General features: G+C 42.5%; 68 protein-coding genes and 1 pseudogene (2 of these 69 running past the window's edge). 27 read left to right on the top strand and 42 right to left on the bottom strand.

Translation table 11 applies throughout. The features are described from left to right. The 5 genes from DW904_RS08705 to DW904_RS08690 form a co-directional block, all read right to left on the bottom strand. Window positions 1-483: the 5' portion of a HAMP domain-containing sensor histidine kinase gene (locus tag DW904_RS08705; protein ID WP_005333486.1), read on the bottom strand. 414 nt of this gene lie to the left of the window's left edge; only the first 483 of its 897 coding nucleotides appear in the window; its start codon is at window positions 481-483; the stop codon falls past the left edge of the window. Next, window positions 484-825, bottom strand: a complete 342-nt coding sequence (locus DW904_RS23780) for a hypothetical protein (RefSeq protein WP_243110350.1) — start codon at window positions 823-825, stop codon at window positions 484-486. Beyond that, complete coding sequence (locus tag DW904_RS23775) at window positions 819-1,334, bottom strand: hypothetical protein (protein ID WP_243110349.1); 516 nt, start codon at window positions 1,332-1,334, stop codon at window positions 819-821. The genes DW904_RS23780 and DW904_RS23775 overlap by 7 nt, the downstream gene beginning before the upstream one ends. Then, window positions 1,327-2,253, bottom strand: coding sequence for an ABC transporter ATP-binding protein (locus DW904_RS08695; protein ID WP_008373911.1), 927 nt, complete (start codon window positions 2,251-2,253; stop codon window positions 1,327-1,329). Before DW904_RS08695 ends, DW904_RS23775 begins: the two co-directional genes overlap by 8 nt. Before the next feature lie 77 nt (window positions 2,254-2,330). Further along, window positions 2,331-3,020, bottom strand: a complete 690-nt coding sequence (locus DW904_RS08690) for a response regulator transcription factor (RefSeq protein ID WP_022415110.1) — start codon at window positions 3,018-3,020, stop codon at window positions 2,331-2,333. 334 nt (window positions 3,021-3,354) lie between these two features. Between DW904_RS08690 and DW904_RS08680 the strand changes: the two genes are divergently transcribed. The 13 genes from DW904_RS08680 (at window position 3,355) to DW904_RS08625 (ending at window position 12,631) form a co-directional block, all read left to right on the top strand. Beyond that, window positions 3,355-4,056 carry a single-stranded DNA-binding protein gene (locus DW904_RS08680; protein ID WP_005333477.1) on the top strand — a complete coding sequence of 234 codons (702 nt, stop codon included), beginning with the start codon at window positions 3,355-3,357 and terminating at the stop codon, window positions 4,054-4,056. A 460-nt stretch (window positions 4,057-4,516) separates the two neighbouring features. Next, entirely contained in the window at window positions 4,517-4,972 is a 456-nt protein-coding gene (locus DW904_RS23770) for a hypothetical protein (protein ID WP_243110348.1), read from the top strand. A gap of 16 nt (window positions 4,973-4,988) precedes the next feature. After that, window positions 4,989-5,864, top strand: coding sequence for a hypothetical protein (locus tag DW904_RS25265; protein ID WP_347562072.1), 876 nt, complete (start codon window positions 4,989-4,991; stop codon window positions 5,862-5,864). Next, the gene (locus tag DW904_RS25260) at window positions 5,813-6,799 is read left to right on the top strand and encodes an AAA family ATPase (RefSeq protein ID WP_347562071.1); all 987 of its coding nucleotides are present in this window, start codon (window positions 5,813-5,815) and stop codon (window positions 6,797-6,799) included. Before DW904_RS25265 ends, DW904_RS25260 begins: the two co-directional genes overlap by 52 nt. Before the next feature lie 9 nt (window positions 6,800-6,808). After that, a complete protein-coding gene (locus tag DW904_RS08665) occupies window positions 6,809-7,075 on the top strand; it encodes a helix-turn-helix transcriptional regulator (protein ID WP_005333471.1) in 267 nt (88 codons plus the stop codon). Further along, window positions 7,072-9,189 carry a nitric oxide reductase activation protein NorD gene (locus tag DW904_RS08660; RefSeq protein ID WP_005333469.1) on the top strand — a complete coding sequence of 706 codons (2,118 nt, stop codon included), beginning with the start codon at window positions 7,072-7,074 and terminating at the stop codon, window positions 9,187-9,189. The genes DW904_RS08665 and DW904_RS08660 overlap by 4 nt, the downstream gene beginning before the upstream one ends. A 16-nt stretch (window positions 9,190-9,205) precedes the next feature. After that, window positions 9,206-9,892, top strand: coding sequence for a hypothetical protein (locus tag DW904_RS08655; RefSeq protein WP_005333468.1), 687 nt, complete (start codon window positions 9,206-9,208; stop codon window positions 9,890-9,892). Between the two features lie 62 nt (window positions 9,893-9,954). Further along, window positions 9,955-10,473 (top strand): AbrB/MazE/SpoVT family DNA-binding domain-containing protein, encoded by a 519-nt coding sequence (locus DW904_RS08650; protein WP_005333466.1) that lies wholly within the window; start codon window positions 9,955-9,957, stop codon window positions 10,471-10,473. Window positions 10,474-10,492: 19 nt separating this feature from the next. Continuing rightward, window positions 10,493-10,741 (top strand): hypothetical protein, encoded by a 249-nt coding sequence (locus tag DW904_RS08645; RefSeq protein WP_005333464.1) that lies wholly within the window; start codon window positions 10,493-10,495, stop codon window positions 10,739-10,741. A 5-nt stretch (window positions 10,742-10,746) separates the two neighbouring features. Beyond that, window positions 10,747-11,325, top strand: coding sequence for a hypothetical protein (locus DW904_RS08640; protein ID WP_005333462.1), 579 nt, complete (start codon window positions 10,747-10,749; stop codon window positions 11,323-11,325). Further along, the gene (locus tag DW904_RS08635; RefSeq protein ID WP_005333460.1) at window positions 11,306-11,683 is read left to right on the top strand and encodes a hypothetical protein; all 378 of its coding nucleotides are present in this window, start codon (window positions 11,306-11,308) and stop codon (window positions 11,681-11,683) included. Before DW904_RS08640 ends, DW904_RS08635 begins: the two co-directional genes overlap by 20 nt. Next, entirely contained in the window at window positions 11,683-12,291 is a 609-nt protein-coding gene (locus DW904_RS08630; protein WP_005333458.1) for a hypothetical protein, read from the top strand. Before DW904_RS08635 ends, DW904_RS08630 begins: the two co-directional genes overlap by 1 nt. A gap of 55 nt (window positions 12,292-12,346) precedes the next feature. Then, window positions 12,347-12,631, top strand: a complete 285-nt coding sequence (locus DW904_RS08625) for a hypothetical protein (protein ID WP_005333456.1) — start codon at window positions 12,347-12,349, stop codon at window positions 12,629-12,631. A gap of 32 nt (window positions 12,632-12,663) precedes the next feature. Here DW904_RS08625 and DW904_RS08620 read toward each other — a convergent pair whose 3' ends face one another. The 8 genes from DW904_RS08620 to DW904_RS08585 all read right to left on the bottom strand — a co-directional run bounded on the left by DW904_RS08620 (window position 12,664) and on the right by DW904_RS08585 (window position 18,328). Continuing rightward, on the bottom strand, window positions 12,664-13,065 hold the full coding sequence (locus DW904_RS08620) for a response regulator transcription factor (RefSeq protein ID WP_005333454.1): 402 nt from the start codon (window positions 13,063-13,065) through the stop codon (window positions 12,664-12,666). Between the two features lie 62 nt (window positions 13,066-13,127). Further along, the gene (locus tag DW904_RS08615) at window positions 13,128-14,000 is read right to left on the bottom strand and encodes an ABC transporter ATP-binding protein (RefSeq protein ID WP_005333452.1); all 873 of its coding nucleotides are present in this window, start codon (window positions 13,998-14,000) and stop codon (window positions 13,128-13,130) included. Between the two features lie 4 nt (window positions 14,001-14,004). After that, entirely contained in the window at window positions 14,005-14,661 is a 657-nt protein-coding gene (locus DW904_RS08610; RefSeq protein WP_022415113.1) for a hypothetical protein, read from the bottom strand. After that, window positions 14,658-15,722: an ABC transporter permease subunit gene (locus DW904_RS08605; RefSeq protein ID WP_005333443.1), complete on the bottom strand. Its 1,065-nt coding sequence runs from the start codon at window positions 15,720-15,722 to the stop codon at window positions 14,658-14,660. The genes DW904_RS08610 and DW904_RS08605 overlap by 4 nt, the downstream gene beginning before the upstream one ends. A 70-nt stretch (window positions 15,723-15,792) precedes the next feature. Beyond that, window positions 15,793-16,995, bottom strand: coding sequence for a HAMP domain-containing sensor histidine kinase (locus tag DW904_RS08600; RefSeq protein ID WP_055155762.1), 1,203 nt, complete (start codon window positions 16,993-16,995; stop codon window positions 15,793-15,795). Then, a complete protein-coding gene (locus tag DW904_RS08595) occupies window positions 16,983-17,657 on the bottom strand; it encodes a response regulator transcription factor (protein ID WP_023921570.1) in 675 nt (224 codons plus the stop codon). Before DW904_RS08595 ends, DW904_RS08600 begins: the two co-directional genes overlap by 13 nt. Before the next feature lie 94 nt (window positions 17,658-17,751). Beyond that, window positions 17,752-18,000: a winged helix-turn-helix domain-containing protein gene (locus DW904_RS08590; protein WP_005333437.1), complete on the bottom strand. Its 249-nt coding sequence runs from the start codon at window positions 17,998-18,000 to the stop codon at window positions 17,752-17,754. A 73-nt stretch (window positions 18,001-18,073) separates the two neighbouring features. After that, window positions 18,074-18,328, bottom strand: a complete 255-nt coding sequence (locus tag DW904_RS08585) for a hypothetical protein (protein WP_005333435.1) — start codon at window positions 18,326-18,328, stop codon at window positions 18,074-18,076. Between the two features lie 276 nt (window positions 18,329-18,604). Here DW904_RS08585 and ligA point away from each other — a divergent pair, with 276 nt between their 5' ends. From ligA to DW904_RS08565, 4 genes are all read left to right on the top strand, one after another. Beyond that, window positions 18,605-20,599, top strand: coding sequence for an NAD-dependent DNA ligase LigA (gene ligA / locus DW904_RS08580; protein WP_040015507.1), 1,995 nt, complete (start codon window positions 18,605-18,607; stop codon window positions 20,597-20,599). A gap of 77 nt (window positions 20,600-20,676) precedes the next feature. Beyond that, complete coding sequence (locus DW904_RS08575; RefSeq protein ID WP_023921566.1) at window positions 20,677-21,180, top strand: NADAR family protein; 504 nt, start codon at window positions 20,677-20,679, stop codon at window positions 21,178-21,180. A gap of 21 nt (window positions 21,181-21,201) precedes the next feature. Next, a complete protein-coding gene (locus DW904_RS08570; protein ID WP_005333427.1) occupies window positions 21,202-21,675 on the top strand; it encodes an LPD11 domain-containing protein in 474 nt (157 codons plus the stop codon). Window positions 21,676-21,764: 89 nt separating this feature from the next. Next, window positions 21,765-23,129 (top strand): AAA family ATPase, encoded by a 1,365-nt coding sequence (locus DW904_RS08565; protein ID WP_005333425.1) that lies wholly within the window; start codon window positions 21,765-21,767, stop codon window positions 23,127-23,129. Between the two features lie 63 nt (window positions 23,130-23,192). On the opposite strand, the gene DW904_RS08560 is transcribed toward DW904_RS08565, so the two are convergent. The 6 genes from DW904_RS08560 to DW904_RS08535 all read right to left on the bottom strand — a co-directional run bounded on the left by DW904_RS08560 (window position 23,193) and on the right by DW904_RS08535 (window position 25,609). Continuing rightward, window positions 23,193-23,555, bottom strand: coding sequence for a type II toxin-antitoxin system HicB family antitoxin (locus DW904_RS08560; protein ID WP_005333424.1), 363 nt, complete (start codon window positions 23,553-23,555; stop codon window positions 23,193-23,195). After that, complete coding sequence (locus DW904_RS08555; protein ID WP_005333422.1) at window positions 23,539-23,796, bottom strand: type II toxin-antitoxin system HicA family toxin; 258 nt, start codon at window positions 23,794-23,796, stop codon at window positions 23,539-23,541. The genes DW904_RS08560 and DW904_RS08555 overlap by 17 nt, the downstream gene beginning before the upstream one ends. 2 nt (window positions 23,797-23,798) lie before the next feature. Continuing rightward, window positions 23,799-24,155, bottom strand: a complete 357-nt coding sequence (locus DW904_RS08550; protein WP_005333420.1) for a hypothetical protein — start codon at window positions 24,153-24,155, stop codon at window positions 23,799-23,801. 9 nt (window positions 24,156-24,164) lie between these two features. Then, entirely contained in the window at window positions 24,165-24,386 is a 222-nt protein-coding gene (locus DW904_RS08545) for a DUF5348 domain-containing protein (protein ID WP_005333419.1), read from the bottom strand. Between the two features lie 46 nt (window positions 24,387-24,432). Next, a complete protein-coding gene (locus DW904_RS08540; RefSeq protein ID WP_040015506.1) occupies window positions 24,433-25,092 on the bottom strand; it encodes a recombinase family protein in 660 nt (219 codons plus the stop codon). A 205-nt stretch (window positions 25,093-25,297) separates the two neighbouring features. Then, the gene (locus tag DW904_RS08535; protein WP_023921561.1) at window positions 25,298-25,609 is read right to left on the bottom strand and encodes a winged helix-turn-helix domain-containing protein; all 312 of its coding nucleotides are present in this window, start codon (window positions 25,607-25,609) and stop codon (window positions 25,298-25,300) included. Between the two features lie 253 nt (window positions 25,610-25,862). Between DW904_RS08535 and DW904_RS24500 the strand changes: the two genes are divergently transcribed. Further along, complete coding sequence (locus DW904_RS24500; RefSeq protein ID WP_005333412.1) at window positions 25,863-26,204, top strand: helix-turn-helix domain-containing protein; 342 nt, start codon at window positions 25,863-25,865, stop codon at window positions 26,202-26,204. A gap of 153 nt (window positions 26,205-26,357) precedes the next feature. Here the strand turns inward: DW904_RS24500 and DW904_RS08525 are convergent, their stop codons facing one another. After that, window positions 26,358-26,882, bottom strand: a complete 525-nt coding sequence (locus DW904_RS08525) for a PadR family transcriptional regulator (protein WP_005333410.1) — start codon at window positions 26,880-26,882, stop codon at window positions 26,358-26,360. A 210-nt stretch (window positions 26,883-27,092) separates the two neighbouring features. Here DW904_RS08525 and DW904_RS08520 point away from each other — a divergent pair, with 210 nt between their 5' ends. After that, window positions 27,093-28,448 (top strand): MATE family efflux transporter, encoded by a 1,356-nt coding sequence (locus tag DW904_RS08520; RefSeq protein ID WP_005333407.1) that lies wholly within the window; start codon window positions 27,093-27,095, stop codon window positions 28,446-28,448. A gap of 130 nt (window positions 28,449-28,578) precedes the next feature. Here DW904_RS08520 and DW904_RS08515 read toward each other — a convergent pair whose 3' ends face one another. Both DW904_RS08515 and DW904_RS08510 read right to left on the bottom strand, forming a co-directional pair. Next, window positions 28,579-28,767, bottom strand: coding sequence for a helix-turn-helix domain-containing protein (locus tag DW904_RS08515; protein ID WP_005333406.1), 189 nt, complete (start codon window positions 28,765-28,767; stop codon window positions 28,579-28,581). Continuing rightward, the gene (locus tag DW904_RS08510; protein WP_023921559.1) at window positions 28,767-29,207 is read right to left on the bottom strand and encodes a sigma factor-like helix-turn-helix DNA-binding protein; all 441 of its coding nucleotides are present in this window, start codon (window positions 29,205-29,207) and stop codon (window positions 28,767-28,769) included. The genes DW904_RS08515 and DW904_RS08510 overlap by 1 nt, the downstream gene beginning before the upstream one ends. A 410-nt stretch (window positions 29,208-29,617) precedes the next feature. Here DW904_RS08510 and DW904_RS23760 point away from each other — a divergent pair, with 410 nt between their 5' ends. Continuing rightward, window positions 29,618-29,800 (top strand): helix-turn-helix transcriptional regulator, encoded by a 183-nt coding sequence (locus DW904_RS23760; RefSeq protein WP_243110347.1) that lies wholly within the window; start codon window positions 29,618-29,620, stop codon window positions 29,798-29,800. A gap of 296 nt (window positions 29,801-30,096) precedes the next feature. Here DW904_RS23760 and DW904_RS08500 read toward each other — a convergent pair whose 3' ends face one another. Continuing rightward, window positions 30,097-30,468, bottom strand: coding sequence for a hypothetical protein (locus tag DW904_RS08500; RefSeq protein ID WP_005333400.1), 372 nt, complete (start codon window positions 30,466-30,468; stop codon window positions 30,097-30,099). 4 nt (window positions 30,469-30,472) lie between these two features. After that, window positions 30,473-31,411, bottom strand: a complete 939-nt coding sequence (locus DW904_RS08495; protein WP_020436706.1) for a ParM/StbA family protein — start codon at window positions 31,409-31,411, stop codon at window positions 30,473-30,475. A 55-nt stretch (window positions 31,412-31,466) separates the two neighbouring features. On the opposite strand from DW904_RS08495, the gene DW904_RS08490 reads away from it, so the two are divergent. The 3 genes from DW904_RS08490 (at window position 31,467) to DW904_RS08480 (ending at window position 33,650) form a co-directional block, all read left to right on the top strand. Next, window positions 31,467-32,129, top strand: a complete 663-nt coding sequence (locus DW904_RS08490; RefSeq protein WP_023921558.1) for a hypothetical protein — start codon at window positions 31,467-31,469, stop codon at window positions 32,127-32,129. A gap of 149 nt (window positions 32,130-32,278) precedes the next feature. Then, window positions 32,279-32,872, top strand: a complete 594-nt coding sequence (locus tag DW904_RS08485; RefSeq protein WP_020436704.1) for a sigma-70 family RNA polymerase sigma factor — start codon at window positions 32,279-32,281, stop codon at window positions 32,870-32,872. Then, a complete protein-coding gene (locus tag DW904_RS08480) occupies window positions 32,844-33,650 on the top strand; it encodes a hypothetical protein (RefSeq protein ID WP_109215051.1) in 807 nt (268 codons plus the stop codon). The genes DW904_RS08485 and DW904_RS08480 overlap by 29 nt, the downstream gene beginning before the upstream one ends. 564 nt (window positions 33,651-34,214) lie before the next feature. On the opposite strand, the gene DW904_RS08475 is transcribed toward DW904_RS08480, so the two are convergent. The 8 genes from DW904_RS08475 to DW904_RS08435 form a co-directional block, all read right to left on the bottom strand. Continuing rightward, window positions 34,215-34,643 (bottom strand): hypothetical protein, encoded by a 429-nt coding sequence (locus DW904_RS08475; RefSeq protein ID WP_243110346.1) that lies wholly within the window; start codon window positions 34,641-34,643, stop codon window positions 34,215-34,217. A gap of 62 nt (window positions 34,644-34,705) precedes the next feature. After that, the gene (gene srtB / locus DW904_RS08470) at window positions 34,706-35,488 is read right to left on the bottom strand and encodes a class B sortase (RefSeq protein ID WP_005333383.1); all 783 of its coding nucleotides are present in this window, start codon (window positions 35,486-35,488) and stop codon (window positions 34,706-34,708) included. Continuing rightward, window positions 35,485-36,705 (bottom strand): CHC2 zinc finger domain-containing protein, encoded by a 1,221-nt coding sequence (locus DW904_RS08465; RefSeq protein ID WP_005333381.1) that lies wholly within the window; start codon window positions 36,703-36,705, stop codon window positions 35,485-35,487. Before DW904_RS08465 ends, srtB begins: the two co-directional genes overlap by 4 nt. A 54-nt stretch (window positions 36,706-36,759) precedes the next feature. Next, window positions 36,760-37,707 carry a hypothetical protein gene (locus DW904_RS08460; protein ID WP_005333375.1) on the bottom strand — a complete coding sequence of 316 codons (948 nt, stop codon included), beginning with the start codon at window positions 37,705-37,707 and terminating at the stop codon, window positions 36,760-36,762. An 83-nt stretch (window positions 37,708-37,790) separates the two neighbouring features. After that, window positions 37,791-40,028 carry an ATP-dependent RecD-like DNA helicase gene (locus tag DW904_RS08455; protein WP_117613308.1) on the bottom strand — a complete coding sequence of 746 codons (2,238 nt, stop codon included), beginning with the start codon at window positions 40,026-40,028 and terminating at the stop codon, window positions 37,791-37,793. Between the two features lie 51 nt (window positions 40,029-40,079). Next, on the bottom strand, window positions 40,080-40,949 hold the full coding sequence (locus DW904_RS08450; protein ID WP_243110345.1) for a YqaJ viral recombinase family protein: 870 nt from the start codon (window positions 40,947-40,949) through the stop codon (window positions 40,080-40,082). A 181-nt stretch (window positions 40,950-41,130) separates the two neighbouring features. Further along, window positions 41,131-42,270 (bottom strand): hypothetical protein, encoded by a 1,140-nt coding sequence (locus DW904_RS08445; protein ID WP_005333353.1) that lies wholly within the window; start codon window positions 42,268-42,270, stop codon window positions 41,131-41,133. A gap of 398 nt (window positions 42,271-42,668) precedes the next feature. Then, entirely contained in the window at window positions 42,669-42,863 is a 195-nt protein-coding gene (locus tag DW904_RS08435) for a hypothetical protein (RefSeq protein ID WP_005333351.1), read from the bottom strand. Between the two features lie 186 nt (window positions 42,864-43,049). Here DW904_RS08435 and DW904_RS08430 point away from each other — a divergent pair, with 186 nt between their 5' ends. From DW904_RS08430 to DW904_RS08420, 3 genes are all read left to right on the top strand, one after another. Beyond that, window positions 43,050-43,367 (top strand): helix-turn-helix transcriptional regulator, encoded by a 318-nt coding sequence (locus tag DW904_RS08430; protein ID WP_005333350.1) that lies wholly within the window; start codon window positions 43,050-43,052, stop codon window positions 43,365-43,367. A gap of 381 nt (window positions 43,368-43,748) precedes the next feature. Continuing rightward, the gene (locus DW904_RS08425; RefSeq protein WP_005333349.1) at window positions 43,749-43,943 is read left to right on the top strand and encodes a DUF3173 domain-containing protein; all 195 of its coding nucleotides are present in this window, start codon (window positions 43,749-43,751) and stop codon (window positions 43,941-43,943) included. A gap of 34 nt (window positions 43,944-43,977) precedes the next feature. Continuing rightward, a complete protein-coding gene (locus DW904_RS08420; RefSeq protein WP_005333347.1) occupies window positions 43,978-45,159 on the top strand; it encodes a tyrosine-type recombinase/integrase in 1,182 nt (393 codons plus the stop codon). A 307-nt stretch (window positions 45,160-45,466) separates the two neighbouring features. On the opposite strand, the gene DW904_RS08415 is transcribed toward DW904_RS08420, so the two are convergent. The 8 genes and pseudogenes from DW904_RS08415 to DW904_RS08380 form a co-directional block, all read right to left on the bottom strand. Beyond that, window positions 45,467-45,964: an aminoglycoside nucleotidyltransferase gene (locus tag DW904_RS08415; protein WP_009247521.1), complete on the bottom strand. Its 498-nt coding sequence runs from the start codon at window positions 45,962-45,964 to the stop codon at window positions 45,467-45,469. Window positions 45,965-46,048: 84 nt separating this feature from the next. Then, window positions 46,049-47,593: an ATP-binding cassette domain-containing protein gene (locus DW904_RS08410; protein WP_009247522.1), complete on the bottom strand. Its 1,545-nt coding sequence runs from the start codon at window positions 47,591-47,593 to the stop codon at window positions 46,049-46,051. 453 nt (window positions 47,594-48,046) lie between these two features. Then, window positions 48,047-48,424 carry a TnpV protein gene (locus tag DW904_RS08405; protein ID WP_118579377.1) on the bottom strand — a complete coding sequence of 126 codons (378 nt, stop codon included), beginning with the start codon at window positions 48,422-48,424 and terminating at the stop codon, window positions 48,047-48,049. 26 nt (window positions 48,425-48,450) lie between these two features. Then, window positions 48,451-49,589 (bottom strand): annotated as a pseudogene (locus DW904_RS08400) (plasmid recombination protein). A gap of 353 nt (window positions 49,590-49,942) precedes the next feature. Then, window positions 49,943-51,097, bottom strand: a complete 1,155-nt coding sequence (locus DW904_RS08395; RefSeq protein ID WP_009247525.1) for an AAA family ATPase — start codon at window positions 51,095-51,097, stop codon at window positions 49,943-49,945. Further along, window positions 51,087-51,422 carry a hypothetical protein gene (locus DW904_RS08390; protein WP_009247526.1) on the bottom strand — a complete coding sequence of 112 codons (336 nt, stop codon included), beginning with the start codon at window positions 51,420-51,422 and terminating at the stop codon, window positions 51,087-51,089. Before DW904_RS08390 ends, DW904_RS08395 begins: the two co-directional genes overlap by 11 nt. Beyond that, on the bottom strand, window positions 51,412-52,503 hold the full coding sequence (locus DW904_RS08385) for a site-specific integrase (RefSeq protein WP_009247527.1): 1,092 nt from the start codon (window positions 52,501-52,503) through the stop codon (window positions 51,412-51,414). Before DW904_RS08385 ends, DW904_RS08390 begins: the two co-directional genes overlap by 11 nt. Then, on the bottom strand, window positions 52,504-52,692 hold the full coding sequence (locus tag DW904_RS08380) for a transcriptional regulator (RefSeq protein WP_009247528.1): 189 nt from the start codon (window positions 52,690-52,692) through the stop codon (window positions 52,504-52,506). A gap of 448 nt (window positions 52,693-53,140) precedes the next feature. On the opposite strand from DW904_RS08380, the gene DW904_RS08375 reads away from it, so the two are divergent. Next, complete coding sequence (locus DW904_RS08375; protein WP_009247529.1) at window positions 53,141-53,671, top strand: helix-turn-helix transcriptional regulator; 531 nt, start codon at window positions 53,141-53,143, stop codon at window positions 53,669-53,671. Window positions 53,672-53,963: 292 nt separating this feature from the next. Here DW904_RS08375 and guaA read toward each other — a convergent pair whose 3' ends face one another. Next, a complete protein-coding gene (guaA, locus tag DW904_RS08370) occupies window positions 53,964-55,541 on the bottom strand; it encodes a glutamine-hydrolyzing GMP synthase (RefSeq protein ID WP_118579374.1) in 1,578 nt (525 codons plus the stop codon). A gap of 674 nt (window positions 55,542-56,215) precedes the next feature. After that, a protein-coding gene (locus tag DW904_RS08365) for a hypothetical protein (RefSeq protein WP_118579371.1) crosses the window boundary here: on the bottom strand, window positions 56,216-56,808 show its 3' end. The gene runs 1,474 nt beyond the window's last position; the window shows 593 of its 2,067 coding nt (coding positions 1,475-2,067); the start codon falls outside the window, past its right edge — the gene reads right to left on this strand; its stop codon occupies window positions 56,216-56,218.

Below are 56,808 nucleotides of genomic sequence, written 5' to 3'. Positions count from 1 at the left end.
AATCTTGTTGATACAGCAGGATGACATTTCCAGATGAAAAGAATCGTTTTTAAGTTTTGTAAAAGTAAATAATTCTTCCAGCATTTCTTTCAGGCTGCCGATTCTCTCCTGTATGATCTTCATATACCGTCTCTGCTCTTCCTGGTCTTCACAGGTTTCCATTAACTGAAAATATCCGTCAAGGGATGTCAAAGGAGTACGGATATCATGTGAGAGATTTGTATATGTATCCGAAATCATCTCCTCTTTCTTCAAGTATTCCTTCTTTTCCCTTCGCTTCAGTTCCAGCCATTCGTTTAAAACATCTGCCAACTCACCAATGCCTCCAAAATCCATTTCTCTGGTAATCAGCATGTTGCTGTCGTGCTTCATCAGAAACGACAACTGGCGGCAGATGTCTTTCACCTGCCGCTGGTATTTCCAAAATAACATTCCTTGTACCAGTATCACTGCTATCAATAGCACGAACCCTAGTTTTATCATTTAGATATCTCTCTTTCTGAATACCCATGCTGTCAGTAATGTAACCACGATTCCGAACGCCGCCGCAATCACAACTGCCGTCAGGCATTCCTTATTGGTCGGTGACATGGATAAAAGTGCAATCTTTCCTGTCACTGTATATTTCAAAATCTGGAAATTCTCCACACCTGCCTTCTGGATCAAATGATTGATCACTCCGTATAAGACAATCATGGTATTCATGCACAGGCAGATAACAATCGTCATGCTGAACACGTTGCTGTTCAAAACCACCGCAATCGCCATACTGATTAGTACCAGTGCATAATGAAGCAAAATCTGAATACCAAAGTATCTCAGCAACTCGCTCCATTCCCCCACTCCAGATATCCGAAGTACATCTGCTGTGCAATAATCTGAATGATGAAATAAAGCAGCATGGTAACAGTCGTATACACAAACAACACGGAAGCTTTGGAAAAGATCAGGTTTCTCCGGCTCCTTACCTGCCCGCCGATATTTTTAATATAACCGCTTCCTATATCTGCACTGGAAAACAGCACTGTAAAAATCACCAGAAACAACGCCACAAACTTCGCCTGCAGGTTTGCATATACCTGATCAAAGACCGTTACTTTTTCTCCCGGCTGTGTCGGCAGGAATACGGACATTCCCATATTGATGGTTTCTGGTTTCACTGTTTCTGCAATGTTTTCTGTCTGCTGTTGTTCCGCTTCCTTGTTCATCGTATCAATATCCAGTTTCGACATGGATGTGGAGAAGAATATAGCTGCCGCCATCACAATCCATACCACATACATACTTTTTGTCCGGACCATCCGGTACAGATCCATTTTTATCATATTAAGCATTTTGATTCCCTCCTGTCAGATTCAAGAAATAGGTTTCCAGTTCTTCACTGGTAATGGAAATTCCATTGACCAAAATTCCTGCTTTTGCCAGTTCCATATTGACATTGGCGCTTTCATTCAATCGTTCAAATATATGGATATGGCTCTTATCTGTAACCTGATAGTTGGTAAATCCCATTCTGTCCAGAATCGGGACTGCCTGCTCCGGATGGATTAACTCTATTTCAATCCGTTCACTGCAGCGTTTCATCAGTTCTTCGCTTGTCAGCTCCTGCAGAAGACTTCCATTATGGATAATTCCATAATCCGTTGCAATCTTAGATAATTCCTCTAAAATATGACTGGATATCAAAATCGTCATATTCCGTTCATCTCGCAGTCTCTGTATGGTATCACGCACCTCTGCAATTCCCTGGGGATCAAGCCCATTGATCGGTTCATCAAGGACCAGGAGATCCGGCTCCCCGACCAGTGCCAGCCCGATTCCGAGACGCTGCTTCATTCCAAGGGAAAAATGTTTCGTTTTTTTCTTTCCGACACCTTCCAGTCCGACCGTCTCTAAGATATCTTCGATGTATCCCTTTTTCCGAATACCAAACAATTCACATTTTATTTTCAGGTTTGTATATGCATTCATGTTGCCATACAGCCCCGGTGCTTCAATCAGACACCCCACACGAGAACGAATCCTCTCCAGTTCTTTTCCTTTACACCCGAACATCTCAATCTCTCCGGCTGTCGGTCTTGCAAGTCCACTGATCATCTTCAGGCAAGTCGTCTTTCCCGCACCGTTCCGTCCGATAAATCCATAGATAGCACCCTTTTTTATGTGAAGGTTTACTTTATCCACTGCCTTATGATGACCATACTGCTTCGTCAATCCATTTGTACTTAATAACAATTCACTCAATGCTTTCATCTCCTTTTCTTATCTGCTGTTATCATATCGGATAAATCCTAATCAAACGCAAATAAATAGTAAAAAAAGAGTAAAGATTAAGAATGCAGACGGTAGCCGATTCCCCATACGGTATCAATATATTCCTCCTGCGTTACTGCTTTTATCTTTTTCCGGATATTGCTGATATGTACATCCAGTGTCTTTGTCTCTCCCATATAGTGTTCATCCCACGCATATTCAAAAATCTCTTCTTTGCTGAAGACCTGTTTCGGATGCTCCAGTAAAAGCTCCAGAATTGCAAATTCCTGCTTTGTAATTTTGGGAAGCAGCACTCCGGCAATCCGGACTTCAAAGCGCTCACGGTCCAGTTCCAGGTTTTTATATGACACGCTTTTATGTTCCGGCTCCTGCTGCATATGGCGGAGCTGAACCTGAATCCGGGCAAGCACCTCCTGTATCTCAAACGGTTTTGTAATGTAATCATCTGCCCCACTGGTAAGAAGCCCGATTTTTTCATCCAATCCGTCTTTGGCTGTCAGGACAATAACCGGCGTATTGCCCTGTTTCCGAATCTGGGCAAGCACCTCTTCTCCTGAAATTCCCGGAAGCATCAGATCCAATAGAATCAAAGAAAAGCCCGCCTTATCCATCTGGAACAGCATCCTCGCTTCCGTCCCGGAAAAAGCCTGTACCGTCTCATACCCTGCTTTCTGTAATGCCGTATATAAAAGATTATTGATATCCGTATCGTCTTCTACAATCAGAATTCTGTTTTTCTGCTCCATTTTTCTCATCCTTCCATTTTCCGATTTAAACAATATTATATTGCACTTTTATAACTATGTCCAAAATTCTTTTGATATTATCCTTCCACCTCGTCTACATATGCTATATATAGTTCTAATTCTTTTGACATATGCTATATCTTGTGTTAATATAATCTTGTATTTAAGTTTTTGTGCTGTCCCGTCATGGGAGTCTGGACCATTCATCCAGAAGCATATGCAGTTTAAGTTTGGAAAATCGTGTCATTATACTGCCGTTTTATACGGTGCTATAATGGCACTTTTTTTATTTTAATCTATTTTAACGCCCAAAGAGGCAGAAAGGAGAATTTTTATGTCAGCAATTTTAACAATTTTAGGGAGGGCCACAAGAGATCCTGAGATGCAGCAAGGAAAAAATTCCGGTACGGAATATGTTTCTCTGGACATTGCAGTTTCACAGCGAGGCCAGGATGGAAAGGAAGAAACCATTTACTATCAGTGCTATTTTAACAAGTTCCTTGCAGAACGCTTAGCAAAAGCAGGCGTAAAGAAAGGAACCGGGCTGATGATCTATGGTGATCTGGAGCTTCATCCGTTCATTTATCAGAAAGGAAAGAATGCGGGGCAGGCAAATGCCGGTCCGAGGATCAATGTCAAGGACTGGCACTTTGTACCATCCAACCGTTCTGACAGCAATACCGGACATCCGGGTGCAAACCAGAACAGCCAGCCGAATGGTGGTGCGGCAACGCCCGGTGCAGCCGGCAATGGCAGCTACCCAATGCAGGGAAATCCCAATGGCAGCTACCAGAATCAGGCAATGCCTGGCGGCTATCCACAGCAGGGAATGGCTCCTGCTAACGGTGCCTACACGCCTCCTGCAAATGGCGGACAGTATCAGGCTCCGCCAAACGGAACCGGTCAGCCACAGAGCAGCTACCCGCCGCAGGGCAGTTATACCGGAATGCCAAATTACGGAGGTATGCCGGGCAGTCAGCCAACTGACGGCTTTCAAAATGTGCCGGAACAGATGGCATCCCAGTTGCCCTATTAACTCTCAAGGAACCCTATGTTGAGGAATTGCATTTATCATCTTTGTGATGATGCAGTTCCTCTTTTTCATGTCCGGAAGCGGCGATTTCCCATCCAGCTTCCGGGCTTGTCTAAGAATCATGAATCAGAAAGGAATCAGCTCATGAAAAATCAAATCGAAAAAAATTCTTACAGTTTGTCGTGCTTGTACTGTTTCTTGCAGCACTTTTCGTACCACAGGATGCCAACCGGCTTCTGATTGCAGGCATTGCCTGATCGGTATCGGAGTCACGCTGTTCAGTTATCTTCTCCCGCTTTTCACGGAACGCCTGAAAAACAGGGAGCATAAGCTACGAAAACGCCCAGAAAGAACTCGTCATCTGGAAGGAACACCTGATCTGGAAACCATTCTCTGGAGACAGATCAAATTCCAGATTACCGGAAAGCTCAAGGAAGCCTTCCCGGATGCCACATGGGATTTTGTGAAAGAACCACCGCTCTCCCAGATACTGGATGGGGAACCATTACGGATTCGCACACGGAATACCGGAAGTTATAATTTTGCGGAAATTCTCATGGATGCCCGTGGCAGTCTGACGCTTCAGATGATGACCATTGAATCCTTACATAAAAAGGAACCGTCAGAAGGAAATCCGGATTCCAGACCAGCCGTTAATCCCAAATCATGGTATTCCCTGATTGGGAAACCGCTACTGATGGAATTGGTCGGTGACTTACAGGCAAGGGGCTATGAAAAGCTGTTTATCAACGAGCAGGGAGATGTCTATATTCTGAACGGCACTGAACCGGAAGTCCTGGGAAAGCTGGAACATTTCCCGCCCAAAGATTACTGGGGCGAATTGACGGAGATTTTTACTGAAGATGAATTGACCACAGAAGAGACCGAGCAGGCACTGGAACTGTCCTGGATCTCATAAGAAGGAGGAACGAATCATGGCAAATAACATCGTAGCAACCTGGGGGTTCAAACGCAAACTCCCGGAACCATTTGAGGATTATACGGACCATGCAATCTTTGATGACATTGCATCCAAATACTGTACTCAGCCACGGAAAAAATCCACGCTTCATGCAGCTACCCTGCGGGCAGTCCTTGCTTATCTGGAGCTGGAAAACCCGGTTGGCAGTACCCCGCCGGAAAAGCTTGGGGCGGTCGGTACCCAATCCAACAATTTTGTTGTGGCGGAATATCCGAGCAAAACCGGTGATCTTCAGGTGGTTGTCTACAACCAGCTAAACGGAAAGTTTTACGGAGGCTGCTATACTCCTCCGCCGGATGTGGAAAGCACACCGGAAAAATACGAATTTAAAGACTCCAAACAGTCCGGTGCGGCTCTGCTGTTCGCACTGATGCCGGTTTTTCTGGCAGATGAAGAGTGTAATGAAAAGTATCAGGAATTAAAAGCGCACCGGGACAACGGTTATCCCGATCTGGACGCCGCTGCGGAAACAGCAGCCGTTCTCTGCGACAACATTTACCGGAGAACCCGCTATGCATCAGGTCTCCCGACCGGTGGTGTTAAGATTGACCTTCCGGCAAACGGCGTATTGTCGCTGATCAAACCGTTAAATATCCAGAAGGGGGTCTATGCACCAACCGAAGTGCTCCATGGAGACTTTCAGGTGTTACGTCCAGGAAGTGGATTTAAGAAAGCACAGGCAGCCATTTCCAGAGATGATTTTGTTGGGAAATTTATCCTGACCGCATCCCGAAGGCTGTCTCCGGAAGAGGAGGTATCTGTTCCGACATTGGCAGAGTGGTACATCATCCTCCGGAAATCAAACGGATCTGCGAACACGCAAAACTGACAACTGATACCACACAGCCGATGCGGAATTTTCTTTTACGGGGACCGGCAGGTACCGGAAAGACCGAAGGAGCCAAAGCCATTGCTTCCGCACTTCACCTTCCTTACCGCTGCATTACCTGTTCCGCAAATACAGAGGTATTCGACCTTTTAGGTCAGATTCTTCCGGATGTGGACGGAAAACGCACCCGGCTTCAGCGGCAGTACCCGTCTTTTCAGGAAATCCAGTTAGATCCCTCCGGTGCCTATCAGAAGCTGACCGGAAACTATGATGAAGAAATTTCTGCCGAGGACACCTACCAGAAGCTGATCGATACGATTTTTGATGAAATGCACAGCTATTATAAGGAACACACCTCCGGACAGAACTTCCAGTATGTGGATACGCCTCTAGTCGAAGCCATCCGCTATGGGTATATTCTTGAGATACAGGAGCCTACGGTCATTGCTAATCCCGGTGTACTGGTTGGACTTAACTCCCTTTTAGACCGCTGTAACAGCGTATATCTTCCAAACGGAGAAACCATCCACCGTCATCCGGATACGACCATCGTAATCACCACAAACAATGACTATGCAGGCTGTAAACAGATGAACCAGTCTGTCATTTCCCGAATGAACCTTGTGATTGATCTGGATGAACCGGATGAGGATACACAGGTAGAACGTGCCATGGCTGTTACCGGATGCAAGGATGCAAAAACGGTACGTCTGATGACACGCATTGTCAAATCCATGGCTGTCTACTGCCGGGAAAATCTCATTACAGATGGCTGCTGTGGCATGAGGGAGCTGATTTCCTGGGTGCAGTCCTACATGGTCTGCGGGGATATCCGGGAAGCGGCCCGTTACACGGTGCTTGCCTCTGCCTCTGCCGATGCTGAGAACCGTACGGAAGTGGAAGAAAGCTGTCTGGATACTGTGCTTGCTGCGTAGGACACGCCTATGAGAAAAGCAGCACTCACAGAAGCCCAGATCCGAAAGCATCTGGCAGATAATCTGTCTTATCTCCGGCAAGCCAAAACACCGAAGTTATCACAAAAGGCAGTTGCCAGAATCTTAAATCTTCCCCCGAAAACCATTATGAATTATGAAAATGCAAACTCCTCCCCGATGGCTTATGCCGTCCTTCGCCTTGCTGTGTATTACGGCTGCACGATGGAGGAACTGCTGACAAAAAATCTAAGAAAAGAAAGGAAGAATATCACGTGAATCACAGCCAAAGAAATTTAAAGAAACTAATCCGGGCAAAAGAGGATTCCATTGCGGATGAGGAGTTATTCCTCTCCGCTGCCTATCAGAAGTACCAGACCTCCCTTGCCAGAGCCGTTACCGGACGTTACCGGTATGGACTGCAGGTACTGCTGGACTGGGACATTTCCGAACAGGCAGGCGTTGCATATACCGACAATTATAAGGTACATCTCAACGCAGCGAACCCGATCACCCAGTCTTTCCCCACCCGTTTCTTACGTTCCCAGAGCCTGACAGGGCTCACCGGGCATGAAGTGGGGCACTTACTCTATTCTGATTTCACAGCCCACGCTGTTCATCTGAGGAGTCTGGAAAACGGTTCCTTCTATCCGAAGGAGCCGGAGCTATCCCTTCCAGCTTATCAGACAGCACTGGAGGAGATCAAAGAAGTGTTAGAAGAAAAGGACAAAGCCGGATGCCTGACACTGGCACGATGCGCCGCAACTTTTCAAAACATTCTGGAAGACATCCATATTGAAGACCGTATGTGTGAGGAATTCCACGGCACCTTCCGACAGGGGATTGAACTCAATAACCTGCGTATGTCCGAACAGATTCCTTCCATACAGGAACAAATTGACAAAGAATACCAGCCATTTTCCATCATTGCCAACCTGATCCTTTCCTATTGCCGGACCGGAAACATCAACAATCCCACCGGCTATCAGGGGGATTATCTGGATACCATTTCCGATTGTACCGATCTTCTGGATACGGCAATGGAATCGGAAAAAGGCACTGACCGGATGCTGGTTTCCAATGCGCTCTTAGCCCTGACCTGGAACTATATCCAGCCGCTCATCGAAAAAACACGGGAGGAATTGGAAATGCATGGCGAGGATTCCGCTGCCGATGCTCTGGAAGATCTTCTAGGGGATGAAGTCAGCAGCGGCGCTCCTCTTCCGACCGGAAAAAGCGGTGCCATTCCAAAGAATATCAAACCAGCTTCCCCAAAAGGAAGCGGGAATGATGAGGGCAATGCTCCTTCCGGTCCACGTACCAAAGAGGATGCTATAGAGGAAGCCAAACAGGTGCTTTCGGAAGAAGGCGGGCGCATCGCTCTTACAAAGACCAATACCATTCTGGATGAAAACAACCCCGGCGTCACTTATGTCAGTCAGTATCAGGGCAGCGGCTATGAGCATGCTGCAGAGGATCTGTTCCGGATCTTGAACGATGTGGCTGCAGAAAAGGTGCAGGAAGACTGTCAGACGGAACTGACCGAGGAACTGCAGAAAACAGCCAATGATATTCATTACGGCAATGCCCATGCAGGCATCCATGTTACCATCCATCGCCTGACCAGTGTTTCCGATTACCTGAAGAATGAATACCAGACAGTTGCTCCCCCGCTCCTGCGGGCTTCCAAAAAGCTGCAAAGCACCATCCTGCCGCTTTTGAAAGAAGAACAGCAAGGCGGAAAGCAGAAGAATCTCCTGTTTGGAAAACGTCTGGACTCCCATGCTCTCTATAAGACAGACGGAACCATCTTTACCAGAACCAGACTTCCAGGAGAGGAAAAACGTCTGGCTGTTGCCCTCCTGATTGACGAGAGTGGTTCGATGGGTTGGGGTGACCGGATGACACATGCAAGAAAGACTGCCATTGTCCTTTATGATTTCTGTAAAAGCCTCGGTATCCCTATCACCATTTACGGGCATTCCACGGATGCAGGCGGCGTTGCTCTTTACTCCTATGCAGAATTTGATTCTGTGGACAATGAGGACTGTTACCGGCTGATGGATATGTGCGACCGCAACGGGAACCGGGACGGCGCAGCTCTCCGCTTCGTAGCAGAGCATTTGTGCACACGCCCGGAGCTTCAGAAGCTGCTGATCCTGATTTCTGACGGTCAGCCAGCCGATTACGGCTACAGCGGAACGGAAGCAGAGGCAGATCTGCGGGGCATCAAGAAAGAATACGAAAAACGGGATGTCATCCTGTTTGCGGCTGCCATTGGTGACGATAAGGAAAATATCCGCAGGATTTACAAGGACGGATTCCTGGATATCACGAAACTGGAAGAGCTTCCAAAGAATATGGCACAGCTTGTCAAACAGCATCTCAAATAAAGGAAGGTGAATACTCATGAATGAAACTTATCAAAACCGGATTACCGACCAGATCTGCAAGATCCAGAATGACCGGGCACTCATTGCCTTTTATGACCGGCTCCGCTACGCACCACTCGGCAACTATGCACAGCTACATGCCAAAGGGGAATATCAGGAAAACGGGCATAAAGTACATTCTTTAATCTGCATCACCATTCAGGATTATTCCAACGGTACCGGAGACCGGAATATCATCACCCGTTTCAACCTGGCACCGGAACAGATCCAGTTCCTCTTAACCCGGATCACTTCCGGTTTTCAGGAATTTGAATGGAGCCAGAGCAAGATCTACGGCAATCCCGATCAGAACGGTTATTCCACAGCCCAGATGTTTTATATCTCCAGACATCCCTATGATTCCAAAGGGCAGCCTATGAAAAGCCCATGGAAAATCCAGATTGTAAATGGGAAAGGCATCAAAGCACAGAATAAGAACGGTGGTTCCTACATGCAGCCACGCAGCTTCCAGTCCGAAAAGACGACAGCCATCCAGCTTACCGACATGGATCTGTTCACGCTTCTGAAGCGGACGGATTCCTATATTTCCAACTGGGAAACGGTGATTGCTGCATCACTGATCAATAACGGAAAACGGATGCTGGCAGACCAGCAGAACAGTCAAATGCAACAGACAGCACAGGCTCCGCCTTACGCTGCCTAAATTTTCAGAAGAGAAGCGGTACTTTACTGCTTCTCCTCTTTTTAAGAAAGGAGACTTTAGTTATGAATATTGCACTCATCCGGACCATGGACTCTCAGGGGCGTATCGTCATCCCTGCAGAAATCCGGAAACAAATGAAGCTCTCAGACGGAGATGCACTGGAACTGGAAAATGTGGGAATGGAGCTGCTTTTACGCAAATGCCCTACCCACTTAAACGGAAAAGAGGAAATGGCTTCCTATCTTTCCGTCCTCTACAGTGTCATCCACTGTGGTATCGCAATTTGCAGTGAGGCTCACATACTCGTATCTGCGGGCATCTATCTTCCGGAAGGCACTCCCGTTACAGAAGAACTCGCCGAATTGGTTGCGGACGGCCAGGAACTGATCTCTGCTGAGAACTGCCCTGTCTACCCGGTATCCAACACCCGTCAACCGGTTTGTGCTTTTTTCCCGATTTTAAGGGAAGACAGAGAGCCGCTGGCACTTCTTCTCTGTTCCAGAACCGGACAGCATTTATCCGAGATGGAATTGGGATGCGCTAAACTGGTCGCTGCCGTAATTGCAAACAAAATTAAGTAAGGAAAGGAGCGTGAAATCAATGAAGAATACAAATATAACCTTACACACCACCCAAAAGAAAGAATATGTCCTCACCGGAATCCTGTCCCTGCCCCTCCATCTGGGAGAACGGGCGTGGATCTATAGTTATAACCAGACCTTTGCTACCAGTCCGGTGCAGAGTATTCTGGAAGTATCCGAAAACGGTGTGGTATTTGAGACCTGCAACAGTATTTACCGTCTCAGCTACACCCGTGTTCCGATGGAGCTGGAGGCGATGTGTGCTTGACAAGAATGGAAGAACTGGAGAGCTGCCTTTCGGGGCTCCTCTCCACCTTAAAGAAGAACCGGGAACATGTGCCTCTGGAAGTGCTGAAGACACAGTATAAGCAGCCGTATGAAGAACTGGTCAGAAACATCAACCTGACCGCTTCTGCCTATGCAAAATCTGTGCTGCTCCACCGGCTGGTCCTGAATCCGGATGCAGATGTGGAGGAACAATGTACCGTCATCAACCAGATGATACAAACTTCCGGGATGCTGAAGAAAATCAGCTCCTGCATGTCCAAAACCTATGATGTAGGACAGATATATCCTCTGATACTGGAACTACGCCATATGGTCGAACAGGCACTCTGGCCCTATGTGAATCAGGCAACTTGTCTGGTCGCAGATCTGGATGATATAGAAAAAGAACCGACAATTTACAATTTTTTGACACATGAAGTTTATGAAAATGATACCTGGATTCACCGAGAAATCGACCTGCGCTGGAAACTACTGGTACATCTTACTCCCGAACAAAGAGAATCCGTACCACCAGCCAATCATAGTATGAATGGAGGAATTTACCATGAAAGAACAACCATCTAATCCTTGCGAGAAAGTCTCATTTATTTTGACCTATGACCAGCTTGAAGCTGCTTATAACATCTACCGGGAACAATTTATTTCCTGCGACTTCATCCGCCGCTCCATGGAACGTCTGGAGGAAAGAATCGGACTCTGCAACCTTCCATATGAAACGCTGCGTGATGATCCAAGCCTTCTTCATGAAGCATACCTGCAGTTTCTCCGACTGGAAGACTGCAATGTGGCTTATAACGACACGCTGGAGCAGGTAATTGATGCAATCGAACAATGGCTTGCCTCTGGCACCTTATCCCCTGTAAACCTTACGGTTTCCAACCAGAATATGGGTGAAACTTTTGGAACGGAGGTGGATGTGTAATGGCAAATATCTGCTGTGATGATGTGATCTTTTATACAGAAGGAAATCCGGAAGGACTATATGACTTGTGGGAGGACCTGGAAACCTACATCATTCTGAACCAGAATCCTGATTTATGCTGGATTGGCAATTTATTTTCCCACAAGAAAATAGATTCCACCGGAATATCTCTTCGTGGAAATGTCAGCTACATGGAATGGAATGATACGTATATTCTACTTTCTTTAGAGACAGCATGGACTCCACTTTATGAAGCATATCAGGCGATAGCCGCTGCATATCATGTTCCCTTTGTGATGCAAAGCATAGAACCTGGAGAACGAATTTATTATAACACGGATGAAGCACACCTATTTTTCCCTGACCGATATTGTGTCCGCTTATATGAAGAAAGCCTATTGACTCCATGTGGCTTAATAATCGGAGAAAAGCTGGAAGACGGTGAACCATTTGAAACGGAAACAGACGTATTAGAACGATTCAGAGATTGCGGATATCCAGCAGCTACACTAAAAGAGTTGGAGCTCATGTTCGATGCGGATGAACTTATTATTTTTGAATTTACAAATCCATATTTGGATCTGGAGCAGAAAAATGCTTGTGCATGAAACTTCTCCCCTCCACACCAAAGACGATTATCATCAGATTTAAAGGAGGAACACCATGACTGATTTGGAACTGGATGTCTGGGATGCATGGCTCAGGGAACGTCAGGAACATCTGGAAGAAACCCTGTCCAATATCTCACCATCGGAAGAACCCTGCAGATATTACCTGCTAACCGGATATATTCAGGGAATGCTAGAAGCTCTTACCATGCTTACGACTGTTGAGGATGGGAAACGCTTCAAGATCAAACTGGAGCAATTTCGCCAGAATCTGCTCCTCTCTGGAGATTACGATGCTACCGGTAACTATAAACAGGCAGTGAAGAAAACTGCTGTTTAAATACTTCGAGCCGCCCAATCGGACGGCTCTTTTTATGCCCGAAAACGGTAGCCTACACCACGTATCGTTTCTATGTAGTGCGGTTCTTCCGGATTTTCTTCTATTTTCTTTCTCAGATTCTTGACTAACCCATAGACACGGTTATCCACTTCTGACTCCACATCCTCATAAATATGCTGGTAAATCTGTTCTTTTGTAAATACCCGATTGGGGGATAAGGCCAGATAAAAAAGCAGGTCATATTCATGTCTGGTAAGTTCCACAACCTTACCATCTTTGATTACGCTCCGCTGAAGCTGGTCTATTTCCAAACCTTGGAATGTCAACTTTTCAGAATTTGTAATCTCCATAACTTCTAACGTACTTTCGCAGGCTAGAACTGATTTAATTTTATTCAGGATTCCCTCTTCGGAATCAGAAATGGTAAGAATCATCACTTTCCCATAACATCACCTGCTTTTCTTAGCATTTAGCTTTCACTCCTCATTAACAATGTTTATCGATTGGTTACATAGATATATGCATCTTCCAAAGTTACGTCACAAGCTATACATCCACTTTCTGACGGCATATTCTCCCCTAACAGTCTTAATCTAATTCCTTCCTCCGTATACTGCTTACTGGAAATATGATATTTTCTTTCTAATTCTCTTGCAAGGCTTTCGTCCTCTGTACAGCATTCCCATACATGCCCTCTTGCCTTATTCAATAATTCCCTCATTGTTCCTGTATAAAGGAATCTACCTTTTTTCATAACCGCAAGCTGATTACAGGTTGCCATCAGATCCTCCACCACATGCGTTGAAAATAATACGGTGCGTTCTTCTGCAAAATCTACCAGTAAATTACGGATACGGATGCGTTCCTCCGGATCGAGCCCTGTTGTTGGTTCATCCACAATTAAAAAATCCGGCTCATGGAGTAATGCCTGCACTAATCCAACTCTTCGCTTCATTCCACCTGAAAGCTGCCGCATTTTCTTTTTCTGATGGTCTGCAAGACTGGTCTTCTCCAGATAGTAATCAATCCTTTTCTTGCTTTCTCTTTTCTCAATTCCAGCCAGATCTCCCATATACTCCAGACATTCTCGAACAGTCAAAGACGGATACAGATCAATTTCCTGTGGCAGATACCCAATCTTTTTCTGTATCTTTTCGTAATTTGCTTCGCAATATAGCGTACCATCTAACAGAACTTTTCCACTTGTGGGTGCAAGCACCGTTGTAAGCACCCGCATCAACGTTGTTTTTCCTGCACCATTTTCACCTAACAGACCAAATATCCCATGTGGGATTTCCAGATCCACATGATCTACCGCTGTCACTCCATTTTTAAATGTTACTGTTAAATCGTCTATTCTTATACTCATAATCTTACCCTCTCTTCTTTAATATCTTAGGAACAAATGCAAGCATCATCCCCGCAAATACCACGCACAGCACCTTCCCGCCAAGCCATCTCCACTCTGTCAGCTTACCGAAATCACAAGTTCCGTAGGAAAATGGTCCCCAGTTTTTCAAAAACTGAGTTGCCTTTCCGGAAATAGAGAAAAACCAGAAAAGCAGCACGACACCCATACCAATCCATCTGTTTCGAACCAGATTGCTGACAGTTACGGAAAGCACACTCCAAAACAAAACAGTTCCGGGAATCGCAATACAATAAATTCCAAACAAGGCACCGCCATCTAATTCTTCTGTCAGATTCACCGGTTTCTGCCAATAAAAGAGTCCATATGCCAACAAACTGATTCCAATCAGATAAGCTACCTGCACAAATAGTCTTTTATAAACTACCCCTGCCTGCTTTTTTAGATTATAAAGGCAGAATACTTCCGAGCGTTTGCTCTGCACTTCCACCAGATAAGTATCTGCACAGAAAACGACTGCCAGAAGCGAAACAGCTCTTTCTACTGCCTGCCCGATTTCATTCGCATATACAACAGGCTGGATTGCACTCAATATCACAACAAAAGCGATTGAATATGCAATTTTATAATATGGCATACATATTTTTACTTCTTTCTTCAATATACTCTCCTCCTTTTCCACATCCACACCGCTATAAACATGAGCAGTATGGATGCTGCCACAAGAAGCAGTTGATTGAGATATACCTGATGTGGCAATTCCGTTTCAAAAAAATTCCCCGGAAATCGAACCATAATAGAGAATGGTCTTGCATGACACTGTCCTTTGCTATCCCATGTCAGCATATTAGAATAAATGATATAAAGAACCAGCGCCGGAACCGCTGGAAGCGGATTCTTAAACAGCAGCGCTGTAACCGCATACACACAGCAGATCATCAGGATGTTCGGCAGGACATACAGGATCGAATTCTGAACAAAATCCAGTATGTTCATAGCAAATCCTGATTTTACTGCCGTGGCGTAACACAAAATGATAAATACGATATTCATAATGACCAGTGCCGCCGTCATAATGAGAAATCCACTGCTTATTTTCCCGGCAATATATTGAAAAGCCGTCATCGGTTTGGTGTGCAGCAATTCATAAGTATTTTTCCTCATATCCTGGAAAAATAAAAACGCCAGCAGAACCGTTGCAAAGAATGCCATATGCAGGCTTGCAAAATCTGTAAATTTTCTTCCGAAATAATAGGAGAATGGATGTTTCTCAAGATTTTCTCTGATATACCGGTTGACTTCCTCCGGGCTTCCCTGATACCATGAAACGTCCTCATACACATAATTGGCACCATTAAAGTGGTATTCCGTTTTCAGATACTGACACGCCTCCGTAATCTTCATCTGTTTCATCTCAGATATCACTGCCTCCGCCTCTACTTCCGACATGCCAAACCCATTCTCTGTGTCCTGAAGTATCTTTACAATCTCTTTCTCCCACAGTTCTCTCTCCTTATCCGGTGTTGCCGGAATACATCCCTCCATAACATCCCCATCGGAGGCCATTTTTACCTTCCTGAAGGTTTCATCCGACTTCACGTAATGAATGGACAGATAGGGTGCAAGTGTCTGGTACATACTGATTAAAACAACAATCAAACCGATCCAGAATATCGGATTTTTAAGATAATTTTTCAGATTCCTTTTTATGATTGCTTTCATAAGTCATCCCGCCTTTCTTTTTTCTACAAACAGCATAGCCTACAAATCACAACAAAAAAACAACAGCCATTTATTTCTGCTGTTGTTCTTCTAATACATAATTTTTAAACACTGCCTCAACTTCCGCACCGCCATCTGCTACATTTTTTATCAGCAGTTTCCCACCATGCCGTTCGCAGTAGATACGGCTGATATACATACCCATTCCAAAATGCTTTAAGTCATCCTGTGGATTCTCATGATAAAACGCCTGTGTCACCCTGTCGATATTTTCCTGAAATCCAATTCCGTCATCCCTGATACTCATTTTCAGATATTGGGGTGTCACTGTCAGCTTCAGCCTAACTTCCTGATTGGCATAGCGGAATGCGTTAGCCAACAGATTATCCGCTACTTCCATGATGATTTCCTCATCCGCAGTCAGTATTTCAGATTCTCTCACTGTCGTCACTGTAAAATTCTTTTCTGATTTTTCCACCACGACTTCTGCCAGAGCTTCTATCTGGTTTATCAACTGCCGGATATCTACCACGGAACAGTTTAATTCCCGTTCTTCCAATTTCGTCATCTTCCTCATACTATCAATAAAATGGTTCATCCGTTCAATCTGAAGCATACCGCCCCTTAACATCTCCATCATTTTCTCTTGATCAAGCATATCTTCCGGAACAAATTCCAAAAGCATTTCCTGATATCCCCGCATGATTGCAAGCGGCGAGCGGATATCATGGGCAATCGCTGCACGCAGTACCCGCTCATCTTCGATCATCTGCCAAAGTCTACGGTTATTTTCTTCCAACTGCCCACGCATCCTTTCAAATTCCCTGCACAGCATCCCCATCTCGTCCTCGTTCTCATAAGCCATATGAAAATCCAGATCTTCCTCCGCAATCATCTGTGATGCCATCTTCAGTTCCTGAATCGGTCTCTTTAATTTATTTTTGTAAAACAGGCTGACCGCAATTCCACATCCGGCAAAAGAAAAAAGCAATACTCCGTACGTCTGAAGGAAATCACAGGTTTCTGAAATATGCCAGTCCATTCTGCTCATTTTACTCTGATTCGGTCTCGGTACCACTACCTCAAAATTTTCATTGCGGTCATTCATTGCCTGATAATACTCGTCCTGATCCACGTACTTCCACCAGACCTCCTCCTGTATCTGCCCGGCAATCTCAATAATTGACACAGAAAGAAAAAAAGTGACAATCAAGCTGAGTATCGTATATAAAACCATTGTCTTTTTCAAGGATAAATTTCTTATCTTTTCCATCGATACCCCATCCCCCATACTGTCTCAATGTATTCTGTCTGCGTATATTCCGCCAGTTTCTTTCTCACTCTCCGGATCAGTTCCGTAACAACACGGCTGTCACCTTCCGCATCATAACCACACACCTTTTCGTATATCCGCTCCCTGTCAAAAACCTGTCCTGGATTCATGGACAAAAACTCAATGATTGCATATTCCAGCTTCGTAAGCTCCAAATCATTTTCACCGATCTGAACCCTCTTTGCTCCATAATCAATACTGAGGTCTCCGTGGAATCTGTATTCAGACTTCCCTTTATGACGCTCCTCACGCTTCAAATGTGCAATAATACGAGCATCCAGTTCTTTCAGACTAAACGGCTTCAGTATATAGTCATCCCCACCGGATAAAAGCCCGTTTACCCTGTCCTGCTCCTCCACTTTTGCCGTCAGGAAGATAATGGGACAAGTTACTTTGCCCCGGATACGTCTGCATACTTCTAATCCGTCTATTTTAGGCATATTGATGTCCAGCAAGATAATATCCGGTTTCTTATGGATTTTTTCCAAAGCATCTGTGCCATCTTCTGCCATCATTACATCATATCGTTTGATTTCAAAATAGTTCTTTAACATCTTTAATAATTCGATGTCATCATCCACGATCAAAATTCTATATGCCACTTTTATCACCTCGTTTTATCAGTATACAACGAAAAAAACAATAAATAAACAACAAGAGAAACACTTCGAGCCGCCCATTGCCGGACGGCTCCTTTTATGCCCGAAAGCGATAACCAACACCACGTATCGTTTCTATGTAGTGCGGTGTTTCCGGATTTTCTTCTATTTTCTTTCTCAAGTTCTTAATCAGACCGTAAATTCGGTTATTCACTTCTGACTCCGCTTCCTCATAGATATGCTGATAGATCTGTTCTTTCGTGAATACCCGATTAGGAGATAAAGCAACCACAGCGATTTGCTTCAAAAGTCTCTTTCGCCTGGTATACCGTTTATAACTTCTCATGTTTATCACCTTCAATCTGCTTTCAAATTTAATAATCTATATTTTATGACAATTCAGCATATAGAAAAGTTAGTTATTCGTGAAAATTATTTTTAAATTTAGAACTTGCATAACCACTACGATGTAAAAACAGTTTAGAGGCATTTATGACAGAGATTGATTTTATCTGGTTTTCGACTTTCTCCACGAAAGTGGCAAAAAATACCTGGCTACGAATTCCTTCGCTTAGGGCAAATCTGAAATCCTGAACGCTTTTATTCCTGTAGCCGACAAATTTGTCATCAACATAAGGCAAAAGCTTCATTGAGGAATCTATTTCATTTGACATATACTACATCTAGTGTTATACTGTTCTTATATCAATTATTTGTGTCAATCCGGAAAGGATTTATCACACGCAGTTTAGGTTTGAAACGTAGTCAGGAGTTTTCCTATGCCCAACAAGCAGCAGGGACTTCTGGCTTTTTTTATTTTGCAGGAAACTGCATCTATTTTGAGAATGAACATAAGCGTCATTCTCTTTTTTATGCCTGAACGCAGGGAAAGGAGGATTACGGAAACAAATGATTCCGGAACTGGCACGCCACAAAAGAAAGGAGACTCTATGTCAGTCAAAAGAATTAAGAATCTTGTAAAACAACTCAATGAATACCGTCATGCCTACTACAATCAGGATGCCCCTCTGGTATCTGATGCCGAGTATGACCGACTCTTTGACGAACTGAAGGAACTGGAGGAACAGACTGGTTTCATCCTGTCAAATTCTCCGACACAGACGGTTGGATATTATCCGGTCAGTGAACTTGCCAAAGTCACCCATCCGATTCCACTGCTCTCGCTTGAGAAAACAAAACTGATTTCAGAGCTTTTAGATTTCATGAAAGGACAGGAAGTTCTCTTTATGCTGAAACTGGACGGTTTGACTACCAAACTCATTTACGAAGATGGCAGACTGATTCAGGCTTCTACCCGTGGAGATGGTGAAGTGGGGGAAGATATTACACACAATATCCCGGCATTTTTAAATGTACCGCTTACCATTCCACACAAAGAACGTCTGGTCATTACCGGTGAGTCTTTTATACCAACCAATGATTTTGAACGTCTGAAAGATACTCTGCGTGATGGAAATGGAAAACCTTATAAAAACGGACGTAATTTTGCTTCCGGATCAGTACGAAGTCTTGATCCGAAGAACTGTATCGGACGTTGTGTTCGCTTTCTTCCGTTCAATGTATTAGAAGGAATGGAGGATGTTCCCTTCCCGGACAGCAGAGCCTGCAAATTAGAAGGTTTAACACACCTGGGCTTTGGTTACTGCCCGTTTTTCTCAATTTCAGGAACCGGACTTTCAAAAGAATATGCGGAGAAATTCATTCAGGAATTGGTATCCACAGCAGCAAATTTACATCTTCCTATCGATGGCATTGTCATGATTTTTGACAGTCTCAGCTACTCCAAAAGCTGCGGAAAAACCGGACACCACTATAAGGACGGCCTCGCCTATAAGTTTGAGGATGATACCTACGAAACTTTCTTGCGTGAAATTGAATGGACACCGACCAGATTCGGAGAGATTGCTCCGGTCGGCATCTTCGATACCGTGGAGATTGACGGCTGTGATGTTTCCAGAGCTTCCCTTCATAATCTGACCTTTATCAAAAATCTGGAGCTTGTACCCGGATGCCGGATTCTTGTTTCCAAACGAAACATGATCATCCCACATATAGAGGATAATCTGGATCGTGGAAGGTATACCGACATCACGCCTCCGGTCTGCCCTTGCTGTGGTTCCAAAACCAGAACCTACAGCCGTAAGACCAGCGACGGTCGCACCGTAGAAACTCTGCATTGTGATAATCCGCAGTGCGACAGCCAGATCACAAGAAGGTTTGTCCATTTTGCCAGCAAGAAGGCAATGAACATCGAAGGACTGTCAGAAGCCACTTTAGAAAAATTCCTGAATCTGGGCTATCTGCACTCTTTTCAGGACATCTATCATCTGGAGGAACACCGGGAAGATATTGTGGCACTGGACGGATATGGTGAGAAATCTTTCGACCGCTTGTGGGAATCCATCAACGCCAGCCGGAGGACCAGCTTTGTCCGCTATCTGGTTTCCATGGATATTCCTATGATCGGCAGAACCAAAAGCCGGATTCTGGACACCGTATTTTCCGGAAATTTAACTGCATTTGAACAGGCGGCTGTCGGAGATTACGACTTCACTCAGTTAGAGGATTTTGGCGAAATCTTAAATCACAACATCCATTCCTGGTTTGCAGATGAAGCAAATCTTGATTTATGGAAAAACTTACAGAACGAATTCACATTTGAACAAAGAAAGGAAGAGACCATTATGACAAAAGAAAACAAATTTACAGGATGTACCATCGTAGCAACAGGGAAACTGGAGCATTTTACCAGAGACGGTATCAACGATAAGATTCTGGAGCTTGGTGCCAAACCTGGCAGCTCTGTAACAAAGAAAACCGATTACCTGATCTGCGGGGAAAAAGCCGGCAGCAAACTGGCAAAAGCCCAGAGCCTTGGTATTCCAATTCTTACAGAAGCTGAATTTTTGGAGATGATTGCATAACCATCTCTGCAATAGATGAGAATTATTTTGAGGTGTGGCTGAAAGGCCGCACCTCTTTTACAAAGGAGGAATTTATAATGAATCAAACAAATACAAGCAAGCGCATACCTACACAGATCAATGAATTTCGGGGAGATTATGCTTTTCTAAGCAATTTCTATCCGGCACCGGTCTCTTACATGGGACAAACCTATGCAAATAATGAAGCTGCTTTTCAAGCGCAGAAAACACTCTCTGCGAGAGAGCAACGCAAATTCTGTATTTTTCGGATGCATAATCCTTCTGATGCAAAGAAACTCGGCAGAGATCTTACATTACGCCCGGACTGGGAAAAAGTGAAAGTCCGGCTCATGTATGAAATCTGCATGTGCAAATTCATGCAGAACCCGGAACTCCGGGATAAACTTCTTGCAACCGGAGAGTCCACACTTATTGAAGGAAACAACTGGGGTGACTATTTCTGGGGCAAAGTCAATAACTGCGGAGAAAACCAGTTAGGAATCATCCTGATGGATGTACGTGCGAAGCTGCAGTGGAATGCAGAAACAGCGCCCAATAATATACCTCAATGTCTGCAATAAAGGAAAGGATGGTCTAATAGAATGAATGAAAATGCAAAAACAAAATTAGTGCTTGAGTATACTGGCATGGATGATTTTTCCTGTCCGGTATATAAGGACCAATTCGGAAAGTTGTGGAAGGATATTGACCTTGGCAAAGAGCCTGAACCGAATCTTTATTCTTTATCTTTTAACCATATTGATGGAGAACCTTCCCATCCCATACAGCAGGAGTACACATTTCATCCGGCTCCGTATCAAAGAAGTTCCTATGAATTCGAGTACCGGATGTTAAGTAAATTACAGTCTGACTGTGAATACTATCTGGGCTACGGAAATCGCAGTCCGTCTATCCTATGCAATCATAGCGTTCAAAACCATATTGCCCGTATGAAAGAATTATGGAATGGTTTTCCCACAGATCAGAAACCGGAATGGCTGACCTGGGAACAGCTTCTTCAGTACGAAAAAGTAATGACAGAAACCGGAATACCCGTGAAGAACTGCTCAGACTAGACAATTCATCATTTATCAGAAATTACCCTCTATATTATCCATTCATATTTTGATATAATAGGAACAGTTGAAAGAAAGGAGCATTTCCCATGTATCTGAAAAGAAAAGTTTACGATCAGCTTCTGGATTGGAAAAACGATACCGTCCACAGCACCTTGGAAGTGAATGGTGCCAGACAGGTCGGAAAAACATATATTATCAATAAATTTGCGGATGAGAACTTCAGGCACAAGATCTACATTAACCTGTTTGATTTGTCCGGCAAACAATTTATGGAATGTTACAAAAAAGCCACAGACTGGACTCCCGGTACAAAACGACCGGAGCAGCCGCTTCACGATGCTTTTAAACTCTTCGATCCGGATTTTGAAGATACCAACGATACAGTCATCATTATTGATGAAATTCAGGAATCCTCAGAGATATTCAACCGTATCCGAGAATTTACCCGCTATTTTCAAGCGCATTTCATTGTAACTGGAAGTTATCTGGGACGTGTACTGGAACCGGAATTCAAATTCTCCAGTGGAGATATTACCAGTATCCGTATTTATACCCTTTCCTTTAAAGAGTTTTTGGAAGCATTGGATGACCAGCTTTTTCAGAAGTATCTATCACTTCCACTGGATCATGCAGATGACACCGTACCGGAACTATATGACGAATTAAAGAATGTTTACGACATCTATAGACAGATTGGCGGCTATCCAAAGGTTGTGGAAACATACCTTAACACAAAAGACGTGGAAGCAGCTCAAAAAGAGCTTGTTAGAATCATCCGCATTTTCTTAAACGAATCTATGCGGTACTTTGATGACATCACAGATATTAGTGTTTTTACCAACATCTTTTTAAGCATCTGCCGTATTCTGCTTCGTGAAAAGAAAGGATTAGATGAGGACAGTATAAGTGAAGAACTGCAAAAGCTCGTTACAAAGAATTACTCCAGTAATCTTTCTAAAGCAACCTGCTATCGTGCTATCAACTGGCTTTACCATTCTGGAATCATCGGTTTCTGTGGCAAAATCACAGAACTGGACATCTTGAATTTCAAACCGGGAAGCCGCTGCTTCTTCATGGATCTTGGAGTTGCATATTATTATCTCTCCAGAACTGGTGCTACTGTATCAACTATGGATGGCTCATTGAACGAAAACTATGTTTACATTAACTTGTCCAAACGCCAGGAATTCCCGGAAGAAATTATCTTTGAGACACCGGCTTTTGCTACTTATAAAGGTGGTGAAATTGATTTTGTAGCTCAGACATTGAAAACTCACATCCGCTATCTGATTGAAGTTAAAGCCGGTAAGGGAACTGCATCTACTGCCTTGAAGGCATTGGAACAGGGGAAGGCCAATAAACTACTATATCTGAAAGGTGATACCAAAGGCGGAACCGTTGGAAACGTACAAACACTTCCTATCTATCTGCTAGAACAATATCATTTTTAATCAAAGAAAGAATACTTCGAGCCGCCCATCCGGACGGCTCTTTTCATCTATATTCTTGTATATTTATTTTACTAACAGCGCATCATTCTTTGAAAGAAGATATATACAGTATTGATTCATACTGATGCCTTCTTTTTTTGAGTGTTCCGCCAGATCCCGGTGTAAGCTGCGTGGCATCCTTATTTTAAACTGTCCCGAATACTCTTCCAGGCTTCCCGGTTCGTGAATCTCAATCCCTTCTTCCAGTGCAGCTTCTAACCATGCTTTTTTTGCATCCGCTGCATTTTCAACTGCCCTTTCTATCGTCTCTCCACAGGTGATGCATCCCGGCAGTTCCGGATAAGAAACCACAAATCCACCTTCATCCTTATCTTCCACAATTTCCATGCGATAGGACATTGCCAAATAATCATTCAGTGTCTTCATCGTTTTTCGCCTCACTTTCTACAATCTGCTTTACCATTTCAACATAAATTTTCTTGATTGGTTCGTGTTTCGGTATTGTTATCGGCTGGCATCCCGCTTTACGGAATGTATAATGGCTGCTCCCACTTCTCGGAGCATTTATCTCATATCCATAACTTTCTAATACTTTTCTTAGTTCATCAAAACGAAGGTCTTTCGATAATGAGCAAATTCTTGTCAATAGTTTATCCCATTTCGACATCTTTAATGCCTCCTATCTATAGTATATGTGGTGTCATATGTGGTGTCAATCTGTTTTTCATCTTTCTTGGTCAAATAAGGCTGCAGCTCTTTCTTAGCAGCCGTCACAAATTCTTCTTTTCTCGAACTTACCATATAAATCTTCCAGAGCATCAGATTCAGCTTTTCCGCATCCACTGCTTTGCATTTCTTTTTAATCATGCGGATAAACGGATAGATTACCGTATCCGATAACTTGTTCCCAGCAATCAACATCGTTCCATCCGTTCCATATACCTCATACAGACATTCCAAAATACTCCCCAAATCTGTCACCAATCGGAATGCCGGCTTTTCATATTTCTTTTTAGCTTCCATCATATGCTCCTCCTACATTCGAACCGTCAGTCCACTGAGACTCGTCTTAGGAAGCCCTACCAGATACCAGTCTTCATCCATTTCAATCCGAACCGGAATCCATGCATCCTTTACCTTCACATCAAAACATTCTCCGCAATGAAGACCTCCATAATAAGATTCAATCCCAAACCGGATATCAAATCTTCCCATTGATGGATCATAAATTAAAGTACCTATTCTCTTTTCACTCATATTTCTTTCCTCCTGAAATTCTTTGGTCTATATAAGTAATAGGACTTTAATTTGCAGAATTTGAAAGTTCCGGGTATTTTTCATAAAAAGTTTTTCGATAGCGATAAAAAGTTGAGTGCGTCATTCCCAAATTTTTACGAAGCTGTGTAGGTGTCGTTTCTCCAGAAACTACGCTTTGAAAGTTCTCATCAAAAGTTTCCTGCTTCATCACACTTGGTCTTCCATAATCATCCCATTCGCCCCGCAATTTCTTCGCTTCTATCCCTTCCCGCTGTCGCTTCTCCTTTTTCTCCAGCTCTGCCTGCGCCATAGAAGCATAAAGCTCCAGCATCATGTTATTGATTGTTTCCAGCATCATCCTTGCCATCGCATTATCCATCACAGATAAATCCATAAGCGTAGTCGGCAGTTCCAGAACCATAAGCCGCACTCCCATGTTCTTAATCCGCTGGATCTGTTGCATGGTGTCATACTTGTTTCTTCCCAGTCTGTCCAATTCTGTAACAATCAAAATATCTCCCGGCCGCAGGACATCCTCCACTAAAACGGTATATCTCGGACGATTAAAATTCTTCCCTGTCTCCTGATCCGTAAAAATATTCGTAAGTGCCATCTCATGCTCGTTACAGTACCGCTCAATTTCCTGTATGCCACGGTCAAGATGCTGCTCCTTTGTACTGGTACGGTGATATCCATATATCTGCATCCACATTTCTCCTTTCCATGTCCCAAAATATCCACACTTTTATTGGTATATTTCAAAACTGTGTGTGTAACCTTTTTGAAATATAATCCCTCTTTCCGGAACGTACTTCTAAAATGTATACATTTTGGGATATGTTTCTTTTCTATTTCTGTACGTACCAGAGCCGAAAAGTGCAACAAATATGACAAAAAACTCCCAGAGGATGTTACTCCCCTGAGAGTGGTTGAAACTTATAGCCCACACCTCGGACGGTGCGGATGTAATTCCAGTTCCGTGAATCTACTTTTAACTTTTTACGAAGCTGGCTAATGCAGCACATAACCGCATTAGCACAGTCAATCGGTTCTTCCTTCCAGACATTACGATAAATCTCCTCGTGAGAGAATACCCAGCCAGGATGTTCTGTTAGATATTTTAGTACCGTAAATTCTTTCAGACTCAATTCAATCTTTTGATCATTCATAAAAACAGTATGACAGCGAATATCTATCTGTAGGTTTTTGTCTTTGTAATGCAATTTACTTTCCTCCTAATCTGTTTCACCTTATCACAGCTAATCTAAAATGCTATTATTAGACTGCCAAAACTCAAATTCAAAACCAGAGCAATGCTTTACCTGCAAATAGTCTGGTAATAGACCAGTAGAATCGCAATAGCTGCAAGAGCCAGAAACGGCAAACACATAATTACCGGGGCAGAGTGAAGTGATAAATAAGAACCACTGATTTTTTAGCATTTCAGCCGGATATACAAGCCATCCCCATAGATTGGTGACCGTTACTGTTAAAATTACAGCACTGCCTATATATGTGGCAGCTCCTTTCCGGGTAAAGTTAAAGTCGCAGACCTTTACGACCTACGGCTTAATAGTACGAAAAGACATTAACTTTTCTGTAAAAGAATTTGATGTACTTTATATGCTATATTCTAATCCAGGGATGGCTTTTACTAAACAACAGATTTATGAAGCAGTTTGGCATGAAAAAGCAAATGGTTATTTCCACGCCGTGGAAAACACTATTTTTCAAATACGCAAGAAGATAAAAAAGTATTCCAGCGACAAGAATTACATAAAAACAGTAGTTGGATATGGGTATAAATTTGAAGTTTAATCTGCAGGATATAAGGAGCACCGGGTTTGAGGGAGATTCCCCACTAAGAAAATTTCTATGTTCTGGCTACAAAGCCGGAACATAGGTCGGCATCCATCCCTGTTTCTTCCCAATCCTGCAGACCTAATAAGAAATCAGCTAGTGACTTCTTCATCAAAAGTCTTTTTTTAGAGAAATAATCCATTTTTCAATAGCATCCGCCAAAACTATCTGCTGTTGCAATACTGCCATACCAGTCTTAGGGATTTCCGGATCATTCTCTTTCTCTCGAAGATTTTCCTCCAGATAAGTTTTTAATATTTCAATATTTTCCTCAATACTGGCAATACATGATTGTTGACTTTCAGGCGGTAACTTATCCAAATTTACAATTACTGCATTAAAATCTAAAAAAAAGTGAATGGGTTTAGAGGCTGTTTCCATCATAAGCTTTACAAATTCTTTTTCGCCTTCATCTGTTAATGAATAAACTGCTTTTTCAGGCATCTTACCTTCTTTCACAATTTCTCCTTTAATGAAGCCTTTTTCCTCCAACTGAATTGCTTTTTTGTAAATGGATGGTGTACTGATTTTTACCCATTTTGATATATTACGATATTCCACTAATTTTTGAATATCATAGGCTCCCATCGGTTCCTTTTTCAATATTCCTAACACAATTAAATCTATTGTAGCCATAGTTCACCCACTTTCTATATCCACGAAAGCTATAAAATACTTACGGTTATATATACTGTAATTTATAGTATTTGATTTTATACCTCTTGTCAAGGAAATTGCAGGATACACGCTTGACAACTACTATAAATTATAGTAGTATTCTCTCACGTAGTATACTATAATTTATACTACTATAATTTATATTCTTAATTGAAAGGAGTATTTGAAATGAACAAGAATAACAACAAAATGGATTTATTAGGAAATGCACCTGTTCCCCAAGCACTAATGGCTCTTGGTATACCGATAATGATTGGTATGCTTATTAACGCTCTCTACAATTTGGTGGATGCTTATTTCATAGGAGGACTTGGCGAGAGTCAAATGGGTGCAATTTCCATTGCGTTTCCTTTAGGACAAGTAGTTGTTGGTTTAGGTCTGATGTTTGGCAATGGTGCCGCCTCCTACTTATCAAGACTTTTAGGGCGAGGAGATAGGGAAGCTGCAAGTAAAGTCGCCAGTACTGCATTATACAGCAGTGTTTGTATTGGCGCAGTTATTATTATCGGAACTGCAATTTTTTTGAAACCTATTTTAACCATGTTAGGTGCAACAGACACGATTATGCCATACGCCCTTTCTTATGGAAGAATCTATGTTATTTCATGTATTTTCAATGTATTTAATGTAACGATGAACAATATCGTTGCAAGTGAAGGCGCCGCAAAAACAACTATGTGTGCATTATTATTAGGAGCTGTATTGAATATTGGTTTAGATCCTATTTTCATCTATACTCTCGACATGGGGGTTGCTGGTGCGGCAATCGCTACAGCAATTTCTCAAATGGCTTCTACTCTTGTATATTTAATTTATGCATTACAGAAAAAAAGCGCTTTTACATTTTCCATTAAGGAATTTTGTCCTTCTAAGCAGATCATAACTGAAATTCTGAAAATCGGTATACCCACATTGACTTTCCAGCTTCTTACAAGCCTTTCTATCGCATTCATAAACCGGGAAGCTAATATCTATGGAGATGCTGTTATCGCCGGAATGGGCGCTGTTACAAGAATCACTTCAATGGGAACTCTGGTTGTGTTCGGCTTCTTAAAAGGTTTCCAACCAATTGCCGGCTTTAGCTATGGTGCCAAAAAGTTTGATCGGCTCAGGGAAGCAATTAAAACTTCTATCTTATGGTCAACAATATTTTGTGTAGTTGTGGGATTGACAATAGCCCTATTTTCCACACAGATTATTTCGCAATTTACAGAAGGCAATACAGAGATGATTTCTGTAGGTCAAAAATCGCTAATGGCAAATGGATTTTCCTTCTTCGTATTTGGATTTTACACAGTGTATTCTTCTCTGTTTCTTGCACTTGGAAAAGGCACCGCCGGATTCGTTCTTGGGGCTTGCCGACAAGGTATTTGCTTTGTTCCGATCATTCTGTTGCTCCCATCATTCTGGGGCATAAATGGAATACTATATGCACAACCGATTGCCGATGTAATTTCTGCTATTGTTACTGTGTTTATGGCTCTACATCTTCATAAAGAACTGGCAACAACAAAAGAGCATTAAAGCATCAGGCAACATAATAGATCAACACCGTCTGCCGCTTCGAACTGAGGCAATATCACCCTTCAAAAAACAATCACTCCCAGAGGATGTTACTCCCCTGAGAGTGATTGCAGCCTTTGTTTAAGATAACTTACTCAATTATCTGGAATCTCTGGATACACTGAAGCAATGTACTTACCAGTTCCTGATACAGATCTTCATCAAATCTGCCATTCACAATCGCATTCTTAATTAAAAGCGGCTTATATATCTCTAAAATCTTCAGTACCGCATCTGCATTTCCTTCTTTTGCCTTTAAAAGTAATCGTTCAAAATTCATTAGTTTTCACCTCCCATCACCTTGCGGATCTTCCGGATTGCATAATAATAAATACCCTTGCATCGCTCCTCTGATAACCCGTTTAGCCTGCTCATTTCCTCAAAAGTACGTTCTTCAAACACATGCTGGTAAATCAGCTTCCGTTCTTCATCCCGCAGCGTATGAAGCGCTTTCATCAGTCTTTCATCTGACATCTTATTCCATTCTGGATATTTCCCCTGTGCCTCCTGCAATAAAAGCTGCTCCCTCGTTTGGTTCTCCAGCAATTCTTCGATTACAATTCTTGCCTCCATCTGTCCAATATCCTCCAACAGTTCTTCTGCATCAGCCATCTGGATTTTCTTCTCCAGATAATCATGTCGTTTTCCACGGACAAACTGTATCAGATATGCTGTAAAGTGATTTTGTATCTTTGATCCTGTATATGTTTTTTTGTTCATTTGTTTTATCCTCCGAAATTTTTTATCACGTTCCAAAAAATTCCGAGGATGGCGGTGAGCGGCAACAAAACGTGACACTGCTTCATTTTTCGAAAAAAGAAAGGCTGGACCACTCTATTCGTAGTCCAGCCGATACTTCTCTTTCTATGTAATTGTGTAGGATATGCGATGATAGTATCTCATATACTGCATATTCTAACTTCTCTCCGACACATTGTATGGATAAGATTTTTTTAACAGATTCAGTTCCTCTTTGGCTTTTATCTTATGCTGTCCATTCATGTCTGTCGTACTTACTTCCATGTTTCTCTATTTGTGCATGTGTTATCCTGCTTATCATAACGCACTTTAACGCATTTCGTATAGTGTTAATCTACGATAAAATATATGCATTAAGTGAGGTGATATAGATGGTGAAAAAATTATTGGGAGATGCAGTCAGGGAAGAACGTCTCCGCCGCAATCTTTCGCAAAACAGCCTTGCGGAACAGGCAAAGATTTCTTTACGGACTGTCTCTGATATTGAAAACTATATTGGCAATCCACAGTTGGAAACACTTTATGCTTGGCAACTTACTTACATATTTCCATAGATGCTATATTTTCTAACCAGAAAACGAACCCGGATTCTACCATGCAGCAAATCATGGCAGAACTAAATTCCTGCCCGGAGGAGCAGAAACAGCTTGCCCTTTCTACACTGCGTGGACTTCTGGATGGATTCAAGAACCTAAGTTAAGGCTCTCCCGTATCCTTCATCATCTACACATTATACAAAGACAATCTGTGAGTAATCTGTGAATAGTCTGTGAGTTTTCTGTCTATTCCCATTCTGATACAAAGAACAGGAGAGTACACTGCCATAAGCATGTGTATCTCTCCTGCTTTTTTATGCCCTGCGAAATGCACTGATAGCATCCACTACATTCTGTCTCATAGTCTGATCCATCCGCAGCGGTTCTTCTTCCATCAAATCAACTTCTGTGGGCATTTCTCTATTTATCTTAGAAACGTCCTGCCCTTCCAATACCTTTCTTACTTCTTCCCGGATGATTTGCTGCATCATTGGCCGGAGCATATCCGGTTCCATGCTTATACTGCCATTACCTGTCTCATCCGTTCTTCCCGTATATGCCAGAATTGCCGCAACGATCAGTTTTGCTTTTTTCTCTGTCGTATTCAGAAGTTCTGTCACATACACGTGATCTGGATCCGACTTATCAAAACCAATAGTGAATACAAACGGATTTTTCTTTCCCATAAAATCACACTCCAGCCTGTGTCATGCGATACAAAAGATCATATCCATCGGCATTTGCTTTCATATCCCGGATAAAGGTATGTTTTCCCAACCGGTCTGCCTGCTCCAGAAATCGTTCCAGAAGCACTGCTCCGCCGCCGATAAACACCGTATAAGTAGATTTTGTATCAATGCCCCGCTCTCGGATGCTGTTCAGAAGATCGGTAACAAAATTCTGAACCATGGTTTCTACTGCCTGTACAACAGCTTCCTCATAATACTGCGTTTTTCCCTTGATGATACTGTCGATATCTGCCTCCTCCAGAAGCATGTCATATTCACTGTTAATACTGGAAATGATATCGTTATACATGGTAATCACACCTTTTTCCAGAGAATCACAATAATCCATATCCGGTCTGCCACTTCTCATCAGAAGATAATCAGAAGTAAATCCGCCAATATCAATCCCTACGACTTTCGGAATCTCACGGATTTCCATCATCCTCGTCATCATGGCTGCATAATCCTGCGGAAACGCCATTACATTCTGTATACAGAGGTGATAGACTTTATCGTTGAAGCACAGTTCCTGCACCTTCCCGTCCCCTTTGAAATAGCGTTCATATCTCTCACAAAGCTCTGCAAAATGCTTCGGCGGAAGCCCAATCGGAAGTTCCACCTGAATGACATCCTCCGGCTGGATCTGGCTTTTCTGCTCCAGCTCCATTGCAATGGCAAATAAGGTCAGAATCCAGAATCGGTTCCGGCTGTCCTGCGTCTTGTCCCTCTGGTACGGAATCCGCTTCTCACTAAGGGTATAATACTTTCCCTGATATTTCAGATACTTCTCTCCCCTGGCAGGCTTTTTATCCTGTTCCGTCAGTCCTGTGGTAAAGATAAAATGACAGGTTTTCATGTTCCGGTTCCCGTGATCCACGGCTACTCTTAATTTTTTAATCATAATGATTTCACTCCTTTGTATTTGATACTTATTCTGTACGTAGGAGGTACCTAGAGTGCAACTCTTTATAATCCATTTTCTTATTTTACCAATCAAAAAATTCAAAAAACAAAAATTAAAAATTATCTTTTTTAATTTTTTAAATAAATGCAACCGTTACAATATTTACTGTGTATCTTATTACAAAGGGAACCTTGGAAAAGAGTCGTGTACATATATGAAGGCTTATAAAAAAATAATCAGTTTTATCCTAACACTCGTTATGATGCTGTCGCTAAGTGTTAATGTTTTTGCAGCAGAGCCGCTTACAGATGACCCTAATATGATTGAATGGAAGTACACTGTGTTTGCTGACGAAAGCCTGCAGAAAGTTGTTGAAGAAGGTGTTATTCCAAATGCATATGCCCGATATACTTGGCGCGGAATCACATTGAAAAATGGCGAAGTCGCCATATTAACACCATCAAATAACAGTATGGGACTTTATTGTAATAGCGGCAGATACATAACTATAAATTACACTTTGAGCCGTTCTGCTTTTCATCGTTCAAGAGTACGCGCATACGTAGCTGGACCTTCATCAGAATTTGTGCGTGAGATTACAGCAAGTGGTTTGCGTTCAGGATTTACGACACAGGCAACAGATTACTATTACGGCATGGTAACTAATCTGTCCTCTGATGCCTTTACAATCAAATCATTTTCTATTACATTTTAATAGTGGAAAATATTTCAAGTGCTGGTGAGTACTTATCCTGATTTTAATTGAAGCTTTTTAACTTGGTTTCTCGGTTCCCTTTTTTGAAAATACACATTCCCATTATTAAACCACTGCTATAGTATTCACTGAATTTATGAGGTAGAAGCATGTTATTTAACATAGATGAGAAACAACTGATGCTCGAACTAAAAAATAAAGATGAGCGCGCTTTAAAAATATGTATGAACAAATACTACAGATATGTTGTATACATAGTCGAGAATATTATTGGAAGTGCTTTGCCATATGAAGACAAGGAGGAGGTCGTGTCTAATGTTTTTGTAGCTCTATGGAATTACAGTGCAGATTTAGATACAGATAACTACAGCACATTCAAACCCTATTTAGGAACAATCGCAAGAAACATGGCAAAAAACGCATTACGAAAAACCTCTAAGATGCATTTTGAAAATTACGAAGATGCGTTTCAGGTTGGAACGAACGAACATATTGAATACGGGCCGTTAAAAGAAGAAGTAATCAAATGCTTAAAAGAAAGCATATATGAACTATCAGTTGACGAAAGAAAATGTTTTATCTCGTACTACTATTACACTAAGACAATCGCTGTAATAGCAGAAGAAACCGGATTAAAAGAATCTACAGTAAAATCCAAACTGTTACGCGGACGTAAAAAATTAAAACTAAAAATGGAAAAGAAGGGATTTAGATATGAAGACTGTAAAATTTTCTTTGAATGAGTTAATGAGTGAAATTGATGAATCTTTTATTGAGGAAGTGTATTTTCATGATTGCAATAAAATACTGAAAAAATATTCCAAACAAAAGATACGTCAAAATGTATTTTGTAAAACAGCTTCAAAACATAAGCCTTTAAAGTTCACTTATAGAACTGCAATTATTGTAACTGTGGTTTCAGTGTTTTTGTGTATGCCTGTATATGCTGCAATCAGTCATCTGTTAACATCGGCTTTAATTGATGACAGCAATCGACATTTAATCGGGACAGAAACCAATGATAGAAGCTACATCATATTAAAAGACGGTGTATATACCAATGAAAATGGGAAAGTTGTTGATATTGAGGAATTAGCCAAATCTTCATCAGAATTTCCTGAAAGCAGAATTGTTAAAAGCAGTCTGATGCCTAATTTCATACCATCATCAATAGTAGAGATTCCTACTGATAAATCAGATGAAATGTATATCATTCCAGAAATAATTCTAATCAACAATTCACTTTGTGTACTTACACAAGACAATGGAAAGGGATGGGAACTAACTGATAAAGATAATATAGTCATTTCGTTTGATAAATATAAATCAGACATTACAGTATCCCAAGATTTGATTATCGGTTATGTAAAAGACGGGATAATGTATGAAGGAGAAGTGTTCGATGAACTGAGTGGAAAATATAGTTTCTCACCAGATGAAAAAGGGGAATATTTTTTCTATCTGCTTAGCGGAAGTTCCGATTATCTATCTCTTAAAAGCGGTAATCTGGAGGTAAATTAAATGTTGCTTTTGCGGGACTTCAGCATACCAATTAACTTTAGTATAAGGACGGGAAGACCTCTTCCGTACAGGAATAGGTCTTCTTGCTGTCTCCGTGCATGCTTTAAAGTATAAATAGGCTTTAATCTGGATACAATTTCAACTGCATCGTTGATACACGCTGTGTTTATCTCGTTTACTGTATCATTCATAAGAATTTAATTGGTTATGTTTATTGTGATGATAGAGTAGCCTTTGTTTTGAACATCTTCCTTGAAAGATTTGTAAACGATACTGTAGATTATCATATTCATTATGTCGGCGTAGATTCTTTAGATGAAGAATGTATTGAATGCAGAAAATACTCTGATTATTGTGAACATATTTTACCTGCTTTCTGGATAGATGACGATTTTTGTGAATAATGAAACACTGGTGTTTGGTTATTCAAAATTTAAGCTGATAGATACTGGTGTTAAGTATATTAATCCGAAGCATTTTTCCGTAAAAAACTTTGTAAAGTATTGCAGATTCAATAAAGAGTGAAATTACAGTAAAATAAAAGATAGTTTTTTCGTTCCTTTGTTATGCCATTGTTCTACGCCGGAATCTTTTCTGCCATCTCCGGCAGGCACTTCTCAAATAATTCCCGATATCTTCGATACCCTTCATCCCGGAGTGACCTTGCAGTGATGTCAGAGACCAAAGGAGAAGCTCTTCCTCTTCCACAGCATACGGAGAGGTATAGACAAATTTTTTCCCGTCAAAATGCGGTTTTGATAACTTCAGTATTTCCGTAATCTCTCCTTTTGTTTCCGCCTGCATAATCATTTCCACTTTCTTCCGATGGAACTCGCAGACGATGCTCTCCAGAAATCCCTGCTTCAGATAAAATTCCGCCCTTCTATAAAGTTTTACAAGAGCCTCCACTCTTTCATCAAATAACTTGTCCTTTTCACTGACTATCATCTGTGCCAGTGCGTTTGCATGTTCCATAACCAATGCTGTTCCCATTACATTTCCTCCCATAATAAAAGCTGGCATAAGAAATTTCTTCTCACACCAGCACGATTCTTTTATTCCTCTGTGATGATCTCACTGCTTAATTTTCCATGTACCAGATAGCGATAATTCCGTCTGGAATTGACACAGGTAGACAGCGTAACTATCCGATCCGTTGCCGACAGCTCGGTGCCGGTATCATAATCCCTATAAGAAGACACCGTATCCAGAAACGTCTGAAAATCTTCCGCTTCCGGGAAATGATACCTATATCCCTCACTTCCGGTTCTTCCCGCATAGCAGGAAAAGATACGATACTTGAGGATCTTGTCCGGCAAATAGAGATAAAACTCCGGATGTTGTTCAAATAGCTCTTTGTCTTGGTACTTATCCAGAGTTCCGAACATGCTCCCGTTTTTCATATTATGCCCGTACACGATCGTATTCTGATCCGTAAAGTCCGGCTGATTATGGCAGTCCACAAAGATGCTCCCGTTGATATTGGATTCTCCCGAAAAAAGGTGATGAAGATAATATGCATTATCTTTCCCCTGTACCACCGGATAACTAATATCCAGTGCCGGAATCTGAATCCACGCTATGACATCCGGATTAACCGCTTTTAAACCTGCAAAATCAATTTCTAGATACCTATTCTTAGGTTCCTCCTTTTCTTTCTCAGACTCCGGTGATTCTTCTTCCTCTGGTTCCTGAACATATTCCTGCAGTTTCTCGTAACTTACGTCCCCTTTCTGATACTTCAGATAAGCACCAAAGAGTTTTCCTGCCGCTGCGAGAAAAACAAGCAACAGGCAGATAATGAGTCCTGCAAGAACCGTATTTCCTTTTTTTCTCATGATTGTTCTCCTTTCGGAAGAGCCGAAGTCTGTGCCCCGGTTCCTTCCTTCTGTTTGATGGCGGCTAAATAGTCATCAATCCCCTTGTGTTTCCCGTTCCACTCCCCGCTCTCGTCCATATCCCAGACCATCCGGTTCATCGGCAGGGAAAGCTCCCGGCAGATTTCATAGACCTTATTGCAGCCGTTCTGGATAATCCTCCGTTTCTCCGCCTTATGCTGGCAGATAACAGGGGAACGCTCAAAACAGACCGCACACTTACTGTCATGCTTATTGCAGGCTACTTTCATCTTCTTATCCATGTCATACGCCTCCAAAAGCTGTTTCATCCCATATCCTTTCATCCGCTCCAGCACCGGTTTCAGATTCCGGTACTGGTTCACTCCGGCAACGCACACAAAGGTAGCGCCGGACAGATAATGGGCTATGGTCCCTTTTAAGGCTCCTTCGGTCAGATAGACACGTTCTGCGGCAAGATCACCGATCACATGTACCGGACTTCCGGAGGAAACTCCCTGGTCATAATTGACACTGGACAGCCAGATATATTTTTTCGTGTCAGTCACATGATCTACCCGGATCTGAAAACCCTGGATGAACCCGTCCAAAGAAACTATGGGAATCAGGATTCCTGAGTTTTCTGCTTTGAAGTTAATCGTCCAGTTTCCGTCTGTATCCCGGTAGAATCCCGGCACGCCTTTCACCATATATCCTTCTTCTGCCAGCCTTTTGACCAGCTTCTTCATTCCAAACAGCGGGACACTCCGGTAACGCTGTGCTTCGATCTGTTCCGGTTTTAATCCTCGTCTTTGCAGATCCTCCTGATGCTTCCTGTTAAGCGTGAGCATGGACAGCATTCTCTGATACGTCCGGTGGATTTCCTCTATGGGTGCAAGCTCTGCCGTTGCCTTTTCTTCCTGTACCGGCGTTGCTTTGATATAATCCGTCCGGTATTCTCCTTTTCCTAATGCTTCCCGGATCTGCTGATTTGCTTCGGAGAGTGTAACATTGTGCAAATCCGCATAAAGCTTCAGCATCCCCCCGGACGCATCACAGCGGTTGCACCGGAATACATTCTTTTCCACATTGATATTCAGTTTTCCATGCGTCTCTCCACAAAACGGGCAGTCATAATAGTTTCCCCGCCGCTTTCTGAGATGCAGCACCTGCACCACATCCAGTATTCCATAATCAAACCCAGACATATCATAATACATCCCGGTCTCTTCCTCCTTTCCCCCGCAGAAAAAAGCTCTCTGCGGGGTTCTTCCTTAACCAGCCATCGGCATTGCTTTTTGTAAAATTACCTTTGCTGCCGCCGGAACCAGATTGTTCGGTCCGGAATATTGCTCGGCAAACCACTGGATCGTTGACGGGCTTTCAACTGCCACCTGTCCCATGGTCTTTCCGCCGTATTTTCCCTTTCCCGGAATCACAGTCCCGACTGCCATTTCATAGTTCATGTGTTTCATCAGTTCTTCTACCGGAAGGGACGTATCCAGATTCTGTAATGCTCCCTGCAGCATCTGTCCGGTCTTTGGCGGCGTAGAGGCAGCCGGAGCGGAACCGTAGCCAGGCATTTGTCCACTGCCATGGTAAATGGTGCTTCCCGCCGCCTGTGCCTGCTGATAGAACTGATTCATCATCTGCTGGCCTGCATATTCCGGCTGACCTGGCATCTCTCCATAAGTTGGCATAGGGGCATTTGGCATGACACCCGAATCCGGCATGGCTGCATTTTCCATGGCACCTGAATCCGGCATCTGTGGATTCTGATATGGAATTCCGGCATCTACCTGTGCAGGATCATTTTCCTCTCCCACATCCGCAAACTGCACACCATATCCGGCATCCGATAATGCCCTTCCTACGGCTGCTGTTTCTGCCATTTCCAGAAATTTGTCTCCAAACTTCGGGTCATCGCTCCGGAATTTCTGCGAAAAGGAATTGGCTACATAATTGTCTTCCTGATCACATTTATCCAGATAGATACGTGCTTCCACAACTGCCATGTTCTCTGTGAAAGTGATAATCCGGCTGATGATCTTTCCTGCCGGATTGACCAGACGAAACCATAGCTTCCGGTATTTCACATCCAGATAAAGCTGCTCCTCCTGCCCTTCTTCTCCAATCTTTCTTGCCAGTTCCATCGGATGGAAGCCATCCACACGGTTCAAAGCGGCAACTGCCTCTGATTTCTTATACAATAATTCTTTCATTCTCTGCTCCTTTCATTTAGAAAAGCAGACGTTCCCCTATATAAGAGTAATAGTCCGCTTATTTCAAAAATTGAAAAATATTTTTAAACAACAAGTTTTAACTGCTCCATTTCCGGTTTCTGTTCACTCTGATACTGATCGTAATACTGTACGATCCGCTCACTCAGAATGGTGTTCCTTGTCCCGCTGTCATCCGTATGGATTGCCTGACAGACTGCAGCCCATTCCCCTACCAGATAAACCTTGCTTTTCGCTCTGGTCACTCCGGTATAGAGAATATTGCGCTTCAGCATCATATAAAAGGCTTTTACCCAAGGGATGATGACAACCGGACATTCGGAACCCTGTGCCTTATGGATGGTTGTTGCGTTAGCATGTTCGATCATTTCCATCTGGTCAGCTTCATATTGCACCTGCCGCCCATCCGGGAATCCGATCACTGCCCTGGCATTTCCATCCTCATCCGTGATACAGTCCAGTATCCTGCCCAGATCGCCGTTACTCGCCATCTCGGTATTTTTATTCTGTAAAATCTTATCGCCAACCCGGAACACCTGACTGCCGATATGCAGTTCCTTCTTCCCTGCGATTGGCGGATTTACAAAATCCTCCAGAGATTTGTTCAATTCATCCACTCCGGCAGCACTGCGTTTCCGATACGGAGTCAGGATCTGTACCTGATCCATGCCGTTTTTTGCAATCTCGTCCAGATAAATCCTCCGGACAATCTCTGCCGCTTCATCTGCTCCTTTACAGGCAATGAACTGAAAATCCTCCCCAAAGCTCAGATTAGTCTTATTCTCCTGCATCAGTTTTGCATTATAAGGTATGCTGCTCAAAGCGCCCTGCCGGTAAACCAGATCCAGTACCGTGACCGGAATCAGCCCGCAGGCAATCAGTTGCCGGAACACATCCCCGGCTCCTACGGATGGAAGCTGGTTCTTATCCCCGACTAAAAGGACTCTGGCATGTCTGCTAACCCGCCGGAAAAATTCATAGGCAAGATGCATGTCCACCATGGACACCTCATCTACATTTAGAAATCCGGCAGACAGGTACTCAAAATCCGGTTCAAAATCCGTATCATCTCCCAAAAGCCCCAGGGCCAGATGCATCGTGGATGCATTTTCACAGCCGGTACTCTCCACCATACGTCTTGCCGCACGTCCGGTCGGAGCCATAAGCTGTACCTCTGACCTGCATAACGCCTGATGGATATAGAGAATCACCTTGAGAACCGTTGTCTTTCCGGTTCCGGGACCTCCGGTAATAATACTGATGGGATGTGCAAACACCATCCGCACTGCCTGTTTCTGTGTTTCTGACAGCGTGATCCCCAGTGTCTTCTGTGCCTTTTCCAGCTCCGGTTCAATGGACAGCAAAACCGGCTTCTCCAAAAGCCGTCTGGCTATCATGGAAGCGGTCTGTGTTTCTTCTTCATACTGCCGGATAGAATAGATCCGTTCTTCCTCCACAACAATGCTTTTTTGCAGCACCAGCCGGTAAAGCACCTGACTGACATCCTGCTCCGATACTGCCATGACCTGCAGATCCCGGTTCAGTATTTCCAGTGCTTCCCTGATAACCTCCTGACGCTGCTTAAACAGATGTCCTTCTTTCATTGCCTGATTCATGATATGTCCGATGCACCCGGATATCCGCATGGGATCATTGAGTGCACAGCAGCACTGTCTTCCGATCGCATCCACAGTCAGAAACCCGAAGCCTTTGACTGCACTCAGCATGTAAGGGCGGTGCCGGATAATATCCACCGATTCATTTCCGAATTTCTTCAGAATCATATTCACTTTTTTGGGTGTTACCTTAAAAGGCGCCAGAAACGTCATCAGTTCCCGGAACACCTGGTTTTTTCCATAGGACTCCACAATAGCAGCCAGCTTCTTCTCGGAAATTCCACGGATCTTCAAGAGTTCCTGCGGGTTGTTTTCCATGATTTCCAGTGTCTGAAGCCCAAACTTCCGGAAAATAGTATCTGCCATCTTGGGACCGATACCTTTGATTGCACCGGAAGAAAGGTATCCTAAGATACCCTCCTTTGTCCGTGGTACAACCTCCATGAAATTTTCCACCTGATACTGAGTTCCATGCTCTCCGCTCTCCCATCTGCCTTCCATCTCAAGCTCAATCTCGTCTGTAAGCGGAAGACCGAATCCAATCGCTGAGAAGCCGATGATATTCCGGGATGCCAGATATTTGTCTCTGGCTGACAGGGGGACAGACGTATCCTGTGTGGTGAATATGGCAATCGTATACCCATTCTCCTCATTCTGGAAAATCTTATGTTTAAATCTGCACCTCATTGTTTATATCCCTCCAGCTTTTTATCCGCATCCGTTCATTTGGTTTTCTCATTACGCCGCCTCCTTCTTAATTCGGAAAGTACGGCTCTCCGTTGTTTTTGTATATTCCTCATAGATATCCGGATGCTGGTTTTTCAGCTTCTCCATCTGGTCTTTCCCAACCGAAGTACGTCTGGTCGGATTATAGGTAATACGGTAACGGTTCGTACCGTCCTCCAGCACTGCCTTGCAGCCCTGCCCCAGCTGTTCCACAAAAGGAACACTGATTGCCCGCTGTTCTGCTTCGATTTCCTTTTTCCGTTTTTCCAACTGTGACTTTTCCTCCGAAAGGGTAAGATACTTCTCAAGATTTTTTGATTCCAGACCGGAAAGCACAATTTCCGGAATAGATTTGTCTGCAAAACCACCATAATTACGGATATTTGCCAGAACCAGATCGGAATTCCCGTTATGCGGCGGTACTACATTTTTCAATACATGTTCCTGCCAGAAATACGTTTCCTGATCAATGATGTCTTCTTCCTCAATCAGATCACGCTCAATGGTGCGATACACAAACTCATTCTCGTTATTTCCATACAGGCATGCGATAAAGGCTTTCTGCATATTCATCACAGACAGATAATGCCTTACCTGCAGCACATAATGAGCTGGAATACCCTCATCAGCCCACTTATCTTTCGCATTATAATTGCAGGTTTTACATTCCAGAATCGCAAATGTCCCATCCGGCATACGAACAAAAAAATCCACATCTGCAAGCATGAACGGATATAATGGATGCCGGAACATGACACGTACCGGAAATACTTCCAGTCCGGTCTTTTTGGAAAAGATTTCTGCCACCAGATCTTCCAGCCGGTGTCCGACTTCCTTGGCAACCCAGTTGCTTTCCTCTTCCTCCTGAATGACCGGCTGCACACCTGTTTTGTTGTAAAACAGATCCCGGATAGTGCAAATGGAGAGATCCCCATGATTGCCGCTACATCACTGCCGCCGATTCCTTTTTTGCGGTATTCCAACCAGTCTTCTCTTGACAGGTTACTGATATCCACAACCTTTTCCGGTGTATACTCTGCTTTGTTATTCATTCCAATTCCTCCTAACATTTGACTGCTCCATAAACGTCATATTTTTTCCAGTCTTTTATAAGCGCCTTCGTAATATCCTCCTCCAGCTTCAGGATGCCCTGTCCGGACATTCCTTCACAGGCTGCAAAAAAGGAGGCTTCATTCATGGCATAATAAAGATCATGTGCCGTACAGGCACCTTCCCCGTTCTGGGATACAAATAGCTCCACCACCTCATTCCGGATCTTCTGTTTAATGCCAAGTTCCTTCATCAGCAGCTTCAGGCAGTTCACCGGATTACGGATCTCAATGTCCATAAGCTGAGTAAGATTCTTCATCGCATCCACATAGCGGGCGCATACCTGCTCCAGATTTTTCCGGAAGTCCAGAATCGTTGCCCCTTTATCGTGAGCCAGCTTGATTGGACTTCCCAGACTGATAACGCCGTTTGGTCCGTCTGTCAAAAGCATCGGATACAGATTTGCACCGCTCGCTGCCACGTCAGATGTGGTAAAACGAAGTGCCGGTGACAGGATCTTCTCATCCATTCCGTGTGCATCCAGTGCTTTTCGGTAAGTATCCAGAAGTTCCTGACTTCCTCCGAGCTTCCACATGGCAGATACAATGGAATGGTCATAGATACCAGAGCCCTCCATGTAAACACTGCCTTTGAAATTCAGATTCAGATATTCGCAGGTTGTCTCAAACATGGCTTTCATATCAAGGATGCAATAATCATGTTTATCCCCGCCATGTACTGCGGAAACCTTTCCGTCCGCAATCTTAATCAGGGCATCCCCTTTTGCAACCCGCAGGCAGTAATTGACTACCTTCGCATATGTTGCCTTATCCAGCTTGCGAAGCCCGTCTCCATTGACACCTGCGCGGCTTAAAATGGTGCGGATGGCACAGTCACGTACCGGATAGGATTCTCCTCTCATTTTCAGTACAAGCTGCGTATTCTTCTCTGTATCCTCCAAAATTTCTTCCATGGATGCATCTGCCGCATCCAGATTTTGAGCCTCCTTTTCCAGTGGTGCCAGCCGTAACGTATTCGTTGGCTTTCTGATCCATTTGGCATTTCTTCCTCTCTCTGCCAGAAACTCCAGCAGATCTTTTACTTCTGCAAAGGATCTCTCAAATCCATCTGCATACACTCTTGCTTCATTCATGTTCTTATTCCACCTTTCTTAAAATAATATTTATCCATCAACAGCCGAAGCTGGTTGTGGCATGCAACTATGCCGAAACCTAAATGTAAGCACAAAAAAAGAATGAAAAGAGAGTCTTTTCTCTGTTCATTCTTAAAAGTCTGGTTTCTTCCTGAAAAAACAAAAGTGCCACGCAGCCAAAAAAGGCATACCGTGACACTCACTACAAACATAAACTACTTATGCCAGGAATCAGCTCCTGCTGTTTCCTGTAAGTTTGGAGATTCTTATGAATCCCGAAACTCCCCAAAAAGGGTGTGCATAAAATAAACTATATCAGTATACTAGCACAAGATATTCCTCATGTCAATTCAGGCTTATACTATATATGGTGTTTATATTTGTTCAAAATACTACATCTATTTTTCTACTACGAATTCAATCTTCTCTTTCAGATACTCCCGGCAGCCAAACCGAACCGTTCCACACTGCTTTGACTCCTCTTTCGCCTTTTCATTACAGCAGTCCAAGTAGGGACAATCGTTACATTGATTCCGCAGTGCTTCCTTCGCCCATTCAATTTCCTGCTCATTTCCTATAATCCGCACAGACATCCACTTCCTTTGCTATCATCATACCCCAAAATCCATTTTCTATCATCCATAATTTCTTTTTTTGTATCATTTTAGTAAATTACGGTTATATTACGGAATAATCACTATATTTCAAATATATCTCTATTTTATTCCGTAATTTGCTGTAAGTAAATAGTTTAAAATGTGGAAGAGAGGTGTAAATGTATGGATAAAAACTTTATTGGAGAACGCATCAGCGAACTGCGTTTAAAGAAAAATGTATCTGAATATCAGATGAGTCTGGATCTTGGCAAAAATAAAAGCTACATCCAGTCCCTCACTTCCGGACGTTCTCTGCCTACCATGCAGAGCTTTCTGGATATCTGTGACTATCTGGAAGTCACTCCTCAACAGTTCTTCGATTCAGAGCTGCACAATCTTCCTCTGATTGACAAAGCAACTGATCTGATGAAACAACTCGATGACGAGGATATGCTTGCGCTCATTTCCATGCTGAATCGTCTGGCTCTAAAACGCAAATAGATTTCCGTGGCTGCCAAATCAAGGCAGCTTTTATTTTTATCATTTTTTCTTAAAATTTTTCAATCTTAAAGAAAAGCCCCCTATTCCTTAATTGAATGGGTAATATATCCATTCGCCGTACCTTGAAAACAAAAGAAATCTTTCGGGAGATTGATATAGGTGACTGCAGATAGTTTGCATCTTCGCACGCCTGCAGCTTAATAGTTACAAAGTAACACCGTTTTACGTGGCCGGAACGGGCATAGGAACTGGCTTCTGAAAGAATAACATAGACTTTTGGGATTTTAGCTTATAGCGCTTTTATTAGAGAACTTTTACTCAAAATTTGATATAATAATAGACAGGTATCAAGTTGATTCCCTGTCTGTGGAAAGGAGATTCATGATAACTGTAACAAAAAGGGATTTGATTGAATTAGGCTACGGTCCTTCCTTTGCTGCTGATATTATCAAAAAAGCAAAGGAACTTATGGTAGAAAAGGGGCATACCTATTATCAATCCAGAAAATTAGACAGGGTTCCAAAAGAAGCCGTTGAAGAATTATTAGGGATTACTTTGCCCGATAAGCAAGAATGATCGTGCTTTTTGCATTTTAGTAAGGAGTGAAATCATGGCAAAAGATCCAATTAAAAAAGCAGAAAACGGCACTTATTATTTTCGAGCCAACCTCGGATATCATCCTGTAACCGGAAAACAGATTCAAAAATACCGCAGCGGATTCTCAACAAAAAAAGAAGCCCGTGCCGAGTATTCCAAATTGATTCTTGCATCAACGGAAGAATTAGCTGATAAGAAGGAAGACATTACCTTCAAAAAGTTTATTGAAGAAATCTATCTTCCGTGGTACAAAACTCAGGTGAAAGAAAGTACCTACAAGAATCGTTACTCGACCATTCAAAAACACTTTGCCTATTTCTACAAGAAGAAAGTGTCCGAAATAGAAGCGATAAATGTACAGACCTGGCAGCTCAAGTTGGCAAAACAATTCAGTCCAAACTATGTACGCATTGTTCAGGGAATGTTATGTTTAGCTTTTGACCGGGCGATTATCCTCGGACTTGCAAAGAAGAATCCTGCCCGCATGATCGGCAATATCAAATCTAAAAAAGTAAAGATCGACTTCTGGACTTTGGAGGAGTTTCAGAAGGTAATATCCCTGCTGTACAAAGGTGACTACTACGAGCACTATCTCTTCATCTCGTTCTGGCTTTTATTTATGACTGGAATGCGTATTGGAGAGGCTGCCGCCTTACAGTGGGATGATATTGATTTTGAAACAGGTATGCTGATTATTAGTAAAACACTGTACTATAAAACAATGAATGACTACAAATTCGTTGAACCTAAGACGCAGGCAAGCAACCGTACCATTTATATTGATGCTGATACCATCAAGGAATTACAAGAATGGAAGGCGGTCCAGGCAAAGGTTTTACCAAATTGTGGATTCGTACTGAGTTATAACAGTACACCCACCAGCAAAACAACGCTTCCAAGAGCATTAGAGAAATTGGCAAATTTAGCTGGTGTCCACAGAATCAAAATTCATGCCCTGAGACATTCGCATGCTTCCCTGCTTATCAGCATGGGCGAAAATCCACTGCTGATTAAAGAGCGTCTTGGACATGAAAAAATACAGACGACACTAGGAACTTATGGTCATCTGTATCCAAACACCAATATTGAGATTGCAAAGAAGCTGACCGGGGTTCTCAGCTACCAGTCAGCTTCTCAAAGTATTGCTAATTATACCAGTAATCAGCATACTGCAATGTATCACAAAGAAATATAAAAATGCAATGATAATGCAATTTCAAACACCCAAAGCCGCAAAGCCCCGTGGTTACGGGCTTTGTAGCCCAGCGTCAACTATTCAAACTCTACAAAGACTAACGCTTTTTGTTTAGGAATTATTCTCTGTAATGTTTCTCGTTCTTTTGATTATTTGATATATCCATATTATCCTGCCTATACGAGCTAATGTTATCATTTTGTTATCGGCATTGATAACACCTACTCGATAACTGTGGATAATAACTATATGTAGCATGTCAAATTATAAGCTATTTTGCTTAGAGATTCAACACAAAACTGAAATTTTACTTTTCCTTATATTCATCTGGTATTGCTATTTGAAATGTTTCACACAACAGCATCACATCATGCACATCATTTTTATCGTGTTCATATCCCAAATGAAGCATTACCTGACTCAATGGTTCAATACAAGAAACAGTTATATCTCCAACTTTTCCAATACCGGAAAAAGTTTTTGATGGAAATATATCTCCCTCATAAACAATTCCGTCATCTGTAAATTCAAAACAATGTAAATCAATGATTCTTTGTTTATCATCTTTCCAGACAGTATGACCATCCGTTGTATAATCAGTATTTACTTCCTCAAATCCATGCTGCTTAATCACATAAATATAATCATGATAATGTTTCAGTTCAACAAACAAATCAATATCATTGTGTATTCTTGATTCTCTTTTAAGAAGTGCATCAACACCCCATCCGCCATCTAAATATACTTTAATTTCGTTTTGCAAAGCATATTTTATAATTTCACATGCATCTTCTGTACGTACCATAATCTATCCTCCAAATTCAAATCTTTGTATGCTTTCCAACTCACTAAAAGCCTGAAATTTGTCAGTCTTTCATCCTTTTTGTTATCAATCACCAATTAGCTGTAATCCATTAGGATTTAGCTGATATATTTTATCGCACACCTCTTCAATATACTTTCTATCGTGAGAAATGCTAATGACAGCCCCCGGAAATTCTCGGAGCATTTTTCTTATTACCGGACCGGACAATGGTGAAAAATTTCTTGTCGGTTCATCCAGAATAAGAACATTTGCACCACTTAAGCTCATCCTCAAGAGAAGCACTTTCGCCTTTTGTCCGCCTGATAACTCCCGAATCGGATGCTCCATTTCATCTGGTGTGTATTTAAGTGAACCAAGGTATGTTCTAATTCTTGTACGCTCTTCTTTATCTCCTGTTTTATCAAGGTAATCAACCGGTGTAACATCCAAATCCAGCAGGTCTTCATAAGTTTGAGGCATATATTCTGCTTTAATGTCATTCCGATTTAGGAGTTCTTCCGCTATCTTTTTTAGAAGAGTCGTTTTTCCTGCCCCGTTGGCTCCTATCATACAGATTTTTTCTGAACCTTTTATTTTTAAATGAATTCCTTCTGCTAAAATTCTTTTGCCATCCGGAGTCACAAGCTTTGAAAGTTCATATTCTATGACCGTTTTTCCTGCGGGAATGTGTGAGTTTTCATCCCCTAATTTGACAAAGATTGCTTCTTCCTGTTCCGGCATCTGAGTCATATTTTCATCTTCTTTTTCAAATCTTCGTTCCATTGCCTTAACCGTATGCATTTTGTCCTTTAAGTTTTTGGCAACAGACGGTGCTTGTCTGGTACAACTTCTTAATGCACCTTGTACACTCTGCATAACTCTTTGATATTTTTCATCGCGAATCTTTTTCTCCCTACGGTCACTCAGTGCCCGCTGTTTTTGGATTTCAAATTTATGAAGCCGTTCTTCCACATAGCGTCTATAGGGAAGCTTTGCCACGGTATATCTCGCCTTTGTTTTTCGTATAATCTGCTCGATATGTATCACCATGTTGGCAGTACGCTCTATCAGCGTTTCATCGTGTGAAATAAAAAGCACAATGTGCTTCCAGTCATTTATGATTTTTTCCAGTAATGTAAGCGTCGCAATGTCGATGTCATTGGAAGGTTCGTCCAACAACAGCACAGAAACATCGCGAATGAAAAGCCTCATAAGTTGTGTCTTGACTTTTTCGCCTCCTGAAAGACTACCCATTGTCTGGTTACTGTAGAAAAAATCATTTTTCATTCCAAATTTTCCCGCAATAACAGACAATTCTTTAGGCGTTTTCTCCCAGAATATTTCCTCTTCAGAAAAATATTCGTATATTGTTTTTTCCTTATCTTCATCGAGCATCTCCTGCGGAAGATAACCAAGACGTTCGTGTCCCATTATCCTTTCCCCATCTGCTTCTATATAGTTTTCTACAAGCGACGGATTGTATATCCACTTCATTAATGTCGATTTCCCATTTCCCTCTTCTCCAATAATAACTGCCTTATCTCCATCATTTAGCACAAGGTTGAAATCATTAAGAATTATTCTCAGGTCTTTTTTATGTGTTAAATTTAATTTTTTTATCTGCAACATTAAAGTTTCTCCTTTTCGAAGTCTGAGCCAATTATTATTTTGAACACACAAAAACGAGTCTTTTTTGCATACGCAAAAATAGACTCGCTAAATAGCCCCTTATTTCTTTTCCAAAAGGAAAACAAAGGAAATGCCTCTTGCGATAATCCAACTTAAGCGTACACAAAACAAACCTATTCTCTACAGGCTCAATAACTATATGTGTCTTACTTAAATCAAATTATCTATTAATCATTTCCTCACCTTACACAAAATGTGCCTTTCTTTCTTCTAATGGCAATACTATCATACTGTATTTTTTGTGTCAATACATTTCACCTTATGGAAGTGCAAATTAAAATTTTCACTTCCTAATTATACATCCAACCATTACGAAATTCAATCTTTCACAACCTCTTTACAACCACAACCACAGCACTCCAGCAAACGCAGGAGCACCATACCGTAAAACGCTTATGTGTAATTCAACTCCGTTCCTACAACTTCCCTCACACAAGCCTGAATATTATTCATTCTTCCAATCCATTCGTAGGGATTATCTTTCTTTAATTGTTCCGTCACATCTTGTCTGTCGGCATATTCCTTTACCAGTCGAAGAAACATATCCTCTGCTTGCTTATCGACTTCTGCAAGATAACTATGCAGCTTTCCGCTTGTCAGCAGGTTCATATATAACACTTTATAGTGTTCCTTTAAATGCCTTGCATGTCGTTTCCCCCATAAACCAATCGGCTCTATTTCTTCTTCGGCTGGTACTGTGATGTTCGGCAATAAATAATCACCCACCTGTCTATAAGTTCCGCCCATTTCTTCAAAAATTGTCTTTGTCATTTTCCTTTTCCTCCTGTGATTTTTGTCTATCGTGATCGTGTATTATCACGCTTGCGACCTTTAACTGTTCTTGCCTGCTCCAACAAATCATCTATCTGTTTGCGACCAAAAACCTTACGGAGCAGGCTGTAATCTTTATTTTCTGCTTTTAGGATTTTGTTTTCTTCGGTCAATCTTTCATTGACTTTCTCCAAACGCTGATTGGTGCGGTATAACTGTGCATTCGCTGTATTCAGCCTATGATAGTTGTCCCACCCCTCAAAGCAGCGGGCAAGCACCGTTTTGACAAGTTGCTTCAATTTCCTTACAACCGGCTCTGCCATTTTGGTTTATATGCCTTTGCAGTCATAAATTTCTCTGGTTCTGGCAACTGATATTTCGGTGCAGTATCAAGCTCTATTTCAAGATTTGACAGCTCGTCTTTTGCCTTATCATAGTTCAATACTCGTTCCGACAACACATCAAATTCAATCTGTTTCTGCTCGATTTTCGCACCTAATGCCGCCACTTCTTTTTCTCTTTCCTGCTTTTTATAATCCAAAACAGAAAGATGTTTTTCGTGTGTGCCTAAATGTTCCCACTCAATCCCATAACGTTCCATCACCGCCGCAAGCTGTTCTTTTTCGGACTGTATCCATTGCGACCACTCCGTATCGCCACGACTGCCGCCCTTAAAACCTTGCGTTGCAAGAGCCTGCTTTAGTGACACTCTTGTATCAAGTCCACGCTTGCTGCCTGTGGTAAAAGGTACAAAATCTATGTGCAGATGTGGTGTAGCTTCATCCATATGCAGATGAGCCGAGAACACCCGAAGCTGTGGATTTCGCTCCTGAAAACCCTGATAGTATTCATCTAAAATCTGCTTTGCCAGTTCTCCGTTTTCCGTATCGGCGTTCATATTTCCCTTACCGCCCACCTGTAAAATGATTTCGTGGAACGGTTTTTCCTGCTTGGAACTTCGGATTTTTTCATAATAATCTTTTATCTTTCGGTCTGACCTTATCTGCTTGGCATTGTATCTTTCCAATGCTTCATCAAACAATTCGTGATAAACTGTCTTTATATTTTCATTGCAGTAGTCGATATTGAGATGAGTACGAGTTCCGTCTACATTTTCTGCTCGGAACTTTCGGCTATTGTGATTGACCGAGCCTTTACCGACCATTGCACTTATCGTTCTCTGCATTTTTTCATCTCCCATCTGTAAATTTCAACATTCTCAGGTTTGTTACTTTTGTCAAAAGTAACGCAAAAGCACTTTTGACGGGTACACCCATCAAAAATGCGACCTGTAAACAGGTTTTGCGTCTCCGAAGGCTCTCCGAGGGGTGAGCGTGTGCCGGTGGCACACACGCCTGCGAACCGACCGAGCCAGCAGGCGAGACCAAAGAGCCGCCTTTGAAAAGGCACTCTCTGCACACTCCCCTAAACTTTATCCGGTGTCAAAGTGTGACGATGGTGACAATGTTTTTCACAGCGTGCTGCTCTCAAAAACATTGACACCTTTGACACCGTTTGTCACGCCGTCTGCTCGGTTTCTTTCCAAAGTGAAACCTTTCTTCCGTCGTGTGTGCGGCTGTTCTGATAACGGATACCGTAATCACGAAACAGCCTGCTTGCGTTGATACTGAGCCTTAAAGAAAGTACATTCGGCTTTATATCCACCGCAAGCCTTTCGCAAAGTTCCGAAGCAGTTCCTTCCCATCTGTCACTTTCCGAAAAGAGCGTATCCGCTATCTTCTCAAGCAGAGGTTCGGGCGGTTCTTTCCACATCTCCGTTTCCGATTTTGCAAAGTTCCACACCAATCGCTCGCTGTCCCTTACAAGATGGATTTTCATATCCTGCTGGTCTCTGCCAGCAACATCAAGTGTGGCATTGTTGGAAGTACGCTTGTCCTTACTGAGAACAAATGCACCGTCTGCCGCACCCATCAGACCATTCGTGCCTGAAATCATATCGAATATATCTTCCGATTTTTGTTTGCGTGTATGATGAACAATAAGCATTGAAACCTTGTAACTGTCTGCCAACGCTTTCAGCCTTGCCACAACATCATAATCACTTGCGTAGCTGTAATCTGCTCCGCCTGCTTCACGCACACGCTTTAAGGTGTCTATGATAATCAAGCCTGTGTCTGGGTGTTCCCTCATAAACCCTCTTATCTGTTCTTCCAGTCCGCCATTGACCGTTTTACATTCCGTTGCGAAATACAGATTGCCTGTCTCCTTTGCACCGAACATCTGAAACAATCGCTTCTGCAAACGTGGGTAATCATCTTCAAGGGCAAAATAAAGCACCGTTGCCTTACGCACCTTATACTCCCAAAGCGGTGTGCCTGTGCTGATATGATAGGCAAGCTGTGCCATCATAAAGCTCTTTCCCACTTTCGGGGAACCTACGAAAAGGTAAGTTCCCCTTTGGAGCAGACCGTCGATAAGTGGTGTCTGAACCTCAAACACCGTATCATACAGCGTTGTCATTGATACTGTTTTCAGATAGGAAGGGTCTAACTGTCTGAGTATTTCCCTTTGCATTTCTTCAAAAGATTGCTCGTACCCCTTGAAATCCGTATCCTGATTGACTATACTATTGTCAGTACATTTGGAAAGTGACTGTTCCGCATCTGTTGCCGCAGATACATTTGGAATAGTCATTTCTTTTTTATTCTCCATTCGCATCCTCTCCTTTCAAACCGCCGAGAATAATGGAAATCAGTTCTATTACACTCAGCAGTTCATCATCCACACCTTTTCCTGCTTCAATCCTTTTCAGTTCCGCAAGGACTGTGGCAAATTCCGTTTTCAACGCCTTATACACTCTCGGATTGCCCTGTACCACCACATCCTGATTTAAGCAACGGCGGTAACAATACTCCTGTTTTGGCAATCCTGATAGAGCTACAGCTCTGTTAATGAGTTCGTTTTCTTCGGGCGATACTCGAAACCCTACTGTGATATTCCTCCAACGATTTTTGTTATCTCTGTTCTTAGCTGACATTTTCAAAATCTCCTTTCCCTAAATCATCTAATTTTTCTGCCATCTCAATCTGCTTTGACGGAAAGAGGTGTGCGTACTGATAAGTAATATCAATACTTTCGTGACCAACTCGGTCAGCAATCGCCACCGCAGAAAAGCCCATATCAATCAAGAGTGAAATGTGGCTGTGACGGAGATCGTGAATGCGGATACGCTTCACGCCTGCCGCCTTTGCCCCTCTGTCCATCTCGTGATGAAGATAGCTTTTCGTCACCGTAAAGATACGGTCTTTCTTCTTCAATCCGTAAAGCATACCGAGATATTCTTTCATTTCCTCACACAGAAACTTCGGCATTTTAATCGTGCGGTTGCTCTTTTTCGTTTTCGGAGAAGTAATCACATCCTGCCCTTTCAAACGCTGATAGGATTTATTGATTGTGACTGTTTCCTTATCAAAGTTGAAATCTGCCGGAGTCAAAGCTAACAGCTCGCCCTCTCGGATACCGCACCAGTAAAGCATTTCAAACGCATAAAAGGAAACAGGCTTGTCCATCATCTCAAAAGAGAATTTCTTGTATTCTTCCTTTGTCCAGAACAGCATTTCCTTGTGTTCCTCACGTCCCATATTTCCCACCTTTGCCGCAGGATTGGAACGCAGTTCATAGTAGCGGACAGCGTGATTGAAAATGGCGGACAACTGATTGTGCAGCGTTTTCAGATACGTCTGTGAATAAGGCTTTTTCTTCTCATCACGATAGGCAAGCATTTCATTCTGCCAAGTAATAATCTCCTTTGTGGAAATCTCGCTGATTTTCAGTTTCCCGAAATACGGAAGTATCTTTGTGCGTATGATATGCTCTTTGGTAAGCCACGTGTTTTCCTTCAAACGGTTCTTCACATCATTGATATAAAGCTCCGTAAAGGCTTCAAAACTCATATCAAGGTCTGAAGAAGTCTGCAATTTGAACATTCTTTCCCATTCCTGTGCTTCTCGTTTGGTAGCAAAGCCACGCTTGCATTTCTGCTTGCGTTCCCCTTTCCAGTTCACATACCTTGCCATCACATACCAAGTACCGTTATCTTCATTCTTAAATACCGGCATTTACATTTCCCCCTTTCCTGCTCCGTAGAGCCTTTCGTAAAAATACTGGCGATTTACACGCCCTGCAATCGTAATAAAGCCCTTTGCTTTCAATTCCTCATTTAATTGTCTGATGAGTTTATATGCATAAGGTTTTGATACGTTTAGTTCCTGAGCCACATCTTCGGCTCGGATAAATCTGTTTTCCATATCCTTTTTCTTCCTTTCTTAAAATAATTTTTTGCTTGCCGCTTTCTCCGTGTTAAAGTTCCAACAGGCACTCCTGCTTGTCGGCAGGCGCTGTGCTGTCCCAATGCACCGCAGTACATCAGGCGCTCGCTCGTATAGGGGTTCCCGAAAAGTCGGAGACTTTTGGGGAAGAGGAGGAGCAGTGCAGCGAATGAGCTTTTGTGCTTGCACACAAGCGAACGATACGGAACTTGCTCCGACGAGGTCTTGGCGGTTTGGCTTTTCGGACGGTCATTCAGTTGTCGCATTAAGCATATTTGTTTAATTCGTAATTTATTTTACTAAACATATTTGCTATTGTCAAGTGGTTGCAAAGAAAATATTAAACATTTTTGTTTCGGTTTTTCTTGACTTCCACTAAACATTTCTGCTATACTTATTTCACTAAATATAAAAGGAGCGTATCATTATGGCTATCAGCGAAAGAATACATTTTTTCAGACTAATGCGTGGTATGACACAAAAGTATCTCGGTACAGCAATCGGTTTTCCAGAAAAGAGTGCTGATGTGCGTTTGGCACAGTACGAAACTGGTACACGCAAACCGAAAGCAGACCTTACAAATGCATTGGCACAGGTGCTTGATGTTTCTCCACAGGCTCTTGATGTTCCTGACATAGACAGCTATATCGGTCTTATGCACACTCTGTTTACCCTTGAAGATATTTACGGTCTTACTGTCAGTGAAGCAGACGGAGAGGTATGCTTAAAGGTCAACAAGGACAAAGGCAGAGAAGCATATGAACTCCTCAAAATGCTGTATGCTTGGAAAGAACAGGCAGACAAGCTATCTTCCGAAGAAATCAACAGAGAAGAATACGATAACTGGCGTTACCATTATCCAGAGTTCGACACCACACAGCGTTGGGCAAAAGTTCCATCACAGGAATTAAGTGACGCTCTCGTGGAAGCATTCAAAGACCACTTGAAAGATAAATAAGCACCTACAGGACCTGCCACTGGCAGCTCCCTACAGATGCTTTGGCAACGACAAAAAAGCCCTTAACTATGGTTATTAACCACAGCTAAGGGCTTAGTTTATAATATGGAATTTGTTCAGAGCCAAGCTCCGAACTTTAGTCTGCAAGCCACCTGTTAATTGTTCCGTTACCCATAAACCACTGGATAACAAGAATAATGGCACTTGCTATGACTGTTATCAATTTGTTATCAAAAGACTAATCGAAATCGCTGAAACCCGCATAAACACTGGCTTTTTTAAGCAACTCGATTTATTCAAACTCAATCGTTCCCGGTGGCTTACTGGTCAGGTCGTAGAATACGCGGTTAACTCCCTTAACTTCATTAATAACACGATTCATAACCCTGTTCAGTACTTCATACGGAATCTCTGCGGACTCTGCTGTCATAAAGTCAATCGTCTTCACTGCTCGAAGTGCCACAGCATAATCGTATGTTCTGAAATCGCCCATAACGCCTACGCTTCGCATATTGGTAAGAGCTGCAAAGTACTGGTTCGGCATCCAGGATGGTTCTTTGCCGTTCTCAACTTTATAAGCTTCTGCTGCCTTATCAATTTCTTCACGGTAAATGAAATCAGCATCCTGCACAATGCGAACTTTCTCTTCAGTAACTTCGCCGATAATACGGATTCCAAGTCCCGGTCCTGGGAATGGCTGACGGAATACCAGTTTCTCTGGAATTCCAAGCTCCAGTCCTGCTTTGCGGACTTCATCTTTGAAGAGGTCACGAAGCGGCTCAATAATCTCCTTGAAGTCTACGAAATCAGGAAGTCCGCCTACATTGTGATGAGACTTGATCACTGCAGACTCTCCGCCAAGACCACTCTCTACCACATCTGGATAGATGGTTCCCTGTGCAAGAAAATCAACAGCACCGATCTTCTTAGCCTCTTCTTCAAAGATACGGATAAATTCCTCACCAATGATCTTACGCTTCGCTTCCGGCTCAGTAACTCCCGCAAGTTTATCATAATATCTCTGCTGTGCATTCACACGGATAAAATTCAGGTCAAACTGTCCATTAGGACCAAATACACCCTCAACCTCATCGCCCTCGTCTTTACGAAGAAGGCCATGATCTACAAACACACATGTCAGCTGCTTGCCAATAGCTCTGGAAAGAAGTCCTGCTGCTACAGAAGAATCAACACCGCCAGACAGTGCCAGAAGGACTTTGCCGTCGCCCACTTTCTCACGGATTTCTTTAATTGTATGCTCAACAAATGCATCCATCTTCCAGTCTCCGGCACATTCGCATACACCAAGTACGAAATTGGATAACATCTTCTTTCCTTCTACTGTATGGAGAACTTCCGGATGAAACTGGATCGCATACAGTTTCTTCTCCGCATTCTCGGCTGTAGCCACTGGACAGTCTGCTGTATGTGCAGAAATCTCAAATCCTGGTGCTGCTTGGGAGATATAGTCTGTATGGCTCATCCAGACAATTGTTTTCTCTGATACTCCTTCAAAAATTCTGGAGTCTTTTTTGTCAACCAGTAGCTCTGTTTTGCCGTATTCACTTACATCTGCTTTCTCAACTTTACCGCCGAGAACATGCATCATAAGCTGTGCACCGTAGCAAAGCCCAAGCACCGGAATACCAAGTTCGAATAATTCTTTCTGGTAAGTCGGTGAATCAGCTTCGTAACAACTGTTCGGTCCACCGGTAAGAATGATTCCCTTTGGATTCATGGCTTTGATCTTCTCAAGATCGGTCTTGTAAGAATAGATTTCACAATATACATTACATTCTCTGACACGTCTTGCAACCAGCTGATTGTACTGACCACCAAAATCAATTACAATAACTAATTCTTTCTTCAAGGTTTTCCTCCTGTTTTTCCCTATAAATTCTCATTGGAATCGTTACTGTTCACACTGGAAAATCTCCGGTAAACAATAACCTTGAATCTTCTTTCCATTATAAATGAGTATTACAACTTTTACAACGACTAATTTTCTTAGCTGAATAAAATTTTCAATATATCGTAGATAGATTTTATCACCATGAAATTAAGTTTGAATGCACAGCTTTTTCATACTGTATATTCCTATGCCGGTCACTTCAGGTGCGTTCCAGTTTATAAGTTCTTTAGATTTTCCTCATATATTTTTCAATTTGTTCTCACAGATTCATCACAAATTCCGCGTATATTAATAAACAAATAAAGCGAAAGCTTTTTTACATAGATTATAAATATACTTTTTCTTTTTCATACTTGCCGGGCCAAAAGGTCCGGCCCTCCTTCTTTTTAGGAGAATTTTCGGAAGTTGCTTACGTCGGAGAATTCGAATTTGATTATAAATTTAACATAAAAAATCCCAGTCTTTAGAAAAGAACTGTCTTGATATTTCTTTTCTGACCGGGATTTTTATAATTCAGGTTCACTCTTCTTTTAACGAAAAAACACTGAGCCACAATAAAGTGTAGCCCAGTGTTTTTTCTTATAACTCATCAAGCCCATAATCTTCAAATTGGAGAGTTTCTTTATCCAATTTTAAAGCTGATCCGGTTTCTCAACTGTATAAACACTCTGATCCTGGATTGCCGTTGCTCCAGACATATCTGCTGTGTCGCTGTAGGAACCAGTTGTAATGGTGTACTCGCTATCGCCCTGTACATACACAGTTCCGTCTGTACCCTGAATTGTTACAGTTTTTCCATTACTATCTACAATTGTTCCCTCATTTTCCAGAGATGAGACAGTACTGTCGCCAGTTACAGTCCAGGTGGAATCTGCGCTTACATAAACGTTGCAGTATCCCTCTCCGCCTTCGCCTGCATAGCTCTCATCATCTACAACTGCACCTGTCAGGCTGCTGCCTTCTGTGAGATAAAAGTCAAGATCACTGATAGAATCCCAGATCACATCTCCCTGCATATCCTGACTGATTCCTGTAAAGTGACAGTCAGCTCCGTTAACCCCAGACTGTCCCCAGCCTCTCTGGTTGGTGTTACCTGTGCACTGCAGGAAAAATTCATTGTCATCGTTATAGTTAATATCCACGTTATTTAAAGTAATCGTACTCTCTGTATTGGTTGTATAAAACACACCGCCGTTCTCAGAAGTCAGGCTGCCGCCATCCATCT

The organism is Ruminococcus sp. AM42-11, assembly GCF_003480145.1.
Taxonomy (GTDB): domain Bacteria; phylum Bacillota; class Clostridia; order Lachnospirales; family Lachnospiraceae; genus Blautia_A; species Blautia_A faecis.
Note: the sequence above shows the minus strand (reverse complement) of the source record. Positions and strands in the feature narration are given on the sequence as shown.

Coding starts and splice junctions, on each gene's coding strand:
- DW904_RS08665 (WP_005333471.1), top strand. CDS start 6,809: ATGAGAAAAGCAGCACTCACAGAAGCCCAGATCCGAAAGCATCTGGCA.
- DW904_RS08410 (WP_009247522.1), bottom strand. CDS start 47,593: ATGTTGCAGATAAAAAAATTAAATTTAACACATAAAAAAGACCTGAGA.
- DW904_RS08445 (WP_005333353.1), bottom strand. CDS start 42,270: ATGAATGAAGCAAGAGTGTATGCAGATGGATTTGAGAGATCCTTTGCA.
- DW904_RS08405 (WP_118579377.1), bottom strand. CDS start 48,424: ATGACAAAGACAATTTTTGAAGAAATGGGCGGAACTTATAGACAGGTG.
- DW904_RS08690 (WP_022415110.1), bottom strand. CDS start 3,020: ATGGAGCAGAAAAACAGAATTCTGATTGTAGAAGACGATACGGATATC.
- DW904_RS08550 (WP_005333420.1), bottom strand. CDS start 24,155: ATGATGGAAGCTAAAAAGAAATATGAAAAGCCGGCATTCCGATTGGTG.
- DW904_RS08420 (WP_005333347.1), top strand. CDS start 43,978: ATGGCAAAAGATCCAATTAAAAAAGCAGAAAACGGCACTTATTATTTT.
- DW904_RS08500 (WP_005333400.1), bottom strand. CDS start 30,468: ATGGGAAAGAAAAATCCGTTTGTATTCACTATTGGTTTTGATAAGTCG.
- DW904_RS08560 (WP_005333424.1), bottom strand. CDS start 23,555: ATGAAGACACTGAATGATTATTTGGCAATGTCCTATCGCATGGAAATT.
- DW904_RS08455 (WP_117613308.1), bottom strand. CDS start 40,028: ATGAGGTGCAGATTTAAACATAAGATTTTCCAGAATGAGGAGAATGGG.
- DW904_RS08555 (WP_005333422.1), bottom strand. CDS start 23,796: ATGTCGAAATGGGATAAACTATTGACAAGAATTTGCTCATTATCGAAA.
- DW904_RS08645 (WP_005333464.1), top strand. CDS start 10,493: ATGAAGAATACAAATATAACCTTACACACCACCCAAAAGAAAGAATAT.
- DW904_RS23760 (WP_243110347.1), top strand. CDS start 29,618: ATGGTGAAAAAATTATTGGGAGATGCAGTCAGGGAAGAACGTCTCCGC.
- DW904_RS08695 (WP_008373911.1), bottom strand. CDS start 2,253: ATGAAAGCATTGAGTGAATTGTTATTAAGTACAAATGGATTGACGAAG.
- DW904_RS08480 (WP_109215051.1), top strand. CDS start 32,844: ATGAAGACTGTAAAATTTTCTTTGAATGAGTTAATGAGTGAAATTGAT.
- DW904_RS08495 (WP_020436706.1), bottom strand. CDS start 31,411: ATGATTAAAAAATTAAGAGTAGCCGTGGATCACGGGAACCGGAACATG.
- DW904_RS08525 (WP_005333410.1), bottom strand. CDS start 26,882: ATGGCTACAATAGATTTAATTGTGTTAGGAATATTGAAAAAGGAACCG.
- DW904_RS08620 (WP_005333454.1), bottom strand. CDS start 13,065: ATGATTCTTACCATTTCTGATTCCGAAGAGGGAATCCTGAATAAAATT.
- DW904_RS08435 (WP_005333351.1), bottom strand. CDS start 42,863: ATGTCTGTGCGGATTATAGGAAATGAGCAGGAAATTGAATGGGCGAAG.
- DW904_RS08575 (WP_023921566.1), top strand. CDS start 20,677: ATGAATCAAACAAATACAAGCAAGCGCATACCTACACAGATCAATGAA.
- DW904_RS08570 (WP_005333427.1), top strand. CDS start 21,202: ATGAATGAAAATGCAAAAACAAAATTAGTGCTTGAGTATACTGGCATG.
- DW904_RS08395 (WP_009247525.1), bottom strand. CDS start 51,097: ATGGAGAATAAAAAAGAAATGACTATTCCAAATGTATCTGCGGCAACA.
- DW904_RS08600 (WP_055155762.1), bottom strand. CDS start 16,995: ATGGAAAAGATAAGAAATTTATCCTTGAAAAAGACAATGGTTTTATAT.
- DW904_RS08590 (WP_005333437.1), bottom strand. CDS start 18,000: ATGAGAAGTTATAAACGGTATACCAGGCGAAAGAGACTTTTGAAGCAA.
- DW904_RS08385 (WP_009247527.1), bottom strand. CDS start 52,503: ATGCCGGTATTTAAGAATGAAGATAACGGTACTTGGTATGTGATGGCA.
- DW904_RS08615 (WP_005333452.1), bottom strand. CDS start 14,000: ATGAGTATAAGAATAGACGATTTAACAGTAACATTTAAAAATGGAGTG.
- DW904_RS08475 (WP_243110346.1), bottom strand. CDS start 34,643: ATGGGAACAGCATTGGTTATGGAACATGCAAACGCACTGGCACAGATG.
- DW904_RS08465 (WP_005333381.1), bottom strand. CDS start 36,705: ATGTATTATGATATGTCTGGGTTTGATTATGGAATACTGGATGTGGTG.
- DW904_RS08415 (WP_009247521.1), bottom strand. CDS start 45,964: ATGGTACGTACAGAAGATGCATGTGAAATTATAAAATATGCTTTGCAA.
- DW904_RS08540 (WP_040015506.1), bottom strand. CDS start 25,092: ATGCAGATATATGGATATCACCGTACCAGTACAAAGGAGCAGCATCTT.
- DW904_RS08520 (WP_005333407.1), top strand. CDS start 27,093: ATGAACAAGAATAACAACAAAATGGATTTATTAGGAAATGCACCTGTT.
- DW904_RS08515 (WP_005333406.1), bottom strand. CDS start 28,767: ATGAATTTTGAACGATTACTTTTAAAGGCAAAAGAAGGAAATGCAGAT.
- DW904_RS08510 (WP_023921559.1), bottom strand. CDS start 29,207: ATGAACAAAAAAACATATACAGGATCAAAGATACAAAATCACTTTACA.
- DW904_RS08630 (WP_005333458.1), top strand. CDS start 11,683: ATGGCAAATATCTGCTGTGATGATGTGATCTTTTATACAGAAGGAAAT.
- DW904_RS08585 (WP_005333435.1), bottom strand. CDS start 18,328: ATGTCAAATGAAATAGATTCCTCAATGAAGCTTTTGCCTTATGTTGAT.
- DW904_RS08625 (WP_005333456.1), top strand. CDS start 12,347: ATGACTGATTTGGAACTGGATGTCTGGGATGCATGGCTCAGGGAACGT.
- DW904_RS08390 (WP_009247526.1), bottom strand. CDS start 51,422: ATGTCAGCTAAGAACAGAGATAACAAAAATCGTTGGAGGAATATCACA.
- DW904_RS23775 (WP_243110349.1), bottom strand. CDS start 1,334: ATGCTTAATATGATAAAAATGGATCTGTACCGGATGGTCCGGACAAAA.
- DW904_RS08640 (WP_005333462.1), top strand. CDS start 10,747: ATGGAAGAACTGGAGAGCTGCCTTTCGGGGCTCCTCTCCACCTTAAAG.
- DW904_RS08425 (WP_005333349.1), top strand. CDS start 43,749: ATGATAACTGTAACAAAAAGGGATTTGATTGAATTAGGCTACGGTCCT.
- srtB (WP_005333383.1), bottom strand. CDS start 35,488: ATGAGAAAAAAAGGAAATACGGTTCTTGCAGGACTCATTATCTGCCTG.
- DW904_RS08655 (WP_005333468.1), top strand. CDS start 9,206: ATGAATGAAACTTATCAAAACCGGATTACCGACCAGATCTGCAAGATC.
- DW904_RS25265 (WP_347562072.1), top strand. CDS start 4,989: ATGGCAAATAACATCGTAGCAACCTGGGGGTTCAAACGCAAACTCCCG.
- DW904_RS08460 (WP_005333375.1), bottom strand. CDS start 37,707: ATGAAAGAATTATTGTATAAGAAATCAGAGGCAGTTGCCGCTTTGAAC.
- DW904_RS08650 (WP_005333466.1), top strand. CDS start 9,955: ATGAATATTGCACTCATCCGGACCATGGACTCTCAGGGGCGTATCGTC.
- DW904_RS08565 (WP_005333425.1), top strand. CDS start 21,765: ATGTATCTGAAAAGAAAAGTTTACGATCAGCTTCTGGATTGGAAAAAC.
- DW904_RS08430 (WP_005333350.1), top strand. CDS start 43,050: ATGGATAAAAACTTTATTGGAGAACGCATCAGCGAACTGCGTTTAAAG.
- DW904_RS08680 (WP_005333477.1), top strand. CDS start 3,355: ATGTCAGCAATTTTAACAATTTTAGGGAGGGCCACAAGAGATCCTGAG.
- DW904_RS08485 (WP_020436704.1), top strand. CDS start 32,279: ATGTTATTTAACATAGATGAGAAACAACTGATGCTCGAACTAAAAAAT.
- DW904_RS08375 (WP_009247529.1), top strand. CDS start 53,141: ATGGCTATCAGCGAAAGAATACATTTTTTCAGACTAATGCGTGGTATG.
- ligA (WP_040015507.1), top strand. CDS start 18,605: ATGTCAGTCAAAAGAATTAAGAATCTTGTAAAACAACTCAATGAATAC.
- DW904_RS08380 (WP_009247528.1), bottom strand. CDS start 52,692: ATGGAAAACAGATTTATCCGAGCCGAAGATGTGGCTCAGGAACTAAAC.
- DW904_RS08545 (WP_005333419.1), bottom strand. CDS start 24,386: ATGAGTGAAAAGAGAATAGGTACTTTAATTTATGATCCATCAATGGGA.
- DW904_RS08605 (WP_005333443.1), bottom strand. CDS start 15,722: ATGAAAGCAATCATAAAAAGGAATCTGAAAAATTATCTTAAAAATCCG.
- DW904_RS08635 (WP_005333460.1), top strand. CDS start 11,306: ATGAAAGAACAACCATCTAATCCTTGCGAGAAAGTCTCATTTATTTTG.